Source organism: Olsenella uli (assembly GCF_016900775.1).
In the GTDB taxonomy this organism is placed as follows: domain Bacteria; phylum Actinomycetota; class Coriobacteriia; order Coriobacteriales; family Atopobiaceae; genus Thermophilibacter; species Thermophilibacter uli_A.
In genome coordinates this window covers 1-53,402 of sequence record NZ_JACJKN010000018.1, presented here as the reverse complement: position 1 = coordinate 53,402, position 53,402 = coordinate 1, and the positions used below count along the sequence as shown (strand labels likewise).

Here is a 53,402-nt window from a genome sequence, read left to right as displayed (position 1 = left end):
CCGCACGGCGGCTCCGCGGGGCGGGGCGGGCAACCGTCGTCTCTCCCCCGCGGAGCCGCCGTGCGGGGGCGAGACGACGTTCTTCTCGCCTCAAGCGTCGCCTTGCCCCCGCGGAGTTGCCGTGCGGGGGCAAGGCGACGGTCCTGGGGCTCCCCGAGGGCCTCCCCGGCTCACCAGACGCGCGCGAGCACGCAGGCCGTGACCGACGCCGCGCCGCGGGCCGCGAGGGCGCGCGCCGCCTCGGCGAGCGAAGCGCCCGTCGTCGCCACGTCGTCGAGCAGCAGCAGCCGTGCGCCCGCGACGTCGCCCGCCGCCCGCGTGGTCCCCGCGAGGTTGGCCGCGCGCGCCTCGCGCCCGAGCGCGCGCTGGTCGCGGGCGGGGCCGCGCACGAGCACGTCCGCGAGGGGCAGCCCCAGCTGGACCGCGAGGGGCCGGGCGACGAGCTCCATGTGGTCGAAGCCGCGCCGCCGAAACGCCTCCGCCGTGGCGGGCACGAAGCAGACCGCGTCGGTCGCCGCGGCGTCGAAGCGCGGCGCGCCGTCCGCGGCGGGCCAGGCCGCGGCCTCCTCGAGCGCGCAGAGCATGGCGGCCGCCATCACCGGCGCGAGGCGCAGCTCGTGGGCGTCCTTGAGGCAGGTGACCATGCGCGCCGGCGTCCCGCGGAAGCCGAGCGCGGCCACCGTTGCGCGCACGGGCCAGTCGCCCCGGCACTCCGTGCAGGTGAGAAAGCCGTAGGGCGCGCCGCAGACCGGGCACGCCAGGCGCTGCTCCACCCAGGGCAGCGCGGCGCGGCACTCCTCGCAGACGAGCTCGCCCGGCTGCTCGCAGCCCACGCACCGCGTGGGGCTCACGAGCTCCGCGGCCGCGTCCCCGGCCGCGCGCATCGCGGCGAGAAACGACATGCGACCCCCTTCCGTCGGATGGGGGTCGCTCGGTGAGGGCAGTGTAGCACGCCGCAGGCCCGCGCGTCCCCCTTGTCCGCCGCCGCGGGCCCCTCCCCGGGACAGACTGCAGGAACAGGCCTTCTAGCTGCGGAAACGCAAATGGACTATGCTGGGGGGAGAATCTGCCACCGGAGCCTGCGCGGGCGGGCGCGGCGAGAGGAGGGAAGCGTGCGCGAGAAGGACATGCGCGCCGAGGGGGACGGCGGCCCCGCGGCGACCCCCGCCGCCCCTTGGGCGCCGCGCCGGGTGACGCTCGTCAACGCGGGCCCCCGCGACGCGCGGTCCGCCACGGCCCACCTGCTCGCGGACCTCGCCGAGGCCCTTCCCGTGTACGCCCGCATGGCCGGCGTGGAGGCGCCCGAGGTGACGGAGGGTGCGCCCTCCGGCCGGGGCGCCATCGTCCTGGGATGCGAGTCCCGCGCGGACGCGCCGCCCGCGCGGCTGCTCGACCTGCTCGAGGACCCGCGAGGCACCCTCGCGCCCGGCGCGCGCGTCTACGCCCTCTGTGTCACGGGACGCTACGAGCCCGAGCGGGCGCTCCCCTCCCTCGACGCGATCGAGCGGTCCTGCCCGGCGCACGGGGCGCGCTGGATGGGCGGCGTGGCCGTGGGCGGGGGCGAGCTGGTCCTCCCCACGGCGGGGGCGCCGCGCATGGGCATCTGGAGACGTCGCAGGTCAGAGGCCATCGACCGGCTCGTCGTGGCAATCCTCTCGGGCGCCGAGACAGGGGTCGTCCTCGCGCATCCCGCCGTGCCGAGGTGGGCCTACCGGCTTGCCCGCCGGGGCGACAGGGGGCCGGAGCCCTCCGCGTGAGCCGGACCCAGGCCGGGCGCGCGGACGCGGGGGTTCGAACGCGGGCATGCAAACGTCGCCTCGCCCCCGCGGAGTTGCCGCGCGGGGGCGAGGCGACGTTTTTCTCGTCACGTATGTCGCCACTCCCCCGCAACGGGGGTCTACGGGGGAGTGGCGACGTTCTTCGGCCAGAAGGCCCTACGAGAAGACCGCGCTCAGCACGGACCCCACGACCACCATGATCAGGAGGGCTCCCCCGAAGTTGCGCAGAGCGATCGGGTTGACCGCGTCTTGGGCCTCGTTGACGTTGAGGTTCTCGCACCAGGCCCGCTCGCCGCACGCGGGGCAGTCGAAGCGCTTTGCTACGTAGTGGTAGTGCGGCTCGCTCACGAGCGCGACGCCCTTCACGCGCGTCCGCGTGGTCGAGCGGGAGCGCTGCATCTTGCTCCGCGCGAACTCTCGCGGGGAGAGGTCGAACTCCGCCCCGCAGCTCTCGCAGCGCATGCGATAGACGAGCCCCGAGGCATCAACCTCCGCCAGCGTCCGGCGCCACGCGGCCACGAGCAGCGCGACCATGGCGACGCAGCACGCCAGGATGGCAAGAAGGGCGACGACCAGCGAGGCAGGCACGGCGGCTACCGCCCGAAGAGGGCGCAGGCGTTGTCCCAGAGGGCGTCGTAGGTGGCCTGGCGGCTCCCGCGCCCGCCGGCCTCGCGCACGTCCGCCACGCGGGCGGCCGTGAAGCCCACCATGGCGGGCTCGCACTCCTCGCCGCGCAGGGGCACGGGCGCCATGTAGGGGCTGTCGGTCTCGGTGAGGAGGAACCGCTCGGCGCAGAACGTGGCCGCCTTGCGGATCTCGTCGGAGCGGGAGAACGTGGCCGCCCCGCCAAAGGCGATGTGGCAGCCAAGGCCCGTAAACATCTCCATCACCTTGAGGTCCGAGGTGAAGCAGTGCAGGTCGCAGCCCGCCTCGGGCACGCCCTCCTCCTGCAGGATCCGCGCGGCGTCGCGGTGCGCGCCGCAGCGGATGTCGCCCACGGCGTCGCGGATGTGGAGCTCGACGGGCAGCCCCAGCTCGTGCGCCACGCGGAGCTGCCGGCGGAAGGCCTCCTCCTGGACGGGGTAGGCGATCTTGCTGTTGGGGCCGTAGTCGAGGCCGATCTCGCCCACGCCCACGCAGCGCGGGCTCGCCAGGAGCTCGCGCAGGCGGGCCATGGCGTCATCGTCGAGCTCGGCGGCGCCGTAGGGGTGCGCGCCGGCCACGATGCGGACGTTGTCCACGAGCTCGGGGAGGTCGCGCCCCGCGAAGGCGGGCGGCTCGAAGCCCCGCTCCGCGCACTCCGCGAGGCACGCCCGCGCGGCCTCGACCTGCGCGTCGAGCCAGGAGAGGAGGGCCGGGACGCTCTCCCACCTGCGCGGGACGTCGTCGATGGGGTCGAGCGGCACCACGAGCAGGCGCACGCCCGCGAGCGCGGCGCGGGCTATCGCGGCCGCCGGATCGAGGGAGCGAAAGCTCGTGAGGTGCCCGTGGGTGTCCGCGAGCGGCGCGAGGGGCGCCGGCAGCGGGCAGGCCTCCCCCTTTCGGTTGTGGAAGAGCTCGCCGTCGGCGAGCGTGAGGTCATCGAGCGCGTTCTGGGACATGGTTACTCCTGACGTCGGGAGAGTGCTGAGGCGAGAAGGACGAAGTCCTCCGGCGCGAGGGTCTCGGCCCGGCGCGTGGGCGCGATCCCGCACGCGGCGAAGGCGGCGTCGAGGGCCGCCTTGTCGAAGCCGGAGGCGGACATGGAGTTGCGGATGGTCTTGCGGCGCTGCGCGAACGCGGCGTCGATCACGGCGGACACCTCCGTCGCGCGCGCGGCGTCCACGAGCGGCGCGCGGTCGATGCGCACGACGGCGGAGTCCACGTGCGGGGGCGGCATGAAGTTGCCCGGACCCACCTCAAAGCGCCCGGTCACCTGGGCGAGCAGCGCGAGCTTGGCCGTGTAGGCGCCGTAGGTGCGGCTGCCGGACGCCGCGCAGATGCGGTCGGCCACCTCGGCCTGCACCATCACCACCAGGCGGCGCAGGCTCGGCACCTCCTGCAGGTAACGCAGGATCACCGTGGCCGCCACGTTGTAGGGCAGGTTGGCGACAAGGACGTCGGGCTCGCCGCCTGCCGCCTCCGCGATCTCCCCCGGCGTCACGCGCAGCGCGTCGCCCATGATGAACGAGAAGTTCGGGTGCGCCGCGGCGTGCGCGGAGAGCACGGGCTCGAGCTCGCGGTCCATCTCGACGGAGACCACGCGCCCGGCCCCGGCGAGCAGCGCCAGCGTGAGCGTGCCGATGCCGGGGCCCACCTCGAGCACGCAGTCTTCTCGCCCAAGCTCCGCCAGCCCCATGATCTTCTCGATCACGTGGTTGCTCACCAGGAAGTTCTGGCCCAGGCTGTGCTTGGTCGCAAGGCCGTACGCCTCGAGCAGGGCGCGCGTGGCGCCGGGATGTGCGAGAGGAGAACCGGTCACGCTCGCCTACTTCTTCTTGGTGTCCAGGCGCGGGAAGAGCGCGTCGCCCTTGGTCACGGGCACGCCGCCCGCAAGGCCGCCCCACGCGCAGGCGGCGGCGAGGTCGTCCGTGGCGACCTCGCCCTCGAGCGACATGCGGCGCAGGACCTCGGCCGAGGTCTCGGGCATGAAGGGGGCGAGCAGGTGCGCGCTGATGCGGATGGACTCGAGCAGGCTCGAGATGATGTCCGCGAGCTCGCCGGCGCGCTCCGGGTCCTTGGCCACGGCCCAGGGCGCGGAGTCCTCGATGTAGTGGTTGGCGGCGTGGACGAGCTCCATCACCTGGTCCTTGGCGCCCACGTAGTCGAAGACCTCCATGCGGCTCGCGTAGCGCTCGTAGATGCCCTCGGCAACGCCCTTGAGCGCGCCGTCCTTCTCGGCCCAGCCGTCGGCGAGCGCGGGCGTCTTGCCGTCGAAGTACTTGGCGCTCATGTTGAGCGCGCGGCTCACGAGGTTGCCCCAGCTGTTGGCCAGGTCGGCGTTGTAGACCTGCTCCATGCGCTCGAAGGAGATGGCGGAGTCCTCGCCGTGGATGACGTCGGTCATGAAGTAGTAGCGGTAGCCCTCCACGCCCAAAAGCTCGATGACGTCGCGCGGGGCGATCGCGTTGCCGCGGGACTTGGACATCTTCTCGGCCTGGCCGGTCTCGGGGTTGCGCACCGTGAGGAAGCCGTGCACGAAGACGTGCTCGGGCAGGGCCTCGTCGATGGCCATGAGCATGGCGGGCCAGAGGATGCAGTGGAAGCGGATGATGTCCTTGCCGATGAGGTGGCACTGGGCGGGCCAGCGGCGCGCGAGCTCGGCCGCGGAGGCGGGGTCGTCCAGGCTGTAGCCCACGGCGGTCATGTAGTTGAGCAGGGCGTCAAACCACACGTAGGTGACGTGCTTGTCGTCAAAGGGCACCTTGATGCCCCAGTCGAAGGTCGTGCGGGAGACCGAGGTGTCCGTGAGGCCGCCCTCCACGAAGGAGCGCACCTCGTTCATGCGGAAGTCGGGCTGGACGAAGTCGGGGTGCTCGTCGTAGAGCGCCAGGAGGCGGTCCTGGAAGGCGGAGAGCTTGAAGAAGTAGGACTCCTCCTGGACGCGCTCGAGCGGCCGGCCGCAGTCCGGGCAGAGGTGCTGCCCCTTGGTGCCGCGCTCCTCGTCTGCCTTCTCGACCTGGGTCTCGGTGAAGTAGGTCTCCTCCGGGACGCAGTACCAGCCGTCGTAGGAGCCCTTGTAGAGGTAGCCGCTCTCGAGCATGCGGTCCCACAGGTACTGGACCGCGTGGTGCTGGCGGGGCTCGGTGGTGCGGATGAAGTCGTCGTTGGAGACCTCGAGCTCGCGCCAGAGGTCCTGGAAGAGCGGGGCCTGGGAGTCGCACCACTCCTGCGGGGTCATGCCGTGCTCGGCGGCGGCCTCCGCGACCTTCTCGCCGTGCTCGTCCATGCCGGTCAGGAACTTGACGTCGTAACCTGCCGCGCGACGGAAGCGCGCCTGGACGTCCGCGAGCAGCGTGCAGTAGGCGGTCCCCAGGTGCGGGGCGGCGTTGACGTAGTAGATGGGGGTGGTGACGAAGTAGGACGGCTTCTCTGCCATGTGACGACTCCTCATGACGGACGTTGGCATGCGGAGTCGATTGTACTCTTTGCCGGCCCGCGCGTCCTTCTCGCCGCGTGCCCCGGGCCCGCACGAACCCGCTGCCCCGCAAGAGCCCGCAGGTCCGCAAGAACCCCCTGCGACTGGGTGGCATGTTTGATGCCGATCCCCCACCTGCATCAAACATGCCACCCAATGGCGAGAAGAACGTGGCGTTTTAGGCCGATTTCCTCGACGGGAGGGCGCCGGGCATCAAACATGCCACCCAGTCGCCCGGGGTTTCTGCCCGGAGGGGCAGGCGGCACGGCGCGGGAGAGGGCAGACACCCAATCGGAGGGAGTTTATGGCGGGCAGAGGCTCGGCGGGGACGCCGGGCGCGAGCCGCCCTAGCGCGCGGCGGCCACCACGGCGTCGTAGGCCTCGGCGCGCGAAAGCGAGAAGGACCTGGCGAGCCGCTTGGCGAGCGCGCTCTTGGGCTCACCCGCGGCGAGCCCGGCGGCGATCTCCTCCTCGAGGCTCCTCCCCGGCCCCGCGGCGGCCGCGCGGCGCGCCTCGAGCTCCTCGGCCCCGGGCGCCGCGATCACGATGACGCACTCGCCGCGGACCTCGTCCCGGGCGGCCACCGCCGCGGCGAGCTCCGCCGCCTCTCCGCGCACGACCTCCTCGTGGAGCTTGGTGAGCTCGCGCACGAGCGCCACGCGCCGCCCGGGGAAGACCTCGGCGACGTTGGCGAGGGTCTCGGCCACGCGGCGGGGGGACTCGTAGATGACGAGCGTGCCGGGGATGGGCGCCAGCTCCGCCAGGCGCGCGAGCTGCGCGCCGCGCTTCCGCGGCAGGAACCCCTCGAAGAAGAAGTGCTCGCTCGCGAGGCCCGACGCCACGAGCGCGCAGGTCACGGCGCTCGGCCCCGGGATCACCTCCACGGGCAGCCCCGCGTCGAGCGCGGCGTCCACGAGGCGCTGCCCCGGGTCGGACACGCCCGGCATGCCGGCGTCCGAGACGAAGGCCACGCGCTCGCCGGCCGCCACGCGCTCGAGCACGCCCGCAGCCCGGGCCTCCATGACGTTCTCGTCGCAGCGCTCGAGGCGCGCGGAGAGCCCGAAGGCGCTCATGAGCCGGCCCGTCACGCGCGTGTCCTCGCACAGGACCGCGTCGGCCTCGCCGAGGACCCGCCGCACGCGCGGCGAGGCGTCCTCGAGGTTGCCGATGGGGGTGCCGACGACGCTCAGGACTCCCGCCATCAGACGATCATCCCGCGCTCGAAGGTGGCGAGCGCCACCCGGGCGTCCCAGCTCGCGAGCTTGCCGGAGGTCTTCCAGGTGTTGAAGAACCAGGCGGGGCACTTCTCATACGCCCCGATCTGCTCCGAGGTGTAGACGCGCTCGAGCGCGATGCGGCCCTCGGGCGTCATCTGGGAGTCCGCGATCGGCAGCGACGAGGACCACTTGCCCACCATGACCGGCATGCCGGAGCGGCGGACGTCGCGGACGCGGCGCTCGAGCGCGGCCACGAGACGGCGCACGCCGGAGGGGCCGGAGACGTCAACGTGGACGTTCGGCCGGTCGAGATGGCAGTCGAGCCAGACGTTCTTGTAGTGGCGCTGCGCCATGAAGCGGCTCCAGCCGCTGGGCAAGGCCGCGTCGGGCATGATGACCACGGGGTCCTCCCCCGCGGCGCTGCGCACGAGCTCGTAGGCCTCGCGGTAGTAGTTGCGCAGGCGGTGTATGGGCACGCCGTCGGAGAGCATGAGACCGTGGCGGACCTGGACCACCGGGTCGTCGGCGAGCTCGATCCCGAAGAAGCCCACGCGCGAGGCGTAGCGCTTGGAGAGGGCAAAGACCACGTCGAGCGTCTCCTCGCGCGTGACGTGGCAGTCCGCGTTGTCAGGAGAGGTGCCGTTGTCCGTGTGGGGCGCGCCCGGGTTTATCGCCAGCGCGAAGATCACCTTGAGGCCGATCTCCTCCGCCCAGTCGAGCGCCTGGTCGACGAGCTCGATGCAGCCGACGTACGGCCCGGGCTCGGGGCCCTCGTCCCCGTAGACGTACCAGGGGACGGGCAGGCGCACCGCGTTGAACCCGCGCGAGGCGATCTTGGCGAAGTCGTCGCGCGTCACGAACTCGCGCCGGTGGGCGCGGACGCAGTCGGCGTAGCGCCGCTCCCCCAGGGTCGCGGCGAGCGACTCCTCGTCCAGCGCGCCGGCGCCGGCGAAGAGCTCGGGGGTGACCCACGACTCGAGCGTCAGCCATCCGGTGAGGTTGACCCCGTGCAGGGAACGATTGCCCATGTCACACCTTCGCCTCCCGCGGCCGCGGGGCCGCATCGCCCTTTCCGCATCCCCCTTCCCTGAGTATAGGATGAATCCTACGCCCCGTCCCGGACATATGTGGCGCAATTGAGCGGCGTCTCGTAGACGTCCACCTGCGCGCACGGAAGGCCGCGCTCGCACAGGCGCTCGCAGAAGTGCCGGGCGAGGTTCTCGGCCGTGGTGCGGAAGGGCAGCAGCTTGAGCGAGAAGCCCTCGCCCTCGAGCGCCTCGATCGTGGCCGGGCCGAGCGTCCCCTCCTCAACGAGGAAGGTGTGGTCGAACTCCTCGGCGAGCTCGCGCAGGGCGCGCTTGAAGGCGCCGAAGTCCATGACCATGTCGCGCTCGGTCCCCGCGCCGCCCAGCTCGGGCGCGCTGAGGTACGCCACGACGCGCCAGCGGTGCCCGTGGAGGTTCTCGCACTTGCCGTAGTAGTCCGCGAGGAAGTGGGCGGAGTCGAAGCACGCCTCGCTCTTGAGTCCGTACATGGGTTTCTCCTCTCGTCGTGCCCCCGGCGGCAGGGCGCGCCCGCCTCGGGGCGATAAAAAGAGAGTGACGGGTTTTGGACGAACGGGGCCTCCAAAAGGCGGTCTTTCGTCCAAAAACCGTCACTCTGTCGTCGTGGGCCCGGCGGCGCAGTCCTGGCATCGCAGCCCCGGCATCGCGGGCCCGGCGCCGGGCTAGAGGTCGCGGCGCATGTAGAGGGCGCCGCTCAGGGGGTTCTCGTAGTAGGCCTCGCACTCCCTGAAGCCGAGCGCGTGGTAGAGGTGGACGGCCGAGGCGAGGTCGGAGAAGGTGTCGAGCACCATCTCCTTGAAGCCGTCGGCGCGGGCCACCGCGAGCATCCGCGTCACGAGGGCGCGCCCGACGTGGCGGCCGCGCGCCGCGGGACGCACGTAGAGGCGCTTGAGCTCGCAGCGCACGTCCGTGAGCCGGTGGTAGGCCACGCACCCCACGACGCGGTCGGACCCGTCCACGGCCACGAGGGTGCGCCCGCTGGGTGGGGCGTACTTGCCGGACAGGTCGGCGAGCTCGGCCTCTATCCCCTGGAAGGTGAGGTCGCGGCCGAGGTTGGCCACGTACTCGCGCACGAGCTCGCGCATCTCCCGGAGCCGGCCGTTGCCGTCGATGATCCGCATGTCCTTCTCGCCCCGCACGCTAGCCCGCCAGAACGGTCCGCATCGTCTGGAGGAAGTCGGCCGAGAAGCGCGACGCGTCCACGTCGAGCGCCACGGCGACGCCGCGGGCGCCCGCGTCCATCGCCGCCTGGTCGAGCACCGTGCGGCCGCGCTGCGCCTCGTCCACGCGCGCCGTGACCGCGCACGGCAGCGCGTCCACGTAGCTCGGGTCGAGCGCGACGGCCAGGGCGAGCGGGTCGTGCAGCGCGCAGCCGGTGGCGCCCGGGGAGACCATCTCGGTGGCGTCGAGGTAGTGCGCGAGGATCTTGGCGTAGGCCTGCCCGCGCGGGCCGAGCGCGGCCCAGGACTCGGTCTCGGCGCGCGAGAGCGTGGCGCGCAGCGTGACGTCGAGTCCCACCATGACCACGGGCGCGCAGCACCCAAAGACCACGTTGGCGGCCTCCGGGTCGTAGGAGACGTTGGCCTCGGCCACGGGGCTCACGTTGCCGGGGACGGCGAGCGCGCCGCCCATGAGCACGATCTTGCCCACGCCCGCCATGGCCGCGGGGTCGAGCTCGATGGCGCGCGCGATGTTGGTGAGGGGCCCCGTGGGCACGATCGCGAGCTCGGGGCCGTGCGCGCGGGCCACCTCAACGAGAAACTCCGCCGCGGGGCGCGCGTCCACCTCCTGCGCGGAGGCCGGCAGCGCCACGCCGCCGATGCCGTTCTCGCCGTGGAAGACGAGGCTGCCGCGCTTGCGCTCGTAGGGCGCGCCGGAGAGCGGGCCCGCGCAGCCGCGGGCCACCGGCACCCCCTCGGCGCCGAGCAGCGCGAGGAGGTCGAGGGTGTTTCTCGCCGCGGAGTCCACGTCTATGTTGCCGTAGGCGCAGGTGATGCCGATGAGCTCGGCGTCCGCGCGGCCCACCGCGAGGGCGAGGGCCAGCGCGTCGTCGATGCCGGTGTCGAGGTCCAGGACGATCTTCATGCGCGCCTCCTAGGAGATGGCCACGCCGAGCTGCGCGATGAGGATGCGGCCCAGGTAGCTGCCCACAAAGACGAAGAGGGCGACGATGAGGTACTTCCAGGAGTTCTTGGTGAGGTCGCCCAGGCTGTTGGCCACCGAGATGCCCGCGTAGGCGAGGACCGGGGTGGTGATGGAGAGCAGGCTCACGCCGCCGATGGCGTCCACGAAGACGTTGGAGAGCAGGCAGAAGAGCAGCGAGGCGAGCGAGACCCAGCCGAGGACGGGGAAGTCCGCGAGGATCTTGACGCCCGACTTCTTGGCGAGCTCGCCCACCAGGATGCCGATGAACGAGAAGAGCACGAGCACCACGAGGCCCGAGAAGGTCTGCGGGGTCACCGAGTAGGCGGCCGGGTCGCGCAGGCTCTTGACGAACTGGGTGAAGAGGATGAGCACGGCCCCGATGAGGAGCATCTTGAGCTTGGGGAGCTGGGACTTGAGGAGTTCCATGTGATTCCTTCCTAGATCCGGAGACGTCGTGGCGGGCGCGCTAGTCTATCGCGCGCTCCTTCTTGACCCGCTTGAAGATGAAGTTCATGAGCGGGACGGAGAGGAACACCATGACGTAGGTCCCCATGAAGCTCGTGACGAGCTGCGAGGCGGCCGAGAAGGACGTGATGGTCTCGGCGGCCTCGGGGAAGATGCCCATGAGCGAGGTCGAGGCGGCCGTCATCATGGAGGCCGACCCAAGGCCGCAGCCGATGGCGAGCGCCTCGGGGCTGAAGCCGAGCGCCGCGAAGACGGGCGGGATGAAGCTGAAGAAGATCGAGCCGAAGATGGTGCCCACGAGATACATCGAGAGGATGCCGCGGCCCTCGCCGCCGTTCAGGCCGAACTTCTCGGAGATGTAGGTGAGCTCGCCCTCGCGGCCGATGCCGAGCGTGGCGCCGATGGCCTCGCGGCCGAGGCCGAGGGCCAGGGCGATGGGCAGGCCGAGCAGGACGGTGCCGATGTTGCCCACGCTCTGGAGCAGGAAGACCCAGCCGATGGAGAGGATCTCCTGGATCTTGGGCGCCACGTCGGCGCCGTAGCGGGCCATGAGCGGCAGCATGACGAAGATGAGGTTGCTGCCGGCGTACTTGATGTTCTCGGCGCTGTAGATGCGGGTCAGCACGCCCTTGCGGATGGCCGGGATGCCGAAGACCATGGCGATGAGGACGGCAAAGACGAGCGGCTGGATCGAGATGCCGAGGCTGCCGAGGGAGATGCGCTGGGCGCCGATCATCTCGGAGACGAAGATGACCGCGAGGATGAAGACGAAGAACGCGACCTTGTCGAGAAGGTCGTTCTTCTCGCCCTGGCCCTTCTCGCCCTGGCTTGTGAGTTCCTTTTCCATGTTCACCTTTCCTGTGGTTGCTGGGTGGCCTATGACTCAGCCCCTCTCCTCCTCCACCTCCTCGACCTCGAGGGGCACGGGCTGGTATGTGACGCAGTTGAGGTATCCGCGGTTGGTGATGCGCAGGACCGGCGCGCAGGCCAGGCAGATGACGCCGAGCCGCATGAAGGGCGAGGGCAGCGCGCAGCCCATCTCGGCCCACGCGGCCTCCACGCGCTCGATCTTGGCCGCGACCTCCTCGACGGGGCGGTCGGAGATGAGGCCGAAGACCGGCAGCTCCACGCGCGCGAGCACGCGGCCGTCCATGACGGCGACCTCGCCGCCCCCGCACTCGACAAGCGCGTTGGCCGCGAGGGCCATGTCCTCGTCGTTGTCGCCGATCACGAGCAGGTTGTGGCAGTCGTGGGAGACGGTCTGGGCGAGGGCGCCGTGGATGCCGAAGCCGTTGACGAAGCCCCGCGCGCAGCCGGGCGTGGCGTGGTGGCGCTCGAAGACGCAGATCTTGAGGACGTCGGCCGCGGGGTCGGCGAGAAGCTCGCCGCGGCGGGCCGGCACCTCGAGCTCGAGGTCGCGCATGCGGGTGTCCGTGGGCACGAGGCCGATCGCGTGAACGCGCACAGGGCCGTCCGGGCGCTCCGTGGGGATGCGGAAGGTGGCCGGCTCAATCTTCTGGCCCACGTGGACCGTGTGGGTGGCCTCCTCGGGCCAGGCGTAGGCGGGCACGTCGAAGAGGGCGCGGCCGTCCTTGGCCACGAGTGCGCCGTCGATGAAGACCATGTGCGCCGAGAAGGACTCGAGGTCGTCGAAGAGGACCATGTCCGCGCAGCGGCCGGGCGCCACCATGCCGAGCTCGCGCTCCAGGTGGAGGTAGGTGGCGCAGTTGAGGCTCGACATCTGGACCGCGGCGACGGGGTCCACGCCGTAGGACACGGCCAGGCGCGCGAGGCGGTCCATGTGGCCCTCGGCAAGCACCACGCGCGGCGAGGAGTCGTCCGAGCAGAGCATGCACAGGCGCGTGTCCACCGGATGCTCGGTGACCGCGCGGATGACGCGGGAGAGGCCGTTGCCCGTCGAGCCCTGGCGCAGCTGCGCGTACATGCCCAGGCGCAGCTTGGCGAGCACGTCCTCGGGCCGCTGGCTCTCGTGGTCGGCCGAGACGCCGGAGGCGACGTAGGCGTTGAGGTTGCGGTCGCACTCGGGCACGGGGTAGTGGCCCGTCACGGGAAGGCCGACCTCCAGCGTGGCCGCGACCTCGCCGAGGAGGTTGTCGTCCCCGGAGATGAGGCCGGAGTAGTTCATGAGCTCGCCGAGGGCCACCGCGTCGTCCCAGCTCACGGCCTCGGCGATCTGCGCCGCGTCGATGGTGGCGCCGGAGTCCTCGAAGCCGGGGGCCGAGGGCACGCAGGAGGGCGGGGTCACGAGGACCTTGAGCGGGGTGCGCGCCGCGTCGGCGAGCATCGTGCGCACGCCCGCGAGGCCGGCCACGTTGGCGACCTCGTGCGGGTCCCAGCAGATGGCCGTGGTGCCGCGCGCCACCACGGCGCGGGCGAACTCGGCGGCGCCCACCATCGAGCTCTCCACGTGCACGTGGCCGTCGATGAGGCCGGGGGTGAGGTAGCGGCCCCCGGCGTCCACGACGGTGGTCCCCTCCCCCACGCAGTGCTCGGCGGTGGCGCCGTCGAGGCCGAGGTAGGCCACGCGGCCGGCCGCCACGGCGACGTCCGCGGGGTAGAGGACCTCGCCGGTGGCCACGTTCACGAGGCGGGCGCCCCGGATCACGAGGTCGGCCGGCTCCTCGCCGAGCGCCACCTGCGCGAGGCGGCGATTGCACTCCCAGAGCGGGGTCGTGCCAAAGCTCTTTTTCATGTGCGCTCCTTGGGACAGGGGTGTGACGGACTGCGACAGCGGGCGGGGCGGCGTCGCGGACAGGCTAGAGGCCCAGCTCCTCGGCCGTGGGGATGGCCTGCTGGGCGCCCACGCGCGTGGCCGTGAGCGCGGCGGCGCGCGCGGCCGTGCGCATGGCCTCCGGCAGCGACGCGCCCCGCACGCGCGCGGCGGCGAGGTATCCAAGGTAGGTGTCCCCGGCGGCCGTGGTGTCCACGGCCTTAACGGGCACGGCGGCCACGCGCGTCACGACCCCGTCGGCAAGCGCCACCGAGCCGCGCTCGCCGAGCGTGATCACGGCCGCCGCGGGGCCGAGCGCGCAGAGCGCCTCGAGGGCGCGGGGCAGGTCGTCCTCCCCCTCGGGGAGGACCCCCGTCACGGCCGCGCACTCCGTCTCGTTCACGCAGACGAGGTCCACGCAGGACCAGAGCTCGCGCGGGAGCTCGCGGGGCGGCGCCACGTTGACCATCACGTAGAGCCCGAGCGCGCGGGCGCGCCTGATGGCGGCCTCGGTGGCGGCGGCGTCGCACTCCATCTGCGTCACGAAGACGTCGCCGGGCGCGGCGAGGCGCTCGAGCGCCGCCTCGGCGTCCCCCGGAGCGATGGCCCCGTTGGCGCCGGCGGAGAGCACGATGCGGTTGTCCCCGCCCGAGCGCAAGATCACGGCAACGCCGGTCTCAACGCCCGCGGCGCGCGCTACGCCCGCGCAGTCCACGCCGTAGCCCGCGAGCTCCGCGAGGAGCCGGTCGCCGAAGAGGTCCTCGCCCACGGCGCCGATCATCCGCGTGGGGACGCCCGCCTTGGCGGCGGCCACGGCCTGGTTGGCCCCCTTGCCGCCCGGGTTCACGATGAAGTCGCGCCCGGGGATGGTCTCGCCCTTCTGGGGCATGCGGTCGCTCTCTATGGCGAGGTCCATGTTGAGACTGCCAAACACCACGACGCCGCTCATGAGCGCCTCCCTTCCGACTGACATAGGCGTCGTAAGGATAGGACTTTACACGCGCCTTAACAACGCCCGCCCTCATCCGCCGCGCGACGCGGGGCGCGCGGGCCGGCTCCAGCGCGTGACGCGGCGTCGCGCGCGGCGTACCATGGTCGGGCACACGACGACCCAAGGAGGCCCCATGCCGCTTTCCGAGCAGCTCGCCACCTATGCCGCCCGCCGCCTCGACGCCCGCCGCGCCCTTCTGGGAGAGCGGGCCATGGAGGCCGAGGCGCTCTTCCCCACGCTTTCGCCCGACGAGGCCGCGCTCCTGCGCTACCACCTGGCCACGCTGCCGCTCACGGACGCCGTGGACGCGCCGCTCGAGGTCCTTCTCGCCTTCGCGCGCCACGCCCTCATGCTCCGCGAGGGGCCGGCGGCGGGCCTGCCCGAGGACCTCTTCGTCCACTACGTGGCCACGGCGCGCGTCAACAACGAGCCGCTCCAGGACTGCCGGGGCGCGCTCTGGGCCGAGCTCGCGCCCCGCGTGGCCGCGCTCGACCCCGAGCGCGCCGTCATCGAGGTCAACTACTGGTGCGCCGAGATGGCCACGTACCAGTCCACGGACGGCCGCACCCTCGGGGCGCCCGGCGTCATCGCGGCCGCGGCCGGACGCTGCGGCGAGGAGTCCACGCTCCTCGTGACGGCGCTGCGCGCGGTGGGCATCCCCGCCCGGCAGCTCTACGTGCCCTGGTGGGCGCACTGCGACGACAACCACGCCTGGGTGGAGGCCTGGGCGGGCGGCCGCTGGCACTACCTCGGCGCGTGCGAGCCCGAGGAGGCGCTCGACCGCGGCTGGTTCACCGCCGCCTCCGGGCGCGCGCCCATGGTGGCCACGCGGCTCTTCTCGGACTTTGGCTGCGACCCGGCCGACGTGGTGGGCCGCGCGGGCTGCACCGTGCTCGTCAACGTGACGGGAAGCTACGCCGCCACGACGCGCCTCGCCGTGCGCGTGGCGCTCCCGGACGGCGCGCCGGCCGCGGGGGCCACCGTGGCCTTTGAGGTGCTCAACATGGCCGGGTGGCGCCCGCTCTGCGTGCTCACGGCGGACGACGAGGGCCGCTGCTCGGCGGAGCTGGGGCTGGGGAGCGTGCGCGTGCACGCCTCGGCCGGCGCGCTCATGGCCGAGAAGGACGTGGACGCGGCGGAGGTCTCCGAGGTGGGGCTCGTGCTCGCCGCCGCCGGGGCGCCCGAGTCCGCCGGCTCCTGGCATGACGTGGACGTCCGCGCGCCCGAGGACCACCCCGCGCCCTCCCAGCCGCTCTCGCCCGAGGCCGCGGCGCGCGGGCGCGTGCGCAAGGCCGTGGCGGACGAGTCGCGCGGGATGCGCGTCTCCGCCATGCGCTCGCACGCCGAGCAGCTCGCCCGCCAGGCGGCGCTCGCCCGCCCGGACGACGACGCCGAGCTCGTGGCGCACATCCTGGGCGCCGCGCGCGGCAACGCCGACGCTATCTACGAGTTCCTCACCGCGGGCGCGGAGCCGGAGCGCCTGGCGCTTCTCGCCGGCCTCGCCGAGAAGGACTACCTGGACGCCGACCCCGCCCTCCTGGAAGGCCACCTTCCTGACAAAGGTGCCGGGGGCGTTTGTCAGGATCGCGAGACCTGGGAGCGTTATGTCCTCTGCCCGCGCATCGGCCTCGAGCACCTGAGCGCCTGGCGGCCGGCCTTCCCCGGCGCGCTGCCGGAGGAGCTCGCGTGCCTCGTCGCGGACGACCCCGCCGCCGCGTGGGCGTGGCTTGCCGGGCGCATGTCCTTCTCGCCCGCCGAGCACCTGGCCAAGCTCGTGGGCACGCCGATGGGAGCGCTCGCGTGCGGCGAGGCCTCCGAGGTGACGCTGCGGACGCTCTTCGTGGCCGCGTGCCGCAGCCTCGGGGTGCCCGCGCGGCTGGCGCCTGCCGACGGGCGCGCCGAGGTGCTCGCGGACGGGCGCTGGTCCTGCGTCGAGGGCGAGGCCGCGAGCGAGCGCGCCTGGCCGCTGCGCGTAGACGCCCCCAACGGCGCCCCCCTTGTCTACGGCACCGACTGGGGGCTCGCCCGCCTGGGCCGCGCCATGCAGGTGGGCGGCCAGGAGCTCTGGGGCTTCCACCAGCTTGACCTCTGGGGCTGCGACCCGGCCGCGCTCGAGGTGCCGGCCGGGACCTACCGCCTCACCACCACGACGCGCCTGCCCAACGGCAACCAGCAGGCCACCGAGCTCGTGTTCTCCGTGGACGGCCCCACCGAGGTCCGCGCCCGCCGGCGCACCCCGCGCCCGGAGGACATGCTCCAGCGCATCCCGCTCCCCGACGCGGCGCCGCTGCTCGGCGAGCGCGGCGGCCTTGCGCTCCTCGCGTTCCTGGAGCCGGCGGAGGAGCCGACGGAGCACCTGCTGAACGAGCTTGCGGACGCGGCGGAGGCCGTCGCGGCGGCCGGGCTCTCCCTCACGCTCGTGACCCGCGAGGACGCGGCGGGCGACCCCACACTCGGGCGCGCGCTCGCGGCGCTGGGTACTGCCGGCGTGCCCGTGACCCTTACGCGCGACGACTTCTCCGAGCTGCCGGAGCGCCTCGCGCGCCGCATGTTCGCCAACCCGGAGCTGCTGCCGCTCGCCGTCCTCGTTGACGCGCGGCCGGCAGCGGAGGCGCCCGCGGGGCTCTTCGCGCGCGGCGGCTACGCCGTGGGCACCGTGGAGCTCGCACTGCGCCTCGCCGCGCTGGCGTAGCGGGGAGCCGACTCCGCAAGGCGCGCCCTCTGCCGGACGTTCTTCTCGCCATCTGCGACGATGCGGGAGAGCCCGCGCAGAGGGCGCGCTTTTGTCCCTATGGCCCGGGTGCATACCGCGTTGCCACGACGCAGGGGCGCGCGCTCGTGTACGCTTCCGGTAATCGGCTGCGGAGAGGAGGCGGCATGATTCCCACGGCGTCGCAGGCGGCGGAGCGGGACTTCCGCGAGCGCGGGCTCACCGAGCGCGAGGCCGAGGCGGCGCGCTCGGCGCTCGCCGGCATGACGGCCGCGGCCGCGGCGCTTGAGATGGGCATCGGCGCCTCCACCGTAGGGAGCCTCTGCCAGCGCGCGTACCAGAAGCTCGGCGTCAGCGGCGCCGCCGGCCTCGTTAGCAAATACGCTGAGAAAAGCGCCGACAAGGACGCGGGCGAGAAGGACTGGCGGCCCGCGCTCCGTGCCCGCGGGCTCTCCGAGACGCAGGCCTCCGTACTCTCGCTCGCCTGCTCCGGGCGCTCCACCGCGCAGATCGCCGGCAAGCTCCACCTGGCGGAGGGAACCGTGCGCGCCGCCCGCGCGACGGGCTACCGCATGCTCGGCGTGCACTCCCGCGAGGAGCTCGCCGCCCTCCTCGAGCGCGAGGCCGCGGCCCCGCGCCGCCGGCGCGCCGCGCGCCTCGCGGCCGCGTGCCTGGCGGCGGCGATGGTCGTCGCCGTGGCGGTGGCGGCAGCGGCGTACCTCGGCTCGCGGCCGCCTGCCGTGGTGGAGACCGAGTTCGGCGAGATGCCCAACGTCGTTGGCATGGACCCCCAGAGCGCATGGGAGGCGCTCGTCGCCGAGGGCTACTTCCCCGTCATCCAGGAGTCGCGCTCCACCGAGAGCCCCGGGACGGTGGTGGACGTCGACGTGCAGGCGCTTCCCGAGAACATGGGCATCTCGATGCCCCTCGACCCAAGCGGCGCCATTCACGCCGAGCTCAACAAGGCGTCGTGGAAGGCAAAGGCGATTGTGAGCGTCTCGGGCCTGCGGCAGATTCCCCAGGTCACCCTCAACTGCTCCGAGCGCGATGCCCGGGAGCTGCTTGAGGGGACGGGCTTCTCGAACGTAGAGGTCACGTATCAAGGAGACGTTGACCCGAGCGACAATCGGGTCATCCTCGCGCAGTCTCCCTCCGGATCCTGGGCGTCTCCCAACGAGCCGGTGGAGCTTACCGTCACGAGCGACGTCATGGTGCCCGACGTGCTCTTCATGACGCCGGTTGAGGCCTCGAGCGAAATCTTCTTCGCCGGGCTCACTCCCGACCCCTACGTTACGGGATGGAGCTTCAACTTGGACGGCGAGGGCACGCCCGTCGCAATCGCCACCGACCCGATGTGTGGTGAGACCGCACGTGCGGGAGACACAGTGCACATCATCTTCGACCGCCCGCTGGAAGAGTAGTCCCATCCCCCGATGTGAAGCCCCAAGGAGACCCCATGTTCCCCTCCAGCCTCTCGCCAGAGACATGCCCCAACCCGCTTGAGCTCGTGTCGAGCTTCTTTGACGTTGTCGTAGTCCTCTCTCCCTTCTACGGCCTGCCCCTCCTCGTGGCCGTGCTCCTGTGGGAGCGCTCCGCCCGCAAGAGCCATCCGGGAGTCAACCGGCTCGTGCGGGACGCCTCCTTCGTCAACCTCATCCTGGCCCCGCTCGCGTTTGGCGTGACGTACGGAATCGCGCACGCGCTCTCTTGGAGCTATCAGGCGCCCTTCTGGCTTGGAATCGGCTTCTGCGGGCTCTGGGCGGCGAGCCTCGTCCTCTTCTTCATCGACCAGCTGCGACTCGACCCGGCGGTGCGGGAGACGCACCGCGACATGCTCCCCGGCTTCTTCGGTGCCGTCTGGGCACTCCCACTGCTTATTGTTGTACTCTTTATGCTCAGAATCATGTAGGGGACGGAGGTTCTGATGAGGCTCCTCAAGACTGCGCTCGCCTGCGCCACGCTCGCCACCTCGCTGCTGCTCGTGGGATGCGGCGGGGCCCCAGCGACAGAGCCCGACCCCGCCCCGGAGGAGCCGCCTGCCGAGACGGTCGTTGAGGACGAGGACGCGCAGCCCGACGGCGAGGCCATCGTGGAGGAGATCCTCAGCAGAAACGATGACGAGCCCAAGGACGTGGAGCCCGACGAGGACGTCATGGCCTCGATGACGTGCGTGCCGCTGACGCCGGAGCAGCTCGAGTCCCTCACCCTCCGCTTTGGCATCTTCGACCGGGACGTCTCCGTGGACGTCACCGAGAAGGATGGCGCGACGTGGAAGGTCGTCGCCCTGCAGCAGACCGCCGCGGACGGGACGCTCACGCGGCTCGCCTACCTCACCGACGCCGTCGACCTCGGCTGGGGCGAGGGCGAGACGTGGATCGAGCTTGAGAGCGACAACCCCTGGCGCAACGTCGACTGGGACGACGAGCTGCTCGTGCGCGGCCAGTCCGCCCTCACACTCGCGCAGGAGTGGCTCTCCGAGGGGGCGTAGGCCCGCTCGCACGACCTCAGAACGACCTAACCGGCGAGCATTTCCGTTTCTAGGTGTTTTTCAGCAGGACCGAATCTATCGCCTGAATAGTCACCTCATCTACCTGCTCATTTGTGACAACGGGAATCACCGATACTCTGTGATCACCCGAAAAAACACCTAGAAACGGCACGGAGCCCGAGCGGAAACGCGCTCGGGCCCCGTAATGTAGCGAAGCTCGGCAACCCCGCACCCGGATGCCGGCGCTCAAGGCCTACTCGCCCGCTGACGCGCCGCCCTCGGCGCCGGCGCCACCGCGCCCACGCCCCCCGCGACGGCGACGGCGACGCGGCTTGGAGGCGTCATCGGCCCCCTGCGGACGCGCGGCCTGCGGCCCGTGCTCGCCGGCCTTGCCCTGCTGCTGGGCGCGCTTCTTGCGCGAGGGCTGCATGCCGCGCGGCTGCGCGCCCTTCTCGGCCTGGCCGCCCTTGTCGCCGGGCCGGCGGGTGCGCTTGACGGGCTGCTGCCCACTGGCGGCGCCCGCCTCCGCGGCGCCCTCCGCAGCCTGGTGGTGACGACGACGGCGCGCGGGCGCAGAGCCCGCCCCCGCCTCGGGCGCCATGTGCGCGGGCGCCGGGGCGGCCGCTCCCCCGCCATCACCCGGGCGGCGCTTGCGGCGCCTGCGCGCGGGCGCCTCGTCGCCGGAGGGCGTGCCGGCCTCGCGCCGCGCGTTCTTCTCGCCCTGTGGGCCCTTCTCACCGGCCGGGGCCCCGTTGGAGGGGCGACGGCGCTTGCGCTTGGGCTCCACGAAGATGTCCGAGGCATCCGGCCCCTGCTCGGGCAGCACGCCCATCTTGCGGTCCAGCTCGGCGAGGGCCATCTGCACGTCCGGGGACTCCAGGCGGTCCAGAACCTCGCGCGTGACGGTGTCCGGGCGGCACGGGCAGCCGAGCTCCTCGCTCTTCTTGTGCGCGGCCTCGGAGGCGGTCATGTCCGCAAGCGCCACGCGAATCTGCTTTCCGCTCTCAAGGCGCAGGACGATCTGCTCCTTGGGCGTGTCGTACTCCACGATCTTGCCCTTACCGAGCGGCGTGTCGATCACGGCGTTGCGCTTGGGTGCGCGGCCCTTGAAGTCGCGGTAGGCCTCGAACTCGTAGCGCAGGCAACACATGAGCCGCCCGCACGCGCCGGAGATCTTGGTGGAGTTGAGCGGGAGGTCCTGCTCCTTGGCCATGCGGATGGAGACCGGGTCGAAGCCCGTGGCAAAGCGGCGGCAGCAGAGCTCCTGGCCACAGTGGCCGTAGCCGCCCACGATGGCGGCCTCCTCGCGCACGCCGATCTGGCGCATGTCAATGCGGACGTGGAACTCGCGCGAGAGGTCGCGCACGAGCTGGCGAAAGTCCACGCGCTCCTCGGCGGCGAAGTAGCAGACGGCCTTCTCGCCGTCGAAGAGGTACTCCACGCCCACGGGCTTCATGTCCAGCCCCGACTCCTTGACGTGCCGGCGGAAGGCGGGCATGGAGTCCTCGCCGCGATGGGCCAGGCGCTCGGCGCGCGCGAGGTCGTCCTCGGTGGCGATACGCACCACGTCGCGCAGGGTGGCGTGGCCGATGGTGCCGGCGAGCTCCTCCTCGCTCACCTCGCGGGCGTCCGCGGTGGCAAGGCCGATCTCGCGGCCGCGCTCGGTCTGGCAGATGACGTGGTCGCCCTCCTGGGCGCCGGTGCCCGCCGGGCTGAACCAGAAGTCGCGGGCGGCATAGGTGAACTTCACCGGGATGACGGTGGGCATGCGAGTGCCTCCTTGACGGAAAGCAGCATGACCTCGAGGGTCAGCTGCGGCGATACGTTGTGGGCGAGGTCGTCCGCAGCGCGCGCCACGGCCCCGAGCGCCCTGAGCGCGCCGGCGGTGTCGCAGCCGGCGGCGATGCGGTCCACGGTGGCGGCCGCGTCCTCGTTGACGATGGGCTGGCCGACCCCCTCGCAGCGGACGAGCACGTCGCGCAGGACGGACTCGGCCGCGGTCAGGGCCTCCATCATACCCGAACGCTCCCGCGCGGTGAGCTCGCGCTTGTTGGCGTCCTCCACCTGCTTGAGGGCGGCGGCGGTGAGGAAGTCCTGGCTCTCCTGCAGGGCGGCCTCCTGGGCCTCCTTGACGTCGGCGAGCGGCACGGCCACGGCGGCCACGAGCTCGCGCGCGGCCAGGAGCACGTCCCACGAGTCGTCGCGGGCGAGCGCGTCGAGCGTGCCCACCACAAGGCGGCGCACCTGGCGGCGGCCCGTCGACTGCAGAAACTCCGTCGCGCGCGCGGGCGTGCCCGCCACGGCGAGGGCCACGCGCGCCTCCTCCCGCGTGGCGGCGCAGGAGCGCATGACGGCGTCCACGCCCTCGTCCAGCGAGACCGCGCGGAAGGGCACCTGCTGGCAGCGGGAGACGATGGTGGGCAGCATTGAGGCCGTGGTGCGGGCGCAGAGGATGAACATCACGCCCTCGGGCGGTTCCTCGAGGGTCTTGAGCAGGGCGTTTGCCGCCGTGCCGCGCAGGAGCTCGGCGCGCTCGAGCACGTAGACCTTGGTGCGGGCGCGCACGGGGGCGAGGCTCGCGTCCTCGATGACCTCGCGAACCTGGGCCACGAGGTAGCCCGTGGCGCTCCCCGGCCTGAGCCAGCGGACGTCCGGGTGCGTGCGATGGCGCACGCGGCGGCACTCGTCGCAGGTGGCGTCCCCGCCGTGGGGGCAGACCACGCACTCGGCGAGCGCCTCGGCCGCCTCGTGCTTGCCGGAGCCGGGCGCGCCCACGAAGAGGTAGGCGTGGGAGAGGCGGCCCTCCGCCACCGCGGTGGCAAGGAGGTCGCGCACGCGCGGCTGGTCGGCGAGGGCGTCGAGCGCGGCGGGGACGGCCGGGGCACCGGCGCTGGCGGTGCTCTGGGCGGCGCTCACAGCAGGTCCCCCAGCGCGGCGGCCAGGCGGGCCGTGACCGCGTCCTTCTCACCCGCGGCATCCACCACGCGCACGCGGGCCGGCTCCTCGGCCGCAAGGCGCAGGTAGGCCGCGCGGACGCGCTCCTGGAAGGCAAGCCCCTCGGCCTCCATGCGGTCGGCGCCGCCGGCCGTGGCGCGCGCGTAGCCGATCGCGGGATCAAGGTCGAGCACGAGCGTGCGGTCGGGCACGCGCCCGCAGCTGCCGAGGACGTTGGACTGGCGGACGAGCGTCTCGTCCAGCCCGCGGCCGCCGGCCTGGTAGGCATAGGTGGAGTCGTAGTAGCGGTCGCACAGGACGACGGCACCGCGCGCGAGGGCCGGCTCGATCACCTGGCGCGTGAGCTGCGCGCGGCTGGCCTCGTAGAGCAGAAGCTCCGCCTCCGGCACCATCTCCGCGTTGGCCGAATCCAGAAGGAGCGCGCGGATCTTCTCGGAGATGGGGGTGCCGCCCGGCTCGCGCAGGCGCACGACCTCGCGCCCGCGGGCGAGAAGAACCTCCGCCAGCAGCTCGGCCTGCGTCGACTTTCCGCAGCCGTCAGCCCCCTCGAGCGTGATGAAGATGCCGCGCGCCATGTGCCCCCTCCGTGGGTCCGTAGTCTTTCCATGGTAGCGCGTCCGGGCATGCCCCGCCCCGGCCCGCGAGAAAACCACGGTGCCAGGGCGGGCCGCCCTTCTCGCCGGTTCTTCTCGCCGCGCGCCGAGGCGAGCCGAGAGGGGCCCGATGATCTGTGGCGCCGCGCCTAGCGGATGAAGTTCGTCCGCACGCCGGGCTCGCTCGCCGGCGCGGGGACGCCCGCCGCGCGGCCGGCCTCGATGCACCCGAGCAGCCACGCCATGTTGCGCCCGAGCTGGCGCATGGTCCAGAGGCCCTCGGCGTCCTGCGCGGCCTCCTCGGCGCTGTTGCCGTGGACCATGTTCCAGTAGCGGCTGCTCACGATGGGCATCTGCGAGATGGTGAAGAACTTCTCGATGTCCGCGAGCGCCGTGGTGGTGCCGGCGCGCCTAGCCGAGGTCACGGCCGCGGCCGGCTTGTGGGCAAACGCCGCGCCCGCCGAGTAGAAGAGCCGGTCCATGAAGCCGAGCAGCGACGCCCCGGCGTGCGCGTAGTGCGTTGGCGCGCCGAAGACAAAGCCGTCGGCGTCCGCGGCCTTGGCCGCAAACTCGTTGACGCCGCCGTCCTCGAAGGCGCAGCGGCCGAGCTTCCCGCACGCGCCGCAGGCCGCGCACCCGCCCACCGGGCGCGGGCCAATCCAGAAGATCTCCGTCTCTACGCCCTCGGCCTCGAGCGCGCCCGCCACCTCCTGGAGCGCGCGGTCCGTGCAGCCGTGCTCGTGCGGACTTCCGTTGACCAGCAGTACCTTCATGGCGTCCCCTCTCGTCGCGTTTGGTCACCGAAGAGCATACCGCGCCGCAGCGCCCGGGCGCGCGGTCATGACAAACGCCCCTGACACCTTTGTCAGGTTAGGAGCTTGTTCACGCGGCGGTCGTAGGTGAGAAGGCCGTTGGTCTCCTCCTCCACGTCGCTGAGCTGGGTGTAGACGTAGCCGGCGAGGCCCTCGGCCTCGAGCGCGTCCGCCCGGGCGAGAAGCCCGCGGACCTCGCGCGCAAAGTCGGCGGCCCCGGAGGCCGCCTCGTAGCCGTAGGACGTCCCGAGCGAGACGTGCCCGGGGACGGCCCAGCTCACGCCGCCGAACTCGGAGATCACGAAGGCGCGCCGCGGCCGGGCGCGGTCGGGCCAGACCTCGAGCGGGCGGAAGTAGTTGTGCACGCTGAAGAGGTCGCCGCAGGCGCGGTCGTACCAGCCGCTCGTGGCGCTCACGGGGCGCGTGGGGTCGAGCGCGCGCACGGCGTCGCACGCGGCGCGCGCGTCAAACTGGCCCCAGCCCTCGTTGAAGAGCGTCCAGCCAATCACGCTGGGGTACCCCGCGAGCAGGCCCACCGTGCCGGCGCAGGTCTCGCGCCACTCACGGCGGTAGGCCGGGTCTGCCGCGGAGAGCCTCCGGCGGGCGCGCGGGCCCTCGTCGGTGCGGCGCGTCCAGCTCGCGCGCAGGAGCGTGGGCACGTAGCTCGTGTGAAGCGCGCTGTAGGGGCCGCCGCCGGAGACCATGTCCTGCCAGACGAGCATGCCCTCCCGGTCGCACAGGGCGTAGAAGCGCGGCTGCTCGACCTTGATGTGCATGCGCAGCAGGTTGAAGCCCAGCTCGCACGCCGCGCGGACGTCATGGGCGAGCGCCGCCTCCGAGGGCGGCGTCATGAGGCCGTCCGGCCACCAGCCCTGGTCGAGCACGCCGCGCAGGAAGAGGGGCTCGCCGTTGAGGTGCACACGGGGGACGCCGCGCGCGTCCGGGCGCACCTCCACCGTGCGGAAGGCGCAGTAGCTGCGGACGCGGTCGGCGCCAAAGGCGAGCTCGATGTCATAGAGATGCGGGTCGGCCGGGCTCCAGAGGCGCGGCGCGGGGACGTCGAGGGCAAGCTCGCAGCGGCCCTCGCGCACCGGCGCCGAGCCGCGGGCCACCTCCGAGCCCCCGTCCAGGACGCGGGCCGTCACCGTCCCCTCCCCCGCCACGCCGACGGCGAGCAGGACCCGCCCCTCGGCGGGGCGCGCCTCGGCGGCGAGCGACGTCACGCGCGCGGCGGGCACGACCTCGTACCAGGCATCGCGCCAGATGCCGCTCTGGGCCGTGTACCAGATGCCGCCCCGCGCAAGGCGCTGCTTGCCGCGGAGCTGCGTGCCGGCATCGGACGGGTCGTGGACGCACACGGCGAGCCCGTTCTTCTCGCCGGGACGCAGCGCGTCCGTGACGTCTGCGGAGAAGGGCAGGTAGCCGCCCGTGTGCTCGGCCACGCGGACGCCGTTCACGTAGACCGCGCAGGCCCAGTCGACGGCGTCGAGGTGCAGGACGAGGCGCTCTCCCGGGCCAAGCGCCGGCGCCTCGAGGGGGCGGCGGTACCAGAGGAGCTCGTCCGGGCGGAGCTGGCGGCCCATGCCGGAGAGCGGCGCCTCGGGCGAGAAGGGCACGCGGACCGGCTCCCAGGGCCCGTCCGGGACAGGGGCGGTCCGCCAGGCCGTGGCGGCGTCCGGCGCGGGGGCGAAGGCGCACTCCCAGATGCCGTTGAGGGAGGTCCAGGCGCCCCGGGCCAGAAGCGGCCGGGGGTGGGACGGCGGATCGAGGTCCTTCTCGCCCGCCGGGACCGCGCGGCCCGCCGCGATCTTCTCGCCCCACGGGGTCCAGAGCGGCGTGAGCTCCACGTTCTCCGGCGGCTTGGGCTTGCTCTTGAGCACGCGCCTCAGGTCCAGCATCTCGTCCTCCCGCCGCGGCGTCCAACATGGCCCGATTGTCGCACATACCCCGGCGCCTCGGGGCGCAGGGGGCGGCGGACAGCCGCGCGCGTCCCGCTATTGGGTGGCATCCTTGATGCTGAGGCCGCACTCCCGGGCCGCACTCCATTTGCCCGAGGCCCTGACCTGCACTTTCTCTGCCCGCATTCTCCCGCGAGGCCATCGAGTGCGGGCTCAACATCAAACCATATGCCCAATCGCGGGCGATTCCGGAGGGGGCGAGAAGAACGCGGGGCCGAACGCGCCGCAAAAAACGCGGGGCCGAGAAGGACCTCGACCCCGTGCTCGCTAGGACTTCTTTCGGGACCCGCGGGCGCCCCCAGCACGACGGCCGCCGCGCCGCGGCGACGCGGCCTTCTTCTCGCGCCCCGGGCAGTCCATGTTGGGGCAGAGCTTCCACGGCCCGCGCGCGGTGGTCACCACCACGAGCGGCGCTCCGCAGTCCGGGCAGGTCTCGCCGGTGGCCTCGAGCGCGCCGCGGGCGGGCAGCGGGTAGCTGGTCCCGCACTCGTCGTAGTTGGTGCAGCGGATGAAGCGCTTGCCGCTCTTCTCGGACTTGTGGGCCACGAGGCGCCCCTCGCGCCCGGCCGCGGCGCACGCGGGGCACGCCCCCACGTCGACGTCGGGCTCGCGGTTGGTGGCGCAGGCCGGGTTCACGCAGACCTCGTAGGCGCGGCTGCGGAACGGCTGCACCTTCACGCGCGGCGCGCCGCACTCCGGGCAGACCGCGGCCTCGCCCTCGAGGGCGATGATCTTGCCCTGCGGGAGCGGGTAGGTGACGTCGCAGTCCGGCCAGCCCATGCAGCCCACGAAGCTGCCGCGCGTCTTGGCCGAGCTCTTGACCACGAGGTCCTTGCCGCACTTGGGGCAGACGCCGATCTTGGCGTCCGCGGTCACGGCGTCGGCGATCTGCTCGGAGAGGTCGTCGGTGTGCTCCACGAGGGCGTCCATGAGGCCGGCGAGCAGCGCCCGCGAGTGGTTCACGACCTGCTCCTGCGTCTGGGCACCGTCGGCCACCTTGGTCATGTCGTCCTCGAGCTCGGCCGTCATGTCCGGGCTGGTGATGCGCGGCGCGTACTGGGTCAGCGCGTCGATGATGGCCATGCCGAGCTGGCTCGGCTCCACCGGGTCGCCGCGGAAGTACTTGCGCTCGTAGAGGGTGTCGATGATGCTCGCGCGCGTGGACTTGGTGCCGAGGCCGCGCTTCTCCATCTCCTGGATGAGCTTGCCCTGGCTGTAGCGCGCGGGCGGCTCGGTCTGCTTGGCCAGGAGCTCCATCTGGGAGACGCCCACCACGTCGCCCTCGGCAAGGGCCGGGAGCTGGTCGTCCTTCTTGAGGCCGTAGGGGTAGATCGCGCGGAAGCCGGGGCTCGCGAGCACGGAGCCCGAGACCGTGAAGGGCTCGCCCGCGACGTCGATCGAGACCTTGGTCCCCTCAATCGTGGCCGGGCCCATGAGCGTGGCCAGGAAGCGCCGCGCGATGAGGTTGTAGAGCTTCCACGCGGCGGGCTGGAGCGCGTCCGGCGAGGCGGCCGCCGTGGGGTAGATTGGCGGGTGGTCGGTGGTCTCCTGCTTGCCGCGCGTGGCGGTGAGCTTGCCCTGGGAGAGCAGCGCCTGGCAGGTGCCGGCGTACTGCGGGACCTTGGAGAGCGTACGCACGCAGTCGCGCAGGTCGAGCGAGGAGGGGTAGACCGTGTTGTCCACACGCGGGTAGGAGATGAGGCCGTCCATGTAGAGGCTCTCGGCGAGGCGCATCGTGCGCGCCGGGCTGATGCCCTCGGCCGCGGCGGCGGCCTGGAGCGAGGTGGTGTTGAACGGCGCGGGCGGGCGCTGCGTGCGGCTCTTGCGCTCGACGGCCGTGACGCGGCCCTCGGTGGCGTCCGCCACGTGTCCGTACGCGGCGTCGGCAGCGTCCTTCTCCCAGAAGCGGCCGGTCGCGTGCGCGATGCGGAAGTCCGCGCCGTCCTTCTCGCCCTGGCCCTGGATGACCCAGTAGTCCTCCGGCTTGAAGGCAAGCCGCTCGCGCTCGCGCTCCACCACGAGGGCGAGCGTGGGCGTCTGGACGCGGCCGGCCGAGCGCACGTTGCCAAGGCCGCTCCAGCGCGCCGCCGTGAGGTAGCGGGTGAGGACGGCGCCCCAGATGAGGTCGATGTACTGGCGGGACTCGCCGGCGTCGGCAAGGTCCTGGTCGAGGCTCACGAGGTTGGCGAAGGCGTGGTCGATCTCGGCCTTGGTGAAGGCGGAGTAGCGGGCGCGCGAGACGGGCACGTCGGGCGCGACCTCGCGGATCTGGCGCAGGGCGTCTGAGCCGATGAGCTCGCCCTCGCGGTCGAAGTCCGTGCCAATGACCACGCTGTCAGCCTTCTTGGCGAGGTTCTTGAGGGCGCGGATGATCTCCTTCTCGGCCGGGAGCTTCTCGATGGGCGCCCACACCAGGTACGGCAGGCTGGCGATCTTCCAGCCCTTGAGGTCCACGCCGTCCGCGAGGAAGGGCTTGCGGCGGGACTTGTACGGCGGGCGCGCCAGGCCGTCCGGAACGTCGGCGGGAATGAGCTCGCCGTCGGCCGTGAGGCCCTGCCAGCCGTTCTTGTCGTCGAAGGTCAGCTGCACCGGGAAGTCCACCTTCAGGATGTGCCCGCGCAGGCCGATGGTCACGCAGTCCTCCCCGCCCATGCGGAAGCGGTAGACCGGGGTGTTGTAGACCTTGTCGGCCGTGGGCTTGCCCGACTCGGAGAGCAGGCGGGCGATCTGCTGGGCGGCGTCGTTCTTCTCGGTGACGATGAGCTTCAAGGGCATTCCTTACTGCTTGTCAAACTCGTGCTGCTCGTAGTCCTCGCGGCTCCACTTGAGGGCCTCCTTGCCGTCGCGCGCCACGATGATGAAGCGCGCCACGGCGAGCGCGACCTCGTAGAGGCCGATGAGGGCGGCGAACATGAGAATCATGGTCATGGGCGAGGCGTCCGGCGTGACCACGGCGGAGAGCACCATGAGGCCCACGTACACGAAGCGCCACTGCGCGCGGAACGTCTTGTACGGCACGAGGTGGAAGACGGAGAGGTAGAAGATCACCAGCGGCAGCTGGAAGGCGATGCCAAAGCCGATCTCCAGCAGCATGTAGATGTCCAGGTAGTCCTCCGCGTTGGGCATGATGGCGCCGATCTCGAAGGACTGGTCGAGCAGCCAGCCAAAGGCCGCCGGCTGGATGACAAAGAAGCAGAAGATCATGCCCAGGAAGAAGAGCGCCACCATGGCGGCGACGGTCGGCACGACCCACTTGCGCTCCTTGGGCTTGAGCGCCGGCAGGAAGAAGGCCATGATCTCCCAGATGATGATCGGGCAGCAGATGATCACCGAGAAGAACAGGGCGACCTTGAAGCGGATGGTGAAGCCGCCGAGCACCGAGATGACCACGAGCTCCTGCCCGCGCATGGCGGACTCGATCTGGCCCATCATGAGCTCGATCAGCGTGGGCGTGGCCATGTAGACGATGAGCGCGCAGACGATGACCGCGACCACGATGATCGTGACGCGGCGCCTCAGTTCGCCCAGATGATCCATGATGGGCATGCGTGCGGGACCGATCGGCATCGCTTACGCCTCCTTCTCGTTGGTCGTCGTGGCGGGGCCGGCGCTGACGCCGAGCCCTCCCTCGACCGCTCCACGCTCGTCGCTTCGCTCCTCGCTCGCTTCGCGAGTCGCGTCGAGGGAGGGCTCGGCGTCAGCGCCGGCGGGCTCCGCGGGACGAGAAGGACGGTGCATGGCGTAGAGGTCGGCTGCCGACGGCTTGCTGGGGGCAGAGGCCGGGGTCGCGGGCTCCTTTGCGGCAGAGCCGGCGGGGGCGACGGCATCGTCGCCCGTCTCCTCCGCCGCTGCGGCCGCGGCGTCCTTCTCGGCCTGCTCGCGGGCGGCCTTCTCGGCGGCGAGGCGCTTCTTGCGCTCGGCGAAGGTCTCCGTGCGGCGCGGCGCGGGGGCCTCCTCGCCCTCGGGGGTCTCGATGTCGGCGTCCTCCTCGAGCTCGGCCGCACGGTTGCGGTTGGGCTTCTTGGGTGTGTCGCTGATGGCCTCCGCGGCCGGGTCCACGATGTTGGTCTGGACGACCTCGGTGAAGCCCTCCTGGGCGTTCCTGAACTGGCGCAGCGCGCGCCCGAGCGTCCTGCCCATGCCCGGGAGCTTGTCCGGGCCGAAGATCATGAACGCGAAGAGGACTATGAGGAGGAGCTCGCCTTCTCCGATGCCTAACACGCTTGGTTCCTTTCCCTCTGGGGCCCGCCGCGGGCCTACGCCTCGCGGATGTTGAGGTCGGCGCCCACGCCCAGAAGGCCGAGCACGCGGGCCACGTTCCTCTGCGGGCGGGCGACCTCCAGCCGGACGTTCTTCTCGCCCGCACGATGGGCCGCGCCCACGAGGACGCCGATGCCGGTAGAGTCGATGTACGGCACGCGCGAGAGGTCGACGACGACCTGCGCCGTCCCCGCCTCGAGCCGCGCGTCGATGGCGTCGCGCAGCTGGTCTGCGTTGGAGACGTCCACCTCGCCGTCCACGAGGACGACGCTCTCGGAGACGCCCGCCTCCGTGACGGTGTTGGTGACGGTTATCGAAAGGCTCATGTCTTCTCCTTGTCTGGCCCGGACTAGAGGCCCGTGCCGGTGGCGCCCGTGAGGTCGTCGCCGATGTTGCCGGTGCTCGAGGTGATGTCACCGGTGCCGAGCGACTCCTGGGCCTCTGCGTCGGCCTCGGCCTGGGCGATGGCGTCGAGGCGCTGCTCGGCGAAGGACTTGGCGCTGTAGTCGTCATTCGGGTCGAGCTCGGCCGCCTTCTGGTAGGCGGACTTGGCGTTGTCGGTGTCCCCGCGGACCTCGTAGAGCATGCCGAGGTTGGCCCAGGCGGGCGCGTAGTCCGGCGAGCTCTGGGTGATCTGCTCGAGGTCGTTGAGCGCGGTCGTGGTGTCGCCCTCGTAGTAGAAGCACAGGGCGCGGTCCACGCGCGCGGCGTCCGAGTCCTCGAGCGCGAGGTACTTGTCGTAGTACTCCACGGCCTTGCCGAGGAGCTCGTTGGCGTGCGAGGTCTCGGAGTCGATCTGGGCGAGCTGGGCCACGCTCGCGCCCCACGAGAAGTAGTAGCGGCCGAGCGCGAGCAGCGACGCCGTGTCCTCGGCGTTCTCGGCGACCTTGGCCTCGAGGTCGGAGATGACGGGCTGGTAGTCCTCGTCGAGCGACTCGATGGTCACGTCCTCCTGGCTCTGCCCCTCGGCCTGCGTCTGCTGGCCCTGGAAGACCGAGGCGAGCGCGCCCGCCAGCGTGGAGAGCGCGAAGACGCAGATGAAAAGGACGATGACGACCTTCTGGAAGCGAGAGAGCTCGCCCGGCTTGCGCTCGCGCTTCTTGGAGCCCCGCTTGGAGCCCTCCTGCTTGCCTGCCTTGGCCACCGTCTTTCCTGCCATCCTGTCGACACCCTTCCCCGCTCGGTCCGCGCGGGCGTCACGCCCGCAAATTGCTAGCATATGCCACGCGACACCGCGTCGGCGCAGCATGACGCACGCGCGGCGATAATAACAGAACTTTGCCAAGAGTTTCGCCGGGCACGGCGCCGCCCGCCCCCGGACTCAGGCGGGCGTCTTGGAGCGTCCCTCGAAAATAATCCGCCCTGTGGCACTTCTGCTCGCGAGCCAACTGGGAAAACGTCAGACGGGCGTCCCACAGGGCGGATTAATTTTGGGCACCTAGCCGCGCTCGGCGCGCGCGAGGCGCGCGGACACCAGCTTGACCGCCACGACGAAAACGTCGAGCGCCTGACCGAGCTCCTCGAGCGAGGGGTAGGTGGGCGCGATGCGGATGTTGGTGTCGCGCGGGTCGGCTCCGTAGGGCCAGGGGGCGCCGGCGGGCGTGAGCGTGACGCCGAGCTCCTTGGCGAGCGAGACAATGGCCTTGGCCGAGCCCTCCGGCCCCTCGAAGGAGACGAAGTAGCCGCCCTTGGGGTGGGTCCACGTGGCGCAGTCCAGCTCGCCGAGGCCCGCCGAGAGCTTCTCCTCCACGAGGGCGAAGCGCGGGGCCACGAGCGCGGCGTGCTTCTTCATGTGCTCGGCCACGCCGGCGGCGTCCTTCAGGAAGCGGACGTGCGCGAGCTGGGAGATCTTCTCCGGCGAGACGCGCATCGCGGCGAAGGCGCGGCGCAGCTCCGCCATGTCGGCCGGGCTCGCGGTGACCCACGCCATGCCGGAGCTGGGGAAGGTCACCTTGGCCGTGGAGGCGAACTCGTAGACGAGGTTCTTCTCGCCGCCCTGCTCGGCCAGGGCGTCAAAGATGTTGAGGAGCTCGTCGCCCTCGCCCTCGAAGGTGTGGACGGCGTAGGCGTTGTCCCAGAAGATGCGGAAGTCGGGCGCGGCGGGCTTGAGCGTCGCGAAGGCGCGCACCACGTCGTCGGAGTAGGTGACGCCCGTGGGGTTGGCGTACTTGGGCACGCACCAGATGCCCTTGACCGTGGCGTCCTTCTCAACGTACTCGCGGACCACGTCCATGTCCGGGCCGTCCTCGCGCATGGGAACGGGCACGTTCTTGATGCCAAAGCTCTCCGTCACGGTGAAGTGGCGGTCGTAGCCGGGCGCGGGGCAGAGGAACTTGACCTCGCCCTGCTGGCACCAGGGCGCGTTGCCGCCGATGCCGTGGACGTAGCCGTGCTCCACGCAGTCGTACATGATGTTGAGGCTCGAGGAGCCCATGACGGAGACGTTGGCGGCGTCCACGCCAAGGAGCTCCGCCGCGAGCGCGCGGGCGGAGGGCAGGCCGTCGGGCGCGCCGTAGTTGTCGGCGTCCACGCCCTGGTCGGAGAGGTCGCTCTCGCTGGTGAGCAGGTCGAGCATGGGCTTGGAGAGCGCGGTCTGCTCGGGGCTCGGCTTGCCGCGGGCCATGTCGAGCTTGAGGTTGAGGGCGCGCAGGTCGTCCGCCTGGCGCTCGAGCTCCGCGACGGCGGCGTCGAGCTGGGCGTCGGTCATGTTCTGATACGCGTTGGGCATGGTTCCTCCTCTGTAGGGTCCAGTGAGAGTATAGATGCAAAACGCGCGCGGGCTGCTACCATGTTCCCCACGAAAAGGAACGCTTACAGGGAGGACGCCATGTTCGAGGTGCGGTCGGAGGACTACGGCGAGCTGCAGCGGCTCGTGGACGCGCTCTTTGCGCCCGGCGTCTCGGCGCGCGCCACGGTCTCCAAGATAGACATCCTCGTGCGCGCGGACGCCTTCGACCTGAACGACGACCTCATCGAGGTGGTGGAGCTCCTCCCCTCCGGCAGCTTCACCCGCACCCGCCTCTGCGACCAGATCAACTCCATCCTCTCCGGCCACGGCTGGGGCGCCTACTACGGGACGGTAGAGTAGCCCCGGGGGCCGGCGGGCGGGGGCATGGCTGGGCGCCCGCATCCCTATGCGCTGTCAAAAACGGGGTTGGGGCAATTCTCACCGAAGAGACGTTGCCGGATTGGGGGTTGTGGCAGTTTTTGCGCTGCCACAACCCCCAATCCGGCAACGGGCCAAGAAGAACGCCCAGTTGACGCCGTGGCGCGGCTGCCATAACCCCAACAAACGCAACGTCCCTCAGACCTCACGCGCCCGCACAGCCGGCAGTTTCCTGCGGTTGGCGACATTCGCCCCGCACACGCGAGCGCCCCCGTTCTTCTCGCCCGGCGATTTCTGCGCGCAGCGCAGTGAGCCGGAGAGAAGAACGGGGGCGCCCCCAGGTGCGTATGGGAGAGCGCCTACTCCTCCTCGAGGGCGGCGGCGATCTCGTCGGTCACGTTCATGGTGTGATAGACGTTCTGGACGTCCTCCAGCTCGTCGAGGCGGTCGACGAGGCGCTGGACCTTCTTGGCGTCGGCCACGGAGACGTCGGTCGGGGTGGTGGGGACCATGGTGAGCTCGGAGCCCTTGACCTCGATGCCCTGCTCCTCGAGGCCCTTCTGGACGTCCTGCATCTTGTCGTAGGCGGTCCAGACGATCCACTCCTCGCCGGCGTCCTCGTAGTCCTCGCCGCCGGCCTCGGCCACGGCCATCATGAACTCGTCCTCGTCGACGGCGTTCTCCTTGTCGGCGACCTTCTTGTCCTCGGACTTGATGACCTTCTCCACGGCGATGGAGCCCTTGCGCTCAAACTGGAACGCGACGGAGCCGGAGGTGCCGAGCGAGCCGCCGGAGTGCGAGAACGCGGAGCGCACGTCGGCCGCGGTGCGGTTCTTGTTGTCGGTCAGGCAGTCAACGTAGACGGCCACGCCCGCGGGGCCGTAGCCCTCGTAGGTGATCTCGGAGTAGTTGGCGGCGTCCGCGCCGGAGCCGAAGGCCTTGTCGATGGCGGCCTTGATCTTGGCGTTGGGCATGGAGACCATGCGGGCGCGGGCAACGGCGGCGGCGAGCGTCGCGTTGTTGTCCGGGTTGGGGTCGCCGCCGAGCTTGGCCGCAACGGTGATGTTGCGGGAGAGCTTGGAGAAGAGCGACGAGCGCTTGGCGTCGATAGCGGCCTTCTTGTGCTTGGTGGTTGCCCACTTAGAGTGTCCGGACATGCACATCTCCTTCTTGCCCCGCGGACGGCTGCCCCCGCGCGCGGAACCCTCGACAGTGATTCACGGCATGAAACGTGCCCACGATAGCGGAGACGGCGTGAGTTGTAAAGGGGCGCGATCCCACTTGGCGCGAGCACGCCTCTGCGCACGGCTCTTCACGCCAAGGTCGCGACTCCGTGCGCGGAGGCATGCTCGCCGGGATCGCGCGGGGCAACGATGGGCGAGAAGAACGCCGGGCCGTCAGAGGTCGTACTTCGCCACCACGCGGCGGATCGCCCTCCCCCACGACAGCCAGATCGCAGCGAGAAACGCGACCGTCGCCACGCCGTGCGTGACGTCGAGCGGCAGGCTGGCCACGCAGGCCGCAAGCGCTGCCGGCCAGGTGAGGGGCTGGACGTAGCCAAGCACGTGATATCCGTTCAGGATGAGGCCATAGACCAGTCCCGAGAGAAGGCCCCAGCCGTACAGCACGGCATCGTGCGCGAGCAGGCCCCTCTCGCCGAGGACGCCCCCGATGTAGCCAACGAGGCCCCACGCATACATCTGCCAGGGCGTCCACGGGCCCTGTCCGAAGAAGAAGTTGGAGAGCAGCGCGGCGAGCGCGCCGACCACAAAGCCGCTCCTGCGACCGAGCGCGGCCCCGGCCACGATGGCGACGGCCGAGACGGGCTTGACGTCGGGAAGCGGGGCAAAGAGCACGCGTCCCGCCGCGGCGAGCGCGGCGAGGACGGCCGTGGGCATGAGCTGGCGCAGCGGCGGGCGCGACGCCTCGAAGCCCGCGAGCGCCACCGCCAGGGCGGCGGCCGCCACGAGCAGCGTGAGGCCCGCCGTCGCGCGCACCCCCGCCGCCGCAAGCGCCACGAGCGCCGCGGGGACGGCCGCGAGGGCGAGCGCCTCGGCGACCGCAGGGAGCCGGTGGGCGGGCGTGGCTGTCTGCTTTCCTTCCATCATGGGTATCAGTGTGCCATAGGCACCCGCCGGGAGGGCGCCCGCGAGCGAGGAGGCACCATGCTGTACATCGGGAACTTCAGCTACAACGACGACGCCGACAGCAAGGACAACTACTGCCTCATGCCCTGCGTCGTCGAGGCAGCGAGCGCCGACGAGGCTATGGAGAAGTTCGCCACGCACTTCCACGAGGTCCGCAAGAACTCCGACCTGCTCGACGGGGCGCACGAGATCTATCTTGACTCCCTTGCCGAGCTCGAGGCCGCGCCCGCGGAGCCCGTGATCTGCCAGTGGCAGAAGATCGTACCGGCGATGGACGGACTGTGCAGCGTCACGAGCGCGCTGCCCGTCGTGGACGAGGAGAGCGACTTCGCGAACGCCTATGCCTGGGGCGACGACGAGGACGAGCACGACCACGAGCACGACGGCGACCACGACGACGTCTCCTTCGAGGACATCGACGAGGACGACCTCGTGGAGAGCGACCCGTTCCTGCTGTTCTAGGGCGAGCCGAGCATTCAGCGATACAGCCAGGAGTTTTTGAAGAACTCCTCGGTGGGTTCGGTCACGGCGATGCCGCCGTCAAACATGAGGGAGACGCGGTCCGCCACGGCGCGCACGAAGGCCATGTCGTGCGTGGCGAGAAGGACCGTGGCGCCCTCGGCGCGCGCCCGGGCCACGCGGGCAGCCACCCGCTCGCGCGCCGGGCGGTCGAGCCCCTTGGTCGGCTCGTCGAGCAGCAGCAGGCGCGGGCGCACGAGCAGCAGCTTCTCCAGCGCGAGCAGCTGCTGCTGGCCTCCGGAGAGGTCGTAGGGATGCCGGTCGGCGGCGACGTCGAGACCGAGCTCGGCGAGGGACGCCCCCACCTCCCGCGCGCCATACCCGCCAGCATGCGACCACTCCATGAGCTCGTCGCGCACCGTCTCGCGGGAGAGGAGCGCCTTGGGGCTTTGCGGCAGCAGCGCCTGGCTCGTCGCGGCGGCGTTGCGCACCCGCCCCCGCCGAGGGCGCACGACCCCCGCCATCGCCGCAAGCAGCGTCGACTTGCCGCACCCGTTGGCGCCCACTACGGCACGAACCTCGCCCGCGCCCAGATCGAGGTCCAGCTCGCGCAGGACCCACCGTCCGTCGCGGTCATAGCGGAACCAGAGGTCGTCTGCGACGATCAGGCCCCTCTCTTCGAAGCGCCCTCCCGAGGGCCCGTCGGGCGCGCATCCCCCTTGCAGCGAATCTGCCCGCGGGCTTTTGGCGCTCCCTGCCCCGCACCCTGCGCCGGGAGCGTCAGGACCCCGTGGGCGGACTTGACGTGGGGCGGCGCGCAGCGGCTCGGGACGAGCCACCTCCTCCAGCGGGACCTCCCGCACGCGCCCCTCCGCGAGCTCGAACGCGCACGTCGCGTAGTCAAGCATCGCCTCGGGCGCGTGGGTGGCCACCACCACGGTGACGCCCAGCTCGCGGTTCACGCGGAAGAGCATCGCGAGGAAGTCCTTCTCGGCAAGGGGGTCGAGCATGCTCGTAGGCTCGTCAAGCAGAAGCAGGCGCGGCCGCATGGCGAGCGTCGATGCGAGGGCGAGAAGCTGGCGCTGCCCGCCGGAGAGCTCCGCCGTGCGCTCGCGGAACCACGGCCCCATGCCAAAGAACGAGCATGTCTCCGCCACGCGCCGGCGCGTCTCCGGCTCGGGGACTCCGAGGTTCTCCAGGCCGAAGGCCATCTCGTGCCAGACGGTCTCGCAGACGACCTGCGCGTCCGGGCTCTGGAAGACGTAGCCCACGGCGCGCGCGGAGGCGAGCGGCCCCAGCGAGCGCACGTCCTCCCCGAAGGCGCGCACCGCGCCGGAGAGCTCGCCGGCAGGGGCGATCTCAGGCTTGACGAGACGCAGCATCGTGGACTTTCCTGACCCCGTTGCGCCAACGAGCAGGGCAAAGGCGCCCTCGGGCACATCGAGGGAGATGCCGCGCAGGACGTCCGCGCCGCCGGGGTACGAGAACGTCACGTCGCGGAACTCGAGCGCGCTCATCCCGCCTCCCCTCGCTCGGCCCACCTCGCCGCAAGCTCCGCGACGGCGGGCAGCAGGGCGAGCAAGGCAAACGGCAGGTAGCACCACCAGAGAGCGAGCCCGGACATCCTCGGGTAGAACTCCCAGGAGGAGCAGGCCGCCCACGCGCCCGCCGCGCCCAGGGCGAGAAGAGCCGCGATCCCCGCGGCCGCCACGGCATCGCGCGCGCGGAACCGCTCGGGCCGGTAGCGCGTCCGCGGGCTGCCGGACTCCCAGCCCCGCGCCCGCATGGCGTCAGCCCGCTCGAGGGAGTCCTCGAGCGACCAGGAGAGCAGCATCGTCGACGTGCGGAGCAGCTCGTCGCGCGCGGGCGGGCGCGGGCCCGCCGCCGTGCAGGCGCGCGCCGCCGCGCGCACCGAGCGAGCCCTGCCCAGCATCTGCGGCACGAGCTGGGCCGCCATGGACGCCACGAGCGGCACCGAGCGAGCGCGCCTACCTGCGAGCGCGAGCAGGCGATCCTGCGTGAGAACCGCCGCGGCGTCCTCGAACCACAGGACCGTCGCGACCAGAAGGGCCCCCATCGTGGCGCCGTACGCAAGGCTCTCCAGGTAGACGCTCCGAGGCCCCACCTTGAGGAGCAGCGTGGACCCGGAGGCCGAGAAGAACGGGTTGAGCAGGCACACGAGCACGAGCAGCGGCAGCTGCCAGGCGAGCCCGCGCACCGTGGCCGCCGCGCCTCGGGCGACCAGCGAGAAGGCCAGCGCGCCCGAAAGCGAGAGCGTCACGAGGACGGGATGGACCGCCAGCATCGAGAGCACGGCCACCCCCGCAAAGAGCATCGCGGGGACGGCCGCGTGGCAGGCGTCGAAGGCTGTGGAGCGCGGACGCGCCATCGCAGGGGCTACTCGGTGAACTCGGTCACGTAGGTCCAGGTCACCACGTCGCCGGCCTTGAGCTCGTACTGGGAGCAGCCGACCTCGGCCATCTCGCCGTTGACCTCGAACATCCAGCCGCTCATGTCGCCGAAGTCCCCTCCGGCGAGGCCGTTGATGCCCTGGACGTACATGCCGTAGTCGGAGTCGGTGGCATTGACGTCGGCGCCGGTTGCGACCAGCGCGTCGTAGACCGTGGCTCCCTCGGGAAGGTCGACGTCAGCGGTGGTCGACCCGCCCTCGCCAGCCGTGGCGTCAATCTCCACGGTGACGGAGATGGTTGCCTGCTGCTCCTGGGACTCATCTGCGCCGGAGGCCGCGGAGCCGTCCGTGGCAGGCGCGGCGCCGCACGCGGCCAGGCCCACGGCAAGCACGAGCGCCGCGAAGGCGGCGCCGAGGCGCGTGAGCAGGTTCTTCTCGACAGTGCTGTTCTTCTTGGACATGATGCCTCGCTCTCTCCCCCTTGGGGGGCGTCGTGAGGGCAAGGCAGGACCGACGACCCGCGCGGTCGCCTTCCTCGACACAGCCGTGTGCTGATCCGGAGTCAAACCGGAATCCTTTTTTCATCTACTAGGCGTAGCAGCTCTTCGAACCGTGCCCTCTATGCGGTTGGGGACCTCAGTGTAGCAGCTTGGACCGACGAGAAGCGCGGCGGGCCGCGGGGCTCACTCCCCCGGCACCACGGCCCGGTACCCCAGGCCGCGGATCGTCTCGATGGAGAACTCCCCCCAGCCCGCGAAGCGCGTGCGCAGGCGGTTGACGTGCACGTCCACGGTGCGCTCGGCGCCCTCGGTGTCCCAGCCCCATATCTCGTCAAGAAGCTGCATGCGCGTGTAGGTGCGCCCCGGGCTCTGCAGGAGGAACTGGAGCAGCCGGAACTCCTTGGGCGGCAGGCGGACCTCCTCGGTGCCGCGCACCACCACGAGCGCATCGGCGTCGAGCACCACGCGGCCCACCTCGAGCCGGCGCTCGCCGCGCGCATCGTCGAGCTGCACCGCGGCTCAATCGACGTGCAGAGCACGCCGGGCAGGGGGTCGGTCTTCGAGGTGCGCCTGCCGGCGCGCCGGGGTTAGGGGTCGCGGACGAGCCGCCGAGCCGCCGGCACCGTCGGCGGGCCCGTCTCCCTCCTCATGAATGAACCACATCCCATGCGGGTAGAGAAGGGGCATTTGTGCCCCCTCCCACAGAATCGAGCCCACATGTCGCGCAACCCCCGCCGCACCTCAGCCCTTCTCGCCAGCGTGGCGCTCGCAGCCCTCCTCGCTTGCCTCGGCCCCCGCCACGCCCTGGGCCAGCCCGTCTCCAAGGTCGTCGACCCGGACACCTCCTCTCGGTGGACCTCGGTCTTCGGGGACGGATCCGAAGGGGGCTACTCAACCGACCAGGCGGGACGCATCTGGGTCGACAAGTCCGTCTACGCGAGCTCCCAGGAGGCCCGCAACGCCGGGCTCGACGTCACGCTCGAGGACGAGCAGCACGGATTCGTGGTGGGACTCTCTGCGCTCTCTTCAGCCGTCTCCGTTCGCGAGGAGGGCGGTCCCGCCCATGACGTCATCTTCGTCGTGAGCACGAACCGCGTCCTCTCCGACCTGCCCTACGGCGGGCGGCCCCAGGCGGCCTACCTCGCCGACGCGCTCAACGCCTCCATCGCGCGCCTCATGGAGCAAAACGACGGGGCGCCCGTCCCGACGCGCGTCGGCGTGGTCGGATACAGCTCCGACGTCGTCACCCTCATGCCGCTTGACGTCTACGAGCCCGACGCAGAGGGACACTACGTGCGCTTCTCCCCGGGGACGGGCGGCGCCCCCGGGTCGCTTGAGGTCGTCGCCTCCTCGATGAGCGGCTCGGGCACCGAGAACGCCGCGCTCGGCAGCGGATCCTACCTGCAGCGGGCCGTGCACGTCGCCGCGGACGAGCTCGTCGGCGCGGCCGGGGACCAGGGCTCCGGGTCGCGCGAGCCGGTCCTCGTTGCCATGGGGATCGAGACGCCGCCCATGGCGAGCACGAGCCTCTTCGACCCTCCCTCCTACGAGGGGGACGGCACCGGGTTTCTCGGGCCCCTCCCCGGGAGCCGGCAGACCGGCTACGGCACCGACGCGCTCCTCGCCACGCTGCTCACCATGCGCTACGAGGCGGGCCGCGTGAGCGATGCCTGGGGCGGCGCCGGAGGCGAGCTCAGCCTCTACACCGTTGGCCTCGACACGAGCGAGACGGCGGCCTACCTGCTGGAGACCCCGCTCGAGCAGGCGGCCCACGAGCTGCCGGGCTCGGGGACGGCCGCCGGCCAGGACCTGCGCGACAACCTCAGGGGCGCGGCCCAGGCATACGCGGCCGCGGCAGCCGCGGGCGAGCAGAGCGTGACGCTCGACCTCTTTGGCTCGGGCGCGGGCGGGCTTGTCGCCGCAAGCGTGACGCTCCCCACAAAGGACGGCCTGGTCCCGGCAGGTGACCCGCTCGCGCTCTCCCCCGTCGACGACTACCTTCCCGCCCGCAGCGCCCGGGCGCTCACCTGGGCGCTCGGCTCGGCGGTGGGTCGCTCGCTCGGCATCTCGTACGCCGCTCCTGCCTCGGGAGGGCCGGACGAGGACATGCCGGGCGGCAGCCGCGTCCAGCTCTCCGACCGGGTGGGCGCGGGCATGCGGGTCGCGCGCGTTGACGGCATCGTTTACGGCTCTCACCTGCTCAGCGGCGCGCTCGCCGCGCAGGCGGTGAAGATCAGCCTGGAGGACCCCTACCACCCCGACGCCACCCACGAGTTCAGCTACCTCGTGGAGGCCATGAACGCGCGCTACGGACTGGGCAACGAGACGTACGACCTCTTCTACCAGGCCCTCGCCGACGGGCAGTTCTCCTATGCGAGTGACGACGACTTCTCCAACCACGCCTCCTGGTACGTCAACGGGGCGCACGGGATGGTCCCCTCGCAGGGCCGCTCGTACACCTTCGCCACGCAGGAGGAGGTCGACGCCGCGACGGACGGAGACTGGAAGGATCGCGCCCCCGAGAACGTGCGCGCCCGCATCGAGGCCGCCCAGGCGGCGGGTGCCGCCGCGGTCTGCGAGACCTACTTCTATATCGGCAACTACCGAAGCCAGTACGACGGCGGCGACGTCACCCTGTACGACTTCGTCGTGATGGTGGAGACCGACCTCGCGACGGGTCGCCAGGAGCTCCTGCTCTCCGTCCCCGTGGAGGCCGTGCCCGCCCTGCGCGCAGACGTGAGCGTGCGGGAGGACGGCTCCGCCACCATGAGTCTCGACCACGCGCTCGAGACCACCCCGATCCGCCTCGCCTACCAGGTGGAGCCGACGCCCGCCCTCTCGACGCTGCTCAAGCGCATGGAGGCCGGCGAGGTCGTGAGCGACGCGGAGCTCGAGGGCGCGCTCGGCGAGAGCTCAGCGAGCAACGGGCTCGCGGGCCGTCTCGTCTATGCGAGCGCGTTCACTGGGTCGGGAGACTCCGCCGAGGCGGGCGCGACGGGAGGCGCCTGGGCGTCCCAGGCCAACCCCTACTACGCCTTCACGAGGGACACGCCCCTGTTCGAGCGCCGGGGCGACGCCTACGTCCCGCTCGCCACGATGCCCGTGGCCGGCAGGACGTACTATTTCGAGAGGACCGTGTACTCGGCGAGCTTCCCCTCCCCCGACGACACGGTCCCGGCACGCGTCGAGCGGGCGTACGCCCCCTATGTGATGGCGGTCGACGACGAGGACGCCCCGAGGCACTTTGCCGTCAGGAACGGGCAGTGCGTCGCGCTCGCCGGGACCCCGCGCCGCATCGCCGCGGAGGCCCTCGGGTCCGTGGGCAAGGACCCCAACGCCACCGCGAGCGCGCCCTACGTGGAGCGCCTCTCCGTGGAGGCCCCCGAGTCCGGGGGCGTCCACCTCGTGTCGAGCCTCGGGAACAACGGCGCGCTCGTCGTGCCCCTTGGGGTCAGGACGGGGTCTCTGCGCGTTCGCAAGGACGTCGACGGCGGGCCGGCGGGAGCGAGCTTCTCCTTCTCCGTCACGCTCAGGGACGAGGACGGGGAGCCCCTCTCCGGCCAGGTCACCTATCGCGTGGGCGACTCCGCTGCGACGGCCGCGCTCGACGGGGACGGGTCCTTCTCGGCAAGGCTCGCTGGCGGCCAGGAGCTCGTGGTCGAGGGGCTTCCCGCCGGGACGCGCTACCTCGTGCGGGAGGACGACTACTCGGGCTCCGGTTACCTCTCCCTGCAAACGGGCGGCGAGGGAGCGGTCGAGGCTGATGGGGAGGCGCTCGCCTCCTTCACCAACGCGTGGAGCGCGGGCGACCTGGGGATCGCCAGCGTGATGGCCGGCAACGACGCCGAGCCCGACCGCGCGGTCTCGTTCGAGGTGGTCGTGCGAGGCCTCTTCGCGGCGCACCCCGACGAGGACGCGCTCGCCTTCGAGGCGACGCGCCGCGCGGGAGACCAGGTCAGTGAGGAGCGAATCGTGTTCTCGCGCGTGGGGGGAGGGACCGACGGCGTGGCCCGCGTCGAGGGACTCACGGGCGGTTCGGGCGTGCTCGTCTCCGGGCTCCCCGAGGGGGCCTCCTACGCGGTGAGCGAGGTTGACGCCGACGCGCTCATTGCCGACGGATACGCCATCTACGCGGGGAGCGCCGAGGAGGTGGCCTCGGGCAGGGAGGCGACCTCCGCCGAGGGCGCCATTGCGGGCGGGGACGCCGTGAGCGCCGCCTACTTCGTTCACGTGCGCGAGAGGGGCTCAGAGCCAGCGCCCGGGCCCGACCCCGGCCCCGATCCGACGCCGGGCCCGGAGCCCGATCCGACGCCCACCCCCGCGGGCGAGGTGACCGACGGCCAGACGGACGCCGAGCCCCTCCCCGAGTCCGGCGACGCAACGAGCTCCCTTGCGGTCCTTCTCGCCGCGGGGGCGTGCGGGACGGCGCTTGCGGCCTCCGGCATCGCGATTGTCAGAAGACGCGGAGGGCGCTGAGTCCGCCACCCCGCGCCGTTCGTCTCGCCTTTCTTTACCGATGGTTACGCACGGTCCGGCCGCGGGGATAATCCCTCACGACATCCGTTCGGCCTTGCGAACCGTTGGGGGGCAGTGTGGACCAGGAGCTCATCGCCCGCTCCATGCGCGACCTCGCGCGCGAGTTTGACTCGTGCCGCGACCTGCTTGTGGCGTTGGGCAACGAGAACCGCCAGCTCATCTTCATGGCGCTGCTCGAGAGCCACGGCGGGGCCCGCGTGGGCGAGCTCGCCGAGCGCGCGGGGCTCTCGCGCCCCGCGACCTCCCACCACCTCAAGGTCCTGCGCGAGGCCGGGCTGGTGGAGAGCTACCGGGTGGGGACGCGCAGCTTCTACCACGCGAGCACCCGGCTCGACCGCTGGGGCGAGCTCGCGCGCGTGACGAGCGACGCGGAGCGCTTCGTTCGCGCCATGGTGGCGCTCGAGGCGCGCGGAGAGGGATGCTCCCGCCGAGACGGAAAAGACGTATCCGACCGAGAGGAACGCCCAGATGACCACGACTCCCTTTGACGCCCGCGTCGCCGCGCTCGACGCCGACGCCCTCGCCGAGCTCATGCGCAGTCGCCACTCCGTGCGCGCCTTCACCGACCGCCCGATCGAGGGCGCGGTGCGCGAGGCCCTGGAGGCCCAGATGGCGGCGGAGAACGAGCGCGCGGGTCTCAGCATGCAGCTCTGCCTCGACACCCCGGGCGCCTTCGACGGCACGCTCGCCCACTATGGCAGCTTCCGCAACGTGCGCAACCACCTCGCCCTCGTGGGCCCGGCCGGCCCCGGGCTGGACGAGGCCGTGGGCTACGCCGGCGAGAAGGTCGTGCTGCTGGCGCGCGCCCTGGGCGTGGACTCCTGCTGGGTGGCGCTCACCTACGACCGCAGGAGGAGCCCCGCTCGCGTGGGGGCGGGCGAGAAGTACGCGCTGGCCGTGGCGCTGGGATTCGGCGAGAAGCCGGGCTCCGCGCACCCGGTCAAGCCGGTCGAGCGGCTCTGCCGCGTGAGCGGCGAGGCGCCCGCGTGGTTCACCGCGGGCGTCGAGGCCGCCCGCCTGGCCCCGACGGCCCTGAACCAGCAGCGCTTCCGCTTCGAGCTGCTCGAGGACGGACGCACGGTGCGCGCCCGCGCGCTGCCCGCGCTCTCCTGCGGGAGGGTCGACCTCGGCATCGCCCGCCTGCACTTCGAGCTGGGCGCCAATGCGGTCTCGCGTGACTGGGCGTTCGAGCGGTAGCGGGGCGCCGCGCACGGACCCTCCGGGGCGCGGGCCGCAGACGCCCATCGGTGCCACTTTGCGACACGTCGGGTCCCTGGCGGGCAGCGCGGCTTTTCTCGCTCTTCTCGCTCTTCTCGCTGGAAATAACGCGCAAAGTTTGACTTTTGCCTTTTTTGCCAACTGCATATATATGAAACGAAAACAAACTGTGTGCGTTAATTTCGAGGTGCCGCCGAAGTTGCCCACCCGAGCCAACGCCTGGCGAGAAGAACGCGGCGGCCCTCTGGCTAGAAGCCAGCCTCGATCTCGTGGATGCGCCCGTAGAGCCAGCGGTTGGTGGGGACGAGGATGCCGTGCCTCTCGGCGAGCCGGATGACGGTGCCGGAGAACTCCTCCACCTCGGTCGGCTTGCAGTTGATGCGGTCCTGCGCCATGGACGGCAGGCCGTCGGGCTCGAGGCCCGCGACGAGGTCGGCCATCTGCACGAGGTCGGCCTCCGTGACGTCGACCCCCTCGGCGCGCGCCACGGCCAGCGCCTCGCGCATGGCGGCGACGAAGCAGCGGTTCTGCTCGCTTCCCGGCTCGCTCGCGGTCCCGTACGTGCCACCGAAGGCCATGCAGGTCTGGTTTATCCCGACGTTGAGCATGAGCTTCACCCACATGCGGCGGCGGATGCCCTCCTCGACCACGTGCGGGATGCCGGCGCGCCCGTAGAGGTCCGCGACGTCGTCCACCACGCCCGGGTCCGTCCCCGGGGCGGCTCCGAAGCGGATCTCACCGGGATGCGTGTAGGTCATCTCGCCGCCGATGAAGACGGCGTCCATGCCCTGCGCGACAGAGAGCACGGTGCGCCCCCAGCCAAAGCGCTCCGCCACGCGCTCCTCGCTCGTGATGCCGTTGAGCAGCGAAGCGATTGCCGTGCGCGGGCCCACGAGCCGCTCCATGGTGTCGAGCGCCCGGTCGAGGCCGGTCGCCTTGGTGGCGAGGATCACCAGGTCGACGGGGTCGGCCTCGCTCGCGGCAAGGGTGCGCACGCGCAGCGGCTCCCCGTTGACGGTCGGCACCTCCCCCGCGTGACGGGCAAAGCGCTCGTCGTCCATCACGAACTCGACGGCGCCCGGCCCGAGGTTCCTCTCGGCGATGGAGCCGTAGAGCATCCCCACCGCGCCGCGCCCGATGATTGCCACGCTCTCGATTGCCATGCGCGCCTCCTGCCCCCGTTGTGACAGGGGGACGGAGGGTTTGTCACACCTCCGTCCCCCTGTCACAGTTTAGCGCGAGAAGGGTCTTCGGGCCTCTGCCCGAGCTAGTGGGACTCGCCCACGAGCTTGAGCCCCACCACGCAGCCGACGAGCCCCGCGAGCAGCAGGACCTTGGCCCACGAGAAGGGCTCCGCCCCGGTGGCGATGCCGTAGCCTACCGTGACCGCCGCCCCGATCCCAACCCAGACGGCGTACGCGGTCCCGATGGGGATGGTGCGCACGGCATGGCTGAGGCCGAGCATGCTCGCCACGAGCGCCGCCACGAAGACAACCGACGGCAGGAGCCTGGTGAAGCCCTCCGCGCGGTCGAGCGCCAGCGCCCACACCGCCTCAAGCATCCCGGAGCACACGAGCACGACCCAGTCCATGAAAGCCTCCTTCGGTAGATGCGCCGTCTTTGCGTTCCTGGTACGGCTGCCCCTCGTCAGGGACCCCCACGGGTCGTGGGGCAGTGTAGCACGCTGCGCGCGTGGAGGTGGCGCAGCCTGGCGGTGCCCGCCGGGCGAGCGCGCGTAGACGCGCATCTGTGGATTCGCTTGGGAGTCGGAGGGCGACCGCATCTTGGGCGGTTTTCCCTCAGGAATACTAGATGTGGTATCCCCGACCCGAAAGGATCGTCGTGCTTCTGAGCCTTCTCGCAATTGTCGTCGGCTTTGGCCTGCTCGTGGGCGGCGCCAACCTCCTCGTGGACGGCGCGTGCCGGCTCGCCGCGCGCTTCGGCATGCCCGAGCGCGTGGCGGGGCTCACCGTCGTCGCCATCGGAACCTCCCTGCCCGAGCTCGTCGTGAGCATCACCTCGGCCGCCGCGGGCCACGCCGACATGGCCTTCGGCAACGTTGTGGGCAGCTGCCTCGCCAACCTGCTGCTCATCCTCGGCCTCTCCGCCGTCATCGCCCCCGTCGCGCTCTCGCGCGGCACCATTCGCTTCGAGATCCCGGTGAGCGTGGCGGCCTGCGCGCTGCTCGCGCTGCTCGCCAACACCGGAGGCGAGGTCACGCGGTTCGAGGGAGTCGTGCTGCTCCTGGCCTTCGCGGCGTTTCTCGTGCAGACCACGCAGATGGGCCTGAAGGAGGGCGCGGACGAGAAGGACGCGGGCTCGCGGGAGGGCGCCGGGGCAGGGGCCCCCGCGAAGAAGCCGAGCGTCGCCTGGGCGGTGTGGCTCGTCGTCGTGGGCGCCGTCATGCTCAAGGTGGGCGCCGACCTCGTGGTTGACAACGCCACGCTCGTCGCCAGCGCCGCCGGCATCTCCGAGCGCGTCATCGGCATCACCGTGGTGGCGCTCGGAACCTGCCTGCCCGAGCTCGTGACGAGCGTCGTGGCCGCGCTGCGCGGCAACTCCGACATCGCCGTGGGCAACGTCACCGGCTCCAACATCGCCAACCTGCTGCTCGTGATGGGCGGGCCCGCTCTCTTCTCGTCCATCCCCTATGACGCGGCATACAACCTGGACCTCGCGCTCGTGGCGGCGTTCTCGCTTGCGCTCGTGGGCTTCTGCTACGTGGGCAGGCGCCACGAGATGAGCCGCGTGAACGGCGTGATCTTCGTGGTGCTCTACGCCGCCTACATCGCGGCGTCCGTGCTGAGGTAGCGGGCGCCGAGGGACGTGAGGCGCATCGCCGTCACAGGGAGCCCGGACGGCGTGGGCGACGTGACCGCCCACAAGGCTCCCGCGGGCGGTCACGTCGCGCTATGCTCCCATGAGCGAGCCGTTGAAGTGGACGATGAGCAGCAGCATGGCCACGATGCTCGCGGCAAAGAGCGCGCCGCCCGCGACCATGAGCACCTTGGCCCAGCGCGAGGCAAATCGGAGCGCACTCTGCCCGCCTATCCCGATCATGAAGATCAGAGCCGACGCCCCAAGGCCCACCATGGCCAGGCCCTCGCCGGTCGCGAGCGCCGGAACATCCGCCGGCGCCACGTTGGCGTAGTGGTAGCCGTGCAGCAGGCTCACGTCCCCGGTCACGATCATATGCGCGCCCGGTATGACGCCCATGAGCGAGAGCAGCGCGCCCACCGCAACGCAGACCGCCATCGAGGCGCGCGGTCCCAGGCCGACCAGGCCCGACCCAGAGGCCGAGGTGACAAGACCGCCGTTGTGTCGGGCGATGGTCACCAGCGTCCCCGCAATCCCCGCCACGAGCAGAACCACGCCCACGACCGTTGCCCAGTCCGGCAGGGAGCTCGGAATCATGAGCGCGATGGCCACGGCCAGGACCACCATCCAGGCCCCCGTCTCTCGCGCAAGGCGGGGCCGCTCCGACTCGGGGATGGTGGCGTAGTGGTAGCCATGCAGAAGGCGACAGTCCCCCGTCACGATCATGTACGCACCGAGAAGGGCCGTGATCCCCGCGACGGCGATGCCGATGAAGCCCTCCATGACAACCTCCCAACCACAGCGCCTCGCTCCAGGGCGCGCACATGGCCGAATATGGTGGAAGGATTATAGTCCCGCGAGCCCCCCTGCAAGGACCGTTGCCGGCGAGCGCGCAAAGGGTTGCCCTCAGGCGTCCCGGCGGTTCACGACGTGGCGCTCAACGAGCGCCCTGACCTCCTCGAGCTCCCCCGGGGCAAGCTCGCCGCCGTCCACGAGCACCAGCTTGTTGTCCCCGCGCCTGAGGTAGAGGTAGTCCCCCATGGTCCCCCACTCCGTGAAGGAGGGCCAGTAGCTCACGCCGTGACCGACCTGCGAATCGACGGTCACGCCGTCCTCGTCGAAGGAGTAGCGAACCTCCCCCGAGCGGAAGGCATCGTCGACGAACGTCTCCGCGCGCCTGAGCACGAAGCGTTGGAACGCCCGCGCCCGCGCGCCGAGCACGATTGCTGCGGCTCCGAGGACGAGGTAGGCGACGCCGAGGACGTCCGAACCCGAGCCGAGCAGCAGCGCCCCGATCGCGACGAGCAGCGCCCCCAGGACGACGAGGACGGGCCCGCCGATGCGACGCCGGCGCACGTTGCCGGGGCTCTCCAGCGCAACTTCGATCGCCACGGCTCGCCGCTCGTCGTTCAGGTCCATCTGATAGGAGACCATAGACACCTCCCGACACCGATAGCCATAGTTTAGCCCACGGGCTCTACGCCCCTCGCCTACCGACCGGAGCGGGGCCTGACGGGCACCCAGACCTCGCTGTATGCCGTGCCGTCATCGCGGACGCGGCTGAACGAGAACATCCTGAAGCCGTCGAGCTCGTAGGGCGCCGTCGCGAGCCACGTGCCGTAGATGTCCGCCGTCGCCTGCTGCATGGCCTCGGGGAAGGGGCCGTCGCTCGGGAAGACTGCCCACGTGCCAGCCGCCGCCTCGAGCGTCGCGAGCCCCGCGCCGACCTCGGCCGCGGGACGCGTGGTGAGCACGCCGATCAGGTGCGTGAGCTCGCCCTCCTCGCGCTGGAAGTCAGTGTCGGAGTCCCACGAGACGTTCACCACCTCGCGCGGGTCAAGGTCCATGAGGCGATGCATCTCGGCGCGCTGCTCCTCCGTGATGCTCCCCGCCAGCCGCGCGATCGCCGGGTTCTCGCCCTCGAACTGCATGGGCACCCGCGCCGCCACGCCGGCGAACCTGAACGCCGGCATCTCCTGAATCCGGTACTCCATGGGACCTCCCCTTCCGTGCGTCGTCCCCCATGGTAGCGCAGCTCCCCGGGTTGCAGGTCCTTCTCGCCCGCGTCGCTTTTGTCACCGTTCGCCGGCGTATGCAAAGCATACTTGTCATTTTGTGCAAAGCGTACTATGCTTGATTTGCAAAGCGCGCTTGTCAACTTCACATCCACGACCCCGGGAGGCGATGCCGTGCGAACGAGGATCAGAGAGCTGCGTCGGGAGCGGAGGCTCTCCCAGGCCGAGCTTGCCGACGCCGTGGGCACCACGCGTCAGACCATCACCTCCATCGAGGTGGGCAGGTACACGGCATCGCTTCCGCTCGCCCACAAGATAGCCCGGTACTTCGGGCTCACCATCGAGGAGGTCTTTGACTTTTCCGAGATAGACGAGGAGCTGTGATCAGCATGAGCAAGCTTGACACCCTGCGCCGCGGCCTCGACCTCTTCCCCGGCGAGAAGGACCCCGAGCCCGCCCGCTCCCTCGACGCGCTGCGCGCCGACGCGCGGCGCCGCTTGGCCCGCGAGAGCGCCTCGGCGGCAGTCATCGGCGCCTCAATCGTCGCCCTGAGCGTCCTCGCGGTGACCGAGAGCCTGCCCGCCCTGCGCGGCAGCACGCTCTCGTCCAGCTTTCTGAGCGGCGCCCTCATGGGCCTCTTCTGCGTCGCGGGCGTCGTCAGCGTCCGCCAAGTCACGGCGCTCAGGCGCGCGCTCGCAGACGAGCGGGAGCTCCGCCGCTACTACGCGCGCGAGAACGACGAGCTCACGGCCCACATGGAGCGCGAGGTGGCGCGGACGTTCGTGCGGGCCATCCCCGCGCTCGCCGTGGTGGCGATCTTCGCCGGTGCGCTCGTGAGCTTCGAGGCGATGGCGGCCGTGGCCGCGACGCTGGTGTTTCTCTCGCTGGCGCTGCTCGCCATCAAGCTCTCGTACCGGGCGCGCTTCCACGCGGGAGCCGAGGGAGACGCGGGGCTCGAGTAGGGCTGGCGCGGGCGCTTGGCCCGGGGCGCCTTGGCCCGATCCTTTCGCACGCTTCGGCGCCCCGTTCCGTACGAGGAGTCGGACTAGGCAAATCGGGCTAGGCAGATCCGAGCGCCGCGCAACAGAGCGTTGCTTGGACCGGGGCCTTCGTGCGGCGATACTGGTGCCAGCAACCAAGCCGAAGGGAGGCCCCATGGCCATCAAGGACGTGCTGCCCCGCCTGCGCCGCGAGCGCGGGCTCACCCAGGAGGAGCTGGCGCGCAGGCTCTACATCACCCGCCAGGCGGTGAGTCGCTGGGAGCGCGGTGAGACCACGCCCGGGGTCGACATGACCAAGCTCATCGCGCGTGAGCTGGGCGTCCCCGTGACCGAGCTGCTGGAGATGCCCGAGCACTACTGCCAGAGCTGCGGCATGATGTTCACCGGCCCCGACCAGCTCGGGCACGACGCCGACGGCGCCGAGAACCCCGACTTCTGCCGCTGGTGCTACGACGGCGGCGCCTACACCTACGAGACCACGATGGACGAGATGATCGAGGACTGCGCGCCGCGCATGGCCGAGGCGATGGGCTGGACCGTGGACGAGAGCGCGTCGCTTCTGGGCGCGGTGCTGCCCACCCTCGAGCGCTGGCGCGACGCGTAGGGCGGGCGGAAGATGAGCCACCTCATCGCCGCGCGCAAGACCCTCTACCTCGTCGGCGGGCCGATGGGCGTCGGCAAGTCGACGGCCTGCCGCGAGCTCAACCGCATGCTGCCGCGCTCGGTCCTTCTCGACGGGGACTGGTGCTGGCAGGCGGACCCCTTCCAGGTGACGCCAGAGACAAAGGCGGTGGTGCTCGACAACATCTGTCACGCGCTCGGCAACTTCCTGCGCTGCAGCGCCTACGAGAACGTGATCCTGTGCTGGGTGATGCACGAGCGCGCGATCGTCGAGACGATCCTCGGGCGCCTTCCGCTCGCCGAGTGCGGTGCGCGGGTGCGCTGGACGTCGCTCGTGGCAGGCGAGGGGGCGCTGCGCGCACGCGTCGAGAGGGACGTGACCGCCGGGCTGCGCGACGCGGGCGCCGTGGAGCGCGCCCTCGCCTACCTGCCGCTCTACCAAGGGCTCGGCTCCGAGCTCGTGGACACCACCGGGCGCACGCCACGAGAGGTGGCGGAGCTCGTCGCGGGCGTCGCGCGGCGGGGCCGCTAGGCCTCCGGCGCCATGCGCGCGTCCGCCCACCATCCCGGCACCAGCTCGCCGAGCCGGGTCGTGCGTCGGGACTCGTAGTCGAGAAGCACCTCGACCTCCCGCGCCGCGGGGTCGAGCTGCATCATGAGCTCGCGGCACGCCCCGCACGGCATCCCGGCACGCCCGTCCGGCATGACGGCGACGATCCTTCGAATCCGCGACTCCCCCGCCGTGACCATGGCTGCGATCGCCGAGCGCTCCGCGCACATCCCGAGCGAGCACGCCGTGTCGATGCAGACGCCCACGTAGACGTTGCCGGCATCCGTGAGCAGCGCCGCCGCGACGGAGCCCGCCTCCACGAGCGGGGACACCTCGCGGGGGCGCTGCACGCGCCGGGCGGCGAGGTAGAGGCGGTCCCACGCGTCGTCGTAGCTCGCGAGCGCCCGAGCCTCCAGCGCGCACGAAGCGGTCCTTGCCGTCGCAGTATCCCTCGATGTCGTACGGAAAGCGCCTCGCGAGGGAGCGCTTGAGGGCGGCGTACTCGTCACGCGTGCCCTCGTGGGAGCGCAGGTAGTCGCAGAGCGCAAGGTGACGGATGACGTTCTCCCGGTCGCCCGCGTCAAAGACGTGGACCTGGTGCGTGCGCTCGTCGCCACCCTTGCGAAAGTAGCGCCGCCCCGGGATGCCGAACTCGCCGAGGCACTCGTAGCCCAGCTCGCGCATACGCGGCTCCGCGGCGTCGACCTCCTCGAGGCCGCGCGCCGCCACGAGCACGTCCACGACCGGCTTGGCGGCTAGCCCCGGCACCGACGTGCTCCCGATGTGCCAGATCGCGAGCGCCGCCTCGCCGAGCGCGCCGCAAAGGCGGTCGCGCTCCTCCCAAAAGCGCTGCGGCCAGGACGGGTCGTAGTCAACGACGGTGACGTGCTGGGGCATGGGGGTACCTCTCTCTGTCGACGATGCGCAGTCCCGCGCGCAGCCAATTATGCGCCTCCTCCAGGCCCCGCCCGCCTCCGCGGCAACGCCCGCACGCTACACTGGTCCCACGCCCACGCCCACGCCACGCGAAGGAGTCCCCCATGCCGCGCGCGCCCATCGCGAAGATGTCGTTTGCCAAGGTCTACCCGCTGCTCGTCCAAAAGGCCGAGCGCAAGGGCCGCACGCGCGAGGAGGTCGACGAGGTGACCTGCTGGCTCACCGGCTACGACACCGACGGCCTGGAGCGCCAGATTGCCGCGGGCGTGGACTACGAGACGTTCTTCTCGGAGGCGCCGGCGCTCAACCCCAACAGGGCGCTCATCACCGGCAAGGTCTGCGGCGTGGACGTTGCCGCCATCGCCGACCCCGTGGAGCAGAACGCCCGCTACCTCGACAAGCTCGTCGACGAGCTCGCCCGCGGGCGCGCCATGGAGAAGATCCTGCGCTCGTAGCTGCCGCATGCGTTTTCGCAGGTAGACGCCAACTCGCCCAACGGTCGATTGACGCGTCGCGAGCCTCGGGCCAGCATCGTGGCCATGTTCCGACCCTGGAAGGAGACCACATGACAGACAGCCCGGAACCGCGCGAGCCAAAGGCCCCGCAGCTCGACGCCGCCACCCTCGGCGCGTTTGTCGCCCGCGTCCGCGCCGAGCGCGGCCTCACGCAGCGACAGCTCGCCGAGCGCCTCTACGTGAGCGACAAGACCGTCTCAAAGTGGGAGCGCGGGCTCAGCCTGCCCAGCGTGCCACTGCTCGTGCCGCTCGCAGACGCGCTCGGGCTCTCCATCTCCGAGCTCATG

General features: G+C 71.4%; 54 protein-coding genes, 1 pseudogene and 1 riboswitch. Of the genes and pseudogenes, 17 read left to right on the top strand and 38 right to left on the bottom strand.

Features of this window, described 5'->3' with window-relative positions:
- Positions 1–170: 170 nt before the first annotated feature.
- The gene (locus H6A23_RS10015; protein WP_204832035.1) at positions 171–902 is read right to left on the bottom strand and encodes a ComF family protein; all 732 of its coding nucleotides are present in this window, start codon (positions 900–902) and stop codon (positions 171–173) included.
- Positions 903–1,112: 210 nt separating this feature from the next.
- Here H6A23_RS10015 and H6A23_RS10010 point away from each other — a divergent pair, with 210 nt between their 5' ends.
- Positions 1,113–1,757 (top strand): hypothetical protein, encoded by a 645-nt coding sequence (locus tag H6A23_RS10010; protein WP_204832034.1) that lies wholly within the window; start codon positions 1,113–1,115, stop codon positions 1,755–1,757.
- Positions 1,758–1,934: 177 nt separating this feature from the next.
- Here the strand turns inward: H6A23_RS10010 and H6A23_RS10005 are convergent, their stop codons facing one another.
- The 13 genes from H6A23_RS10005 to H6A23_RS09945 form a co-directional block, all read right to left on the bottom strand.
- Positions 1,935–2,366, bottom strand: a complete 432-nt coding sequence (locus H6A23_RS10005) for a hypothetical protein (RefSeq protein WP_204832033.1) — start codon at positions 2,364–2,366, stop codon at positions 1,935–1,937.
- 5 nt (positions 2,367–2,371) lie between these two features.
- On the bottom strand, positions 2,372–3,379 hold the full coding sequence (locus tag H6A23_RS10000; protein ID WP_204832032.1) for a TatD family hydrolase: 1,008 nt from the start codon (positions 3,377–3,379) through the stop codon (positions 2,372–2,374).
- Positions 3,380–3,381: 2 nt separating this feature from the next.
- Entirely contained in the window at positions 3,382–4,239 is an 858-nt protein-coding gene (gene rsmA / locus H6A23_RS09995) for a 16S rRNA (adenine(1518)-N(6)/adenine(1519)-N(6))-dimethyltransferase RsmA (RefSeq protein WP_204832031.1), read from the bottom strand.
- Positions 4,240–4,245: 6 nt separating this feature from the next.
- Positions 4,246–5,856, bottom strand: a complete 1,611-nt coding sequence (metG, locus tag H6A23_RS09990; protein ID WP_204832030.1) for a methionine--tRNA ligase — start codon at positions 5,854–5,856, stop codon at positions 4,246–4,248.
- Between the two features lie 386 nt (positions 5,857–6,242).
- A complete protein-coding gene (rsmI, locus tag H6A23_RS09985; protein WP_204832029.1) occupies positions 6,243–7,097 on the bottom strand; it encodes a 16S rRNA (cytidine(1402)-2'-O)-methyltransferase in 855 nt (284 codons plus the stop codon).
- Entirely contained in the window at positions 7,097–8,140 is a 1,044-nt protein-coding gene (locus tag H6A23_RS09980; protein ID WP_204832028.1) for a glycoside hydrolase family 5 protein, read from the bottom strand. Before H6A23_RS09980 ends, rsmI begins: the two co-directional genes overlap by 1 nt.
- Positions 8,141–8,217: 77 nt before the next feature.
- Complete coding sequence (locus H6A23_RS09975) at positions 8,218–8,646, bottom strand: 6-pyruvoyl trahydropterin synthase family protein (protein WP_204832027.1); 429 nt, start codon at positions 8,644–8,646, stop codon at positions 8,218–8,220.
- A gap of 192 nt (positions 8,647–8,838) precedes the next feature.
- A complete protein-coding gene (locus H6A23_RS09970; RefSeq protein ID WP_204832026.1) occupies positions 8,839–9,297 on the bottom strand; it encodes a GNAT family N-acetyltransferase in 459 nt (152 codons plus the stop codon).
- A 19-nt stretch (positions 9,298–9,316) separates the two neighbouring features.
- Positions 9,317–10,261: a nucleoside hydrolase gene (locus H6A23_RS09965; RefSeq protein WP_204832025.1), complete on the bottom strand. Its 945-nt coding sequence runs from the start codon at positions 10,259–10,261 to the stop codon at positions 9,317–9,319.
- Positions 10,262–10,270: 9 nt separating this feature from the next.
- Positions 10,271–10,747 (bottom strand): hypothetical protein, encoded by a 477-nt coding sequence (locus H6A23_RS09960; protein WP_204832024.1) that lies wholly within the window; start codon positions 10,745–10,747, stop codon positions 10,271–10,273.
- A gap of 40 nt (positions 10,748–10,787) precedes the next feature.
- The gene (locus tag H6A23_RS09955) at positions 10,788–11,633 is read right to left on the bottom strand and encodes a DUF3100 domain-containing protein (protein ID WP_204832023.1); all 846 of its coding nucleotides are present in this window, start codon (positions 11,631–11,633) and stop codon (positions 10,788–10,790) included.
- A gap of 36 nt (positions 11,634–11,669) precedes the next feature.
- Positions 11,670–13,499: an adenine deaminase gene (locus tag H6A23_RS09950; RefSeq protein WP_204832022.1), complete on the bottom strand. Its 1,830-nt coding sequence runs from the start codon at positions 13,497–13,499 to the stop codon at positions 11,670–11,672.
- A gap of 64 nt (positions 13,500–13,563) precedes the next feature.
- A complete protein-coding gene (locus tag H6A23_RS09945) occupies positions 13,564–14,466 on the bottom strand; it encodes a ribokinase (RefSeq protein ID WP_204832021.1) in 903 nt (300 codons plus the stop codon).
- Positions 14,467–14,641: 175 nt separating this feature from the next.
- On the opposite strand from H6A23_RS09945, the gene H6A23_RS09940 reads away from it, so the two are divergent.
- The 4 genes from H6A23_RS09940 (at position 14,642) to H6A23_RS09925 (ending at position 19,706) form a co-directional block, all read left to right on the top strand.
- Entirely contained in the window at positions 14,642–17,200 is a 2,559-nt protein-coding gene (locus tag H6A23_RS09940) for a transglutaminase-like domain-containing protein (protein WP_204832020.1), read from the top strand.
- A 185-nt stretch (positions 17,201–17,385) separates the two neighbouring features.
- Positions 17,386–18,639, top strand: coding sequence for a LuxR C-terminal-related transcriptional regulator (locus tag H6A23_RS09935; RefSeq protein WP_204832019.1), 1,254 nt, complete (start codon positions 17,386–17,388; stop codon positions 18,637–18,639).
- 35 nt (positions 18,640–18,674) lie between these two features.
- Positions 18,675–19,127, top strand: coding sequence for a hypothetical protein (locus tag H6A23_RS09930; RefSeq protein ID WP_204832018.1), 453 nt, complete (start codon positions 18,675–18,677; stop codon positions 19,125–19,127).
- A 15-nt stretch (positions 19,128–19,142) separates the two neighbouring features.
- Entirely contained in the window at positions 19,143–19,706 is a 564-nt protein-coding gene (locus tag H6A23_RS09925; RefSeq protein WP_204832017.1) for a hypothetical protein, read from the top strand.
- A gap of 253 nt (positions 19,707–19,959) precedes the next feature.
- Here the strand turns inward: H6A23_RS09925 and H6A23_RS09920 are convergent, their stop codons facing one another.
- The 11 genes from H6A23_RS09920 to H6A23_RS09870 all read right to left on the bottom strand — a co-directional run bounded on the left by H6A23_RS09920 (position 19,960) and on the right by H6A23_RS09870 (position 33,012).
- A complete protein-coding gene (locus H6A23_RS09920; RefSeq protein WP_204832016.1) occupies positions 19,960–21,474 on the bottom strand; it encodes a PSP1 domain-containing protein in 1,515 nt (504 codons plus the stop codon).
- Complete coding sequence (locus H6A23_RS09915; protein ID WP_353653057.1) at positions 21,453–22,622, bottom strand: ATP-binding protein; 1,170 nt, start codon at positions 22,620–22,622, stop codon at positions 21,453–21,455. The genes H6A23_RS09920 and H6A23_RS09915 overlap by 22 nt, the downstream gene beginning before the upstream one ends.
- Positions 22,619–23,236, bottom strand: coding sequence for a dTMP kinase (gene tmk, locus H6A23_RS09910; RefSeq protein WP_204832015.1), 618 nt, complete (start codon positions 23,234–23,236; stop codon positions 22,619–22,621). The genes H6A23_RS09915 and tmk overlap by 4 nt, the downstream gene beginning before the upstream one ends.
- A 167-nt stretch (positions 23,237–23,403) precedes the next feature.
- Complete coding sequence (locus H6A23_RS09905; protein ID WP_204832014.1) at positions 23,404–24,027, bottom strand: flavodoxin family protein; 624 nt, start codon at positions 24,025–24,027, stop codon at positions 23,404–23,406.
- A 92-nt stretch (positions 24,028–24,119) separates the two neighbouring features.
- Positions 24,120–25,964, bottom strand: coding sequence for a glycoside hydrolase family 2 protein (locus tag H6A23_RS09900; protein ID WP_204832013.1), 1,845 nt, complete (start codon positions 25,962–25,964; stop codon positions 24,120–24,122).
- A gap of 327 nt (positions 25,965–26,291) precedes the next feature.
- On the bottom strand, positions 26,292–28,793 hold the full coding sequence (locus H6A23_RS09895) for a DNA topoisomerase I (RefSeq protein WP_204832012.1): 2,502 nt from the start codon (positions 28,791–28,793) through the stop codon (positions 26,292–26,294).
- 9 nt (positions 28,794–28,802) lie between these two features.
- Positions 28,803–29,591 carry a twin-arginine translocase subunit TatC gene (gene tatC, locus H6A23_RS09890; RefSeq protein WP_204832011.1) on the bottom strand — a complete coding sequence of 263 codons (789 nt, stop codon included), beginning with the start codon at positions 29,589–29,591 and terminating at the stop codon, positions 28,803–28,805.
- A 3-nt stretch (positions 29,592–29,594) separates the two neighbouring features.
- A complete protein-coding gene (locus H6A23_RS09885; protein WP_204832010.1) occupies positions 29,595–30,245 on the bottom strand; it encodes a Sec-independent protein translocase subunit TatA/TatB in 651 nt (216 codons plus the stop codon).
- A gap of 35 nt (positions 30,246–30,280) precedes the next feature.
- Positions 30,281–30,610: an STAS domain-containing protein gene (locus H6A23_RS09880; protein ID WP_204832009.1), complete on the bottom strand. Its 330-nt coding sequence runs from the start codon at positions 30,608–30,610 to the stop codon at positions 30,281–30,283.
- A 23-nt stretch (positions 30,611–30,633) separates the two neighbouring features.
- Positions 30,634–31,443, bottom strand: coding sequence for a tetratricopeptide repeat protein (locus tag H6A23_RS09875; protein WP_204832008.1), 810 nt, complete (start codon positions 31,441–31,443; stop codon positions 30,634–30,636).
- A 279-nt stretch (positions 31,444–31,722) separates the two neighbouring features.
- A complete protein-coding gene (locus H6A23_RS09870) occupies positions 31,723–33,012 on the bottom strand; it encodes an aminotransferase class I/II-fold pyridoxal phosphate-dependent enzyme (RefSeq protein WP_204832007.1) in 1,290 nt (429 codons plus the stop codon).
- A 99-nt stretch (positions 33,013–33,111) separates the two neighbouring features.
- Between H6A23_RS09870 and H6A23_RS09865 the strand changes: the two genes are divergently transcribed.
- On the top strand, positions 33,112–33,372 hold the full coding sequence (locus H6A23_RS09865; RefSeq protein WP_204832006.1) for a hypothetical protein: 261 nt from the start codon (positions 33,112–33,114) through the stop codon (positions 33,370–33,372).
- A gap of 377 nt (positions 33,373–33,749) precedes the next feature.
- Here H6A23_RS09865 and H6A23_RS09860 read toward each other — a convergent pair whose 3' ends face one another.
- Positions 33,750–34,547 (bottom strand): YebC/PmpR family DNA-binding transcriptional regulator, encoded by a 798-nt coding sequence (locus tag H6A23_RS09860; protein ID WP_204832005.1) that lies wholly within the window; start codon positions 34,545–34,547, stop codon positions 33,750–33,752.
- A gap of 240 nt (positions 34,548–34,787) precedes the next feature.
- Positions 34,788–35,495 carry an ECF transporter S component gene (locus H6A23_RS09855; protein ID WP_204832004.1) on the bottom strand — a complete coding sequence of 236 codons (708 nt, stop codon included), beginning with the start codon at positions 35,493–35,495 and terminating at the stop codon, positions 34,788–34,790.
- Between the two features lie 60 nt (positions 35,496–35,555).
- On the opposite strand from H6A23_RS09855, the gene H6A23_RS09850 reads away from it, so the two are divergent.
- Positions 35,556–35,999 carry a hypothetical protein gene (locus tag H6A23_RS09850; RefSeq protein WP_204832003.1) on the top strand — a complete coding sequence of 148 codons (444 nt, stop codon included), beginning with the start codon at positions 35,556–35,558 and terminating at the stop codon, positions 35,997–35,999.
- Between the two features lie 14 nt (positions 36,000–36,013).
- Here H6A23_RS09850 and H6A23_RS09845 read toward each other — a convergent pair whose 3' ends face one another.
- From H6A23_RS09845 to H6A23_RS09830, 4 genes are all read right to left on the bottom strand, one after another.
- A complete protein-coding gene (locus tag H6A23_RS09845) occupies positions 36,014–37,513 on the bottom strand; it encodes an ABC transporter ATP-binding protein (protein WP_204832002.1) in 1,500 nt (499 codons plus the stop codon).
- Entirely contained in the window at positions 37,510–38,385 is an 876-nt protein-coding gene (locus H6A23_RS09840) for an energy-coupling factor transporter transmembrane component T (protein WP_204832001.1), read from the bottom strand. The genes H6A23_RS09845 and H6A23_RS09840 overlap by 4 nt, the downstream gene beginning before the upstream one ends.
- Positions 38,386–38,393: 8 nt before the next feature.
- Entirely contained in the window at positions 38,394–38,867 is a 474-nt protein-coding gene (locus H6A23_RS09835; RefSeq protein ID WP_075279693.1) for a DUF4430 domain-containing protein, read from the bottom strand.
- 222 nt (positions 38,868–39,089) lie between these two features.
- The gene (locus tag H6A23_RS09830; RefSeq protein ID WP_204832000.1) at positions 39,090–39,419 is read right to left on the bottom strand and encodes a winged helix-turn-helix domain-containing protein; all 330 of its coding nucleotides are present in this window, start codon (positions 39,417–39,419) and stop codon (positions 39,090–39,092) included.
- A gap of 204 nt (positions 39,420–39,623) precedes the next feature.
- Here H6A23_RS09830 and H6A23_RS09825 point away from each other — a divergent pair, with 204 nt between their 5' ends.
- From H6A23_RS09825 to H6A23_RS09815, 3 genes are all read left to right on the top strand, one after another.
- On the top strand, positions 39,624–43,382 hold the full coding sequence (locus tag H6A23_RS09825; protein ID WP_204831999.1) for a DUF7601 domain-containing protein: 3,759 nt from the start codon (positions 39,624–39,626) through the stop codon (positions 43,380–43,382).
- A 116-nt stretch (positions 43,383–43,498) separates the two neighbouring features.
- Positions 43,499–43,930 carry an ArsR/SmtB family transcription factor gene (locus H6A23_RS09820; RefSeq protein WP_204831998.1) on the top strand — a complete coding sequence of 144 codons (432 nt, stop codon included), beginning with the start codon at positions 43,499–43,501 and terminating at the stop codon, positions 43,928–43,930.
- Complete coding sequence (locus tag H6A23_RS09815) at positions 43,911–44,639, top strand: nitroreductase family protein (protein ID WP_204831997.1); 729 nt, start codon at positions 43,911–43,913, stop codon at positions 44,637–44,639. The genes H6A23_RS09820 and H6A23_RS09815 overlap by 20 nt, the downstream gene beginning before the upstream one ends.
- Positions 44,640–44,908: 269 nt before the next feature.
- On the opposite strand, the gene H6A23_RS09810 is transcribed toward H6A23_RS09815, so the two are convergent.
- On the bottom strand, positions 44,909–45,823 hold the full coding sequence (locus H6A23_RS09810; RefSeq protein WP_204831996.1) for a ketopantoate reductase family protein: 915 nt from the start codon (positions 45,821–45,823) through the stop codon (positions 44,909–44,911).
- 104 nt (positions 45,824–45,927) lie between these two features.
- Positions 45,928–46,251 (bottom strand): DMT family transporter, encoded by a 324-nt coding sequence (locus H6A23_RS09805; protein ID WP_075279687.1) that lies wholly within the window; start codon positions 46,249–46,251, stop codon positions 45,928–45,930.
- Between the two features lie 17 nt (positions 46,252–46,268).
- Positions 46,269–46,336: riboswitch (guanidine-III (ykkC-III) riboswitch) on the bottom strand.
- Positions 46,337–46,502: 166 nt separating this feature from the next.
- Between H6A23_RS09805 and H6A23_RS09800 the strand changes: the two genes are divergently transcribed.
- The gene (locus H6A23_RS09800) at positions 46,503–47,471 is read left to right on the top strand and encodes a calcium/sodium antiporter (protein WP_204831995.1); all 969 of its coding nucleotides are present in this window, start codon (positions 46,503–46,505) and stop codon (positions 47,469–47,471) included.
- A 99-nt stretch (positions 47,472–47,570) separates the two neighbouring features.
- On the opposite strand, the gene H6A23_RS09795 is transcribed toward H6A23_RS09800, so the two are convergent.
- The 3 genes from H6A23_RS09795 to H6A23_RS09785 all read right to left on the bottom strand — a co-directional run bounded on the left by H6A23_RS09795 (position 47,571) and on the right by H6A23_RS09785 (position 49,471).
- Positions 47,571–48,260, bottom strand: a complete 690-nt coding sequence (locus H6A23_RS09795; RefSeq protein ID WP_204831994.1) for a hypothetical protein — start codon at positions 48,258–48,260, stop codon at positions 47,571–47,573.
- Between the two features lie 123 nt (positions 48,261–48,383).
- A complete protein-coding gene (locus H6A23_RS09790; RefSeq protein WP_204831993.1) occupies positions 48,384–48,911 on the bottom strand; it encodes a YcxB family protein in 528 nt (175 codons plus the stop codon).
- A 56-nt stretch (positions 48,912–48,967) separates the two neighbouring features.
- Positions 48,968–49,471 (bottom strand): GyrI-like domain-containing protein, encoded by a 504-nt coding sequence (locus H6A23_RS09785; RefSeq protein ID WP_204831992.1) that lies wholly within the window; start codon positions 49,469–49,471, stop codon positions 48,968–48,970.
- Positions 49,472–49,666: 195 nt separating this feature from the next.
- On the opposite strand from H6A23_RS09785, the gene H6A23_RS09780 reads away from it, so the two are divergent.
- The 4 genes from H6A23_RS09780 to H6A23_RS09765 all read left to right on the top strand — a co-directional run bounded on the left by H6A23_RS09780 (position 49,667) and on the right by H6A23_RS09765 (position 51,646).
- Complete coding sequence (locus H6A23_RS09780) at positions 49,667–49,876, top strand: helix-turn-helix transcriptional regulator (protein WP_075279683.1); 210 nt, start codon at positions 49,667–49,669, stop codon at positions 49,874–49,876.
- 5 nt (positions 49,877–49,881) lie between these two features.
- The gene (locus H6A23_RS09775) at positions 49,882–50,454 is read left to right on the top strand and encodes a hypothetical protein (protein WP_204831991.1); all 573 of its coding nucleotides are present in this window, start codon (positions 49,882–49,884) and stop codon (positions 50,452–50,454) included.
- A 193-nt stretch (positions 50,455–50,647) separates the two neighbouring features.
- Positions 50,648–51,097 (top strand): zinc ribbon domain-containing protein, encoded by a 450-nt coding sequence (locus tag H6A23_RS09770; RefSeq protein ID WP_204831990.1) that lies wholly within the window; start codon positions 50,648–50,650, stop codon positions 51,095–51,097.
- 12 nt (positions 51,098–51,109) lie between these two features.
- Entirely contained in the window at positions 51,110–51,646 is a 537-nt protein-coding gene (locus H6A23_RS09765; RefSeq protein WP_204831989.1) for an AAA family ATPase, read from the top strand.
- Here the strand turns inward: H6A23_RS09765 and H6A23_RS11745 are convergent.
- Together H6A23_RS11745 and H6A23_RS11740 are read right to left on the bottom strand one after the other, a co-directional pair.
- Positions 51,643–51,984 (bottom strand): cytidine deaminase family protein, encoded by a 342-nt coding sequence (locus H6A23_RS11745; RefSeq protein WP_204831988.1) that lies wholly within the window; start codon positions 51,982–51,984, stop codon positions 51,643–51,645. The genes H6A23_RS09765 and H6A23_RS11745 overlap by 4 nt on opposite strands.
- 157 nt (positions 51,985–52,141) lie before the next feature.
- Positions 52,142–52,561 (bottom strand): annotated as a pseudogene (locus H6A23_RS11740) (GrpB family protein); the annotation flags it as partial.
- A 143-nt stretch (positions 52,562–52,704) separates the two neighbouring features.
- Between H6A23_RS11740 and H6A23_RS09750 the strand changes: the two are divergent.
- Both H6A23_RS09750 and H6A23_RS09745 read left to right on the top strand, forming a co-directional pair.
- Complete coding sequence (locus H6A23_RS09750; protein WP_204831987.1) at positions 52,705–53,055, top strand: DUF2200 domain-containing protein; 351 nt, start codon at positions 52,705–52,707, stop codon at positions 53,053–53,055.
- Positions 53,056–53,165: 110 nt separating this feature from the next.
- The coding region (locus H6A23_RS09745) for a helix-turn-helix domain-containing protein (protein ID WP_204831986.1) at positions 53,166–53,402 on the top strand (237 nt) is incomplete at its 3' end.

What these genes read in the sequence shown, in the direction of transcription:
- H6A23_RS09790 (WP_204831993.1), bottom strand. Translation starts at nt 48,911, where the DNA reads ATGGTCTCCTATCAGATGGACCTGAACGACGAGCGGCGAGCCGTGGCG.
- H6A23_RS09775 (WP_204831991.1), top strand. Translation starts at nt 49,882, where the DNA reads ATGAGCAAGCTTGACACCCTGCGCCGCGGCCTCGACCTCTTCCCCGGC.
- H6A23_RS09880 (WP_204832009.1), bottom strand. Translation starts at nt 30,610, where the DNA reads ATGAGCCTTTCGATAACCGTCACCAACACCGTCACGGAGGCGGGCGTC.
- H6A23_RS09960 (WP_204832024.1), bottom strand. Translation starts at nt 10,747, where the DNA reads ATGGAACTCCTCAAGTCCCAGCTCCCCAAGCTCAAGATGCTCCTCATC.
- H6A23_RS09975 (WP_204832027.1), bottom strand. Translation starts at nt 8,646, where the DNA reads ATGTACGGACTCAAGAGCGAGGCGTGCTTCGACTCCGCCCACTTCCTC.
- tatC (WP_204832011.1), bottom strand. Translation starts at nt 29,591, where the DNA reads ATGCCGATCGGTCCCGCACGCATGCCCATCATGGATCATCTGGGCGAA.
- H6A23_RS09795 (WP_204831994.1), bottom strand. Translation starts at nt 48,260, where the DNA reads ATGGAGGGCTTCATCGGCATCGCCGTCGCGGGGATCACGGCCCTTCTC.
- H6A23_RS09900 (WP_204832013.1), bottom strand. Translation starts at nt 25,964, where the DNA reads ATGCTGGACCTGAGGCGCGTGCTCAAGAGCAAGCCCAAGCCGCCGGAG.
- H6A23_RS09875 (WP_204832008.1), bottom strand. Translation starts at nt 31,443, where the DNA reads ATGGCAGGAAAGACGGTGGCCAAGGCAGGCAAGCAGGAGGGCTCCAAG.
- H6A23_RS09825 (WP_204831999.1), top strand. Translation starts at nt 39,624, where the DNA reads ATGTCGCGCAACCCCCGCCGCACCTCAGCCCTTCTCGCCAGCGTGGCG.
- H6A23_RS09805 (WP_075279687.1), bottom strand. Translation starts at nt 46,251, where the DNA reads ATGGACTGGGTCGTGCTCGTGTGCTCCGGGATGCTTGAGGCGGTGTGG.
- H6A23_RS10000 (WP_204832032.1), bottom strand. Translation starts at nt 3,379, where the DNA reads ATGTCCCAGAACGCGCTCGATGACCTCACGCTCGCCGACGGCGAGCTC.
- H6A23_RS09920 (WP_204832016.1), bottom strand. Translation starts at nt 21,474, where the DNA reads ATGCCCACCGTCATCCCGGTGAAGTTCACCTATGCCGCCCGCGACTTC.
- H6A23_RS09750 (WP_204831987.1), top strand. Translation starts at nt 52,705, where the DNA reads ATGCCGCGCGCGCCCATCGCGAAGATGTCGTTTGCCAAGGTCTACCCG.
- tmk (WP_204832015.1), bottom strand. Translation starts at nt 23,236, where the DNA reads ATGGCGCGCGGCATCTTCATCACGCTCGAGGGGGCTGACGGCTGCGGA.
- H6A23_RS09850 (WP_204832003.1), top strand. Translation starts at nt 35,556, where the DNA reads ATGCTGTACATCGGGAACTTCAGCTACAACGACGACGCCGACAGCAAG.
- H6A23_RS09845 (WP_204832002.1), bottom strand. Translation starts at nt 37,513, where the DNA reads ATGAGCGCGCTCGAGTTCCGCGACGTGACGTTCTCGTACCCCGGCGGC.
- H6A23_RS09770 (WP_204831990.1), top strand. Translation starts at nt 50,648, where the DNA reads ATGGCCATCAAGGACGTGCTGCCCCGCCTGCGCCGCGAGCGCGGGCTC.
- H6A23_RS09865 (WP_204832006.1), top strand. Translation starts at nt 33,112, where the DNA reads ATGTTCGAGGTGCGGTCGGAGGACTACGGCGAGCTGCAGCGGCTCGTG.
- H6A23_RS09905 (WP_204832014.1), bottom strand. Translation starts at nt 24,027, where the DNA reads ATGAAGGTACTGCTGGTCAACGGAAGTCCGCACGAGCACGGCTGCACG.
- H6A23_RS09765 (WP_204831989.1), top strand. Translation starts at nt 51,110, where the DNA reads ATGAGCCACCTCATCGCCGCGCGCAAGACCCTCTACCTCGTCGGCGGG.
- H6A23_RS09835 (WP_075279693.1), bottom strand. Translation starts at nt 38,867, where the DNA reads ATGTCCAAGAAGAACAGCACTGTCGAGAAGAACCTGCTCACGCGCCTC.
- H6A23_RS09785 (WP_204831992.1), bottom strand. Translation starts at nt 49,471, where the DNA reads ATGGAGTACCGGATTCAGGAGATGCCGGCGTTCAGGTTCGCCGGCGTG.
- H6A23_RS09970 (WP_204832026.1), bottom strand. Translation starts at nt 9,297, where the DNA reads ATGCGGATCATCGACGGCAACGGCCGGCTCCGGGAGATGCGCGAGCTC.
- H6A23_RS09940 (WP_204832020.1), top strand. Translation starts at nt 14,642, where the DNA reads ATGCCGCTTTCCGAGCAGCTCGCCACCTATGCCGCCCGCCGCCTCGAC.
- H6A23_RS09860 (WP_204832005.1), bottom strand. Translation starts at nt 34,547, where the DNA reads ATGTCCGGACACTCTAAGTGGGCAACCACCAAGCACAAGAAGGCCGCT.
- H6A23_RS09965 (WP_204832025.1), bottom strand. Translation starts at nt 10,261, where the DNA reads ATGAAGATCGTCCTGGACCTCGACACCGGCATCGACGACGCGCTGGCC.
- H6A23_RS09810 (WP_204831996.1), bottom strand. Translation starts at nt 45,823, where the DNA reads ATGGCAATCGAGAGCGTGGCAATCATCGGGCGCGGCGCGGTGGGGATG.
- H6A23_RS09870 (WP_204832007.1), bottom strand. Translation starts at nt 33,012, where the DNA reads ATGCCCAACGCGTATCAGAACATGACCGACGCCCAGCTCGACGCCGCC.
- H6A23_RS09980 (WP_204832028.1), bottom strand. Translation starts at nt 8,140, where the DNA reads ATGGGCAATCGTTCCCTGCACGGGGTCAACCTCACCGGATGGCTGACG.
- H6A23_RS09950 (WP_204832022.1), bottom strand. Translation starts at nt 13,499, where the DNA reads ATGAAAAAGAGCTTTGGCACGACCCCGCTCTGGGAGTGCAATCGCCGC.
- H6A23_RS09815 (WP_204831997.1), top strand. Translation starts at nt 43,911, where the DNA reads ATGACCACGACTCCCTTTGACGCCCGCGTCGCCGCGCTCGACGCCGAC.
- rsmI (WP_204832029.1), bottom strand. Translation starts at nt 7,097, where the DNA reads ATGGCGGGAGTCCTGAGCGTCGTCGGCACCCCCATCGGCAACCTCGAG.
- H6A23_RS09935 (WP_204832019.1), top strand. Translation starts at nt 17,386, where the DNA reads ATGATTCCCACGGCGTCGCAGGCGGCGGAGCGGGACTTCCGCGAGCGC.
- H6A23_RS09925 (WP_204832017.1), top strand. Translation starts at nt 19,143, where the DNA reads ATGAGGCTCCTCAAGACTGCGCTCGCCTGCGCCACGCTCGCCACCTCG.
- H6A23_RS09930 (WP_204832018.1), top strand. Translation starts at nt 18,675, where the DNA reads ATGTTCCCCTCCAGCCTCTCGCCAGAGACATGCCCCAACCCGCTTGAG.
- H6A23_RS09945 (WP_204832021.1), bottom strand. Translation starts at nt 14,466, where the DNA reads ATGAGCGGCGTCGTGGTGTTTGGCAGTCTCAACATGGACCTCGCCATA.
- metG (WP_204832030.1), bottom strand. Translation starts at nt 5,856, where the DNA reads ATGGCAGAGAAGCCGTCCTACTTCGTCACCACCCCCATCTACTACGTC.
- H6A23_RS09955 (WP_204832023.1), bottom strand. Translation starts at nt 11,633, where the DNA reads ATGGAAAAGGAACTCACAAGCCAGGGCGAGAAGGGCCAGGGCGAGAAG.
- H6A23_RS09855 (WP_204832004.1), bottom strand. Translation starts at nt 35,495, where the DNA reads ATGGAAGGAAAGCAGACAGCCACGCCCGCCCACCGGCTCCCTGCGGTC.
- H6A23_RS10015 (WP_204832035.1), bottom strand. Translation starts at nt 902, where the DNA reads ATGTCGTTTCTCGCCGCGATGCGCGCGGCCGGGGACGCGGCCGCGGAG.
- H6A23_RS09840 (WP_204832001.1), bottom strand. Translation starts at nt 38,385, where the DNA reads ATGGCGCGTCCGCGCTCCACAGCCTTCGACGCCTGCCACGCGGCCGTC.